Genomic DNA, 50,122 nt, shown 5'->3' with positions numbered 1-50,122 from the left:
ATCAACGCCCACTGAGCATCCGAAAGCAACTGAAACCGCGACACGACCAACAGCATCCCAACAAACAACCAGAATATTTGTCAGACACGCCCTAGCCGGGTACCGGCAGGGGATCGAAAGGGCAGATTCCGGTTTGCCGGGAGCGACCTTCGGTAGCGTGACGACGGGCGGTCTCCTACCGTCCAAACGGGACAAACCCGTTGCCGTCAACGCGAAGGTGACACCGATGCTGGACTACGGCCTCGATCTGTCCGATGTGGAGCGTGACATCGCGTTGCCCGGCTTGGTGGCCGAAGGGAACGAACTCGACGCCCTGGTGTCGGCGCAGGCGGACTGGTCGCTGCCCACGCCGGCGGCGGGCTGGACGATCGCCCATCAGATCGCTCATCTCGCCGTGACCGACGCGAACGTGCTCATCGCCATCCGGACCCCGGAGGCGTTCGGCGCCGTGCTGGCGCAGGCGGAAGCCGCGGGCAGCGGGCACGCTGACCTCGACGCCGCCGCGGGAGCGGCGAAACCGCGATCGGTACTGCTGGAGGAATGGCGCTCCGGCCGGGCCGAGGTGGCGGTGGCGCTCCGCGACATTCCGCTGGATCAGGCGTTTCCGTGGTACGGCTCGGAGTTGACGGCGGCACTGATGGTTCCGCTTCGCCTGATGGAAACGTGGGCTCACGGGCAGGACATTTTCGACACACTCGGCGTCGCGCACCCGCCGACGAGCAGGCTCCGGCACATCGCTTCCTTGGGAGTGCTGGGAAAAGAACTTTCGTTCCACACCGCCCACTTGCCCGTTCCGGCCGAGCCGTTTCGTGTCGAGCTGGCCGCTCCCGACGGTCAGACCTGGGCATGGGGCCCGGAAGAGGCAGGGCAGCGGGTCCGGGGCAGCGCCCTCGACTTCTGCCTGCGCGTCACCCAGCGCAGGACCCGAGCCGAGGCCGACCTGACGGCGGTCGGTGAGGACGCGCGGAAGTGGCTGGACATCGCGCGCATTTTCCGCTGATCCGGACCGTCCCGGCGTGACATTCTCCGCTGGGTTTGTCGCTTACGCGGGTACGAAAATCACCGACGGGCCGCCAACTGCCTCCCGTGGCCCCACCGCGTGGGTGACCGGGGCTGGCGACGCTCGCGTTGATCTGCGACGATGCTCTACCGTCACGAGCCCTACCGTCCTCAGCAAGGAGCATCCGGTGGCCTCCACATTGAACCCCTACCTCGGTTTCACCGACAACGCGCGCCAAGCGATGGAATTCTACAAGACCGTGTTCGGCGGTGACCTGACGTTGAACACTTTCGGTGACTTCGGTAATCAGGAAAACGCGGACAAGATCATGCACGCCCTGCTGAAAACGCCCAGCGGGTTCACGCTCATGGCCGCCGACACCGTGCCGGGCATGGAACGCGGCAGCGGCAGCAGCATTTCCGTGAGCGTGAGCGGGGACGACGCCGACGAACTGCGGGGGTACTGGGAAAAGCTTTCCGAGGGCGGCAATGTCGCCGTGCCGATGGAAAAACAGGCCTGGGGCGACGAATTCGGCATGTGCGTGGATCGTTTCGGCATCACCTGGATGGTCAACATCACCCAGGGCTGAAAGACAAAGGCCCGGGGTGGTGTCGCGAATGGGACATTGGCGACGTTGAACGTCCGCAATGTGCCATTCGCGACATCCAAGACCACCGCACGGGCGCTCACTCCGCACCGAGCGAGATCGCAATCTCCTCCAGGACGTTCATCTGTTCCTGCATGCCGATCTCCATCCCGGAGCCGAGGATCGTGTCACGCAGTTCCTTGCCCGACGTCTGCACCAGGATCGACAACGTCGTGCGGCCGTCCACTTCGGCGAAGGTGACCGTGGTCACCGGCGCGCCCGCGTCGTCCGAAGCGTCCACATCGGACACTTCGGTGCCCGGCTGTTCGAAGACCTCGGTCATGACGAGCCGCTCGTCCGGCACGATTTCCCGGTACTCGCCGTGGAAAGCGACCTGAAATCCGCCGTTCGCCGTAATGACGTACCGCCAGCGGCCACCGACCCGCAGATCGATCTCGACGTCGGTCATCGTGCCGCGGTGCCCACTCCACCACCGCCGCACCAGTTCCGGTGTCGTATACGCGCGATAGACCAGATGCTTCGGCGCGTCGAACTCCCGCGTGATCAGAATCTGCTCGTCCGAGGGCAGGGTGATCTTCGCCTTCTTGCTTGTCGTCTCCGGCATTTCAGCTCTCCTCGTCCTTGAGTTCCTCCAGTACGGCGTCCAGTCGATCGAACCGCTCCGACCAGGACCGTTCGTACTTCTTCACCCAGTCGTGGATGGGTTTGAGGGCACGCCCGTTCAGCCGGTACAACCGCTGTCGTCCTTCGTCGCGTACGTCGACCGCTCCCACCTCGCGCAGCACCCGCAGATGCTTCGACACCTGCGGCTGGGTGAGCCCGAGCAGGCGCACCAGGTCGTTCACCGGGAGTTCGCCAGTCGCGAGAACGTCCAGGATTTCCCGCCGCCGGGGTTCGGCCACCGCGTTGAACGCGTCCGCCGTCGTCGCTGCTCGTGCCACGAGAGCAATCATATGCCGATATGGGAATGCGTCAAGCCCGATCGGCCGTGAGGTCCAGCCGGAACGTCAGGTACCGTCCGGTCATGCCCTTCATCTTGGTGACACCGAACGCATAGCGGTCGACACGGCTGGTGGCCCGGAGGGTCAGCCGGGAGTCCGCTGTCCGTGCGGATTCGACGCGCAGTTCGAGCCCGCTCGACTTCCCGCGCACCGTGAGCGAGCCGTGCAGGACCCAGCCCTCCTCGGTCCGCGCGAGCCGGGTGGAGGCGAACGTGATGTCGGGATACTTCCCGGCGTCGAGGTACTGTCCTGATCGGACAGTGCGGTCCCGTGCGGGGTTGCCGGTGTCGAAGCTCATCGCCGGGATCTTCGCCCACGCCGAGGATTCCGTGACGGGATCGGCCACCCGGATGAAGCCCTCGTGCAGCGAGAACATGCCGTGTGCGGCGAAGAGGCCGAAGATGTGCCGGGTGCCGAACGAGATCGCCGAGCGCTCCGGGTCGATGCGATAGGTGCCCTCGGCCGGGATTTCGACACTGTCCTTTGTGGATAGCGAATGCCTCATGGGTTTCTCTCCTTGTCGTGGCTCAGGAACGGACAGCGGTGCCCGCGATGTGCGGAACGGGAACGCCCAACGGGCCGGGAAGGGTGTAGTGGCGCGACTCGACGACGTCGAAGCCCGCGCGTGCGATGGCGGCTTCGCTGTCCCGGTTCGGACGGCACGAGCTGAAGCGTCTCGTGAACAGCGCCCAGACGTCCTGGCCGCGACGGACCCAGGAGCCCGGCGACGCGGCGACGTGTTCGCCGAAGACGTACTTCCCGCCGGGCCGCAGGACCCGGTGCAGCTGCGCGAGCACGGCGTCGGGATCGTCGACCGAGCAGAGCACGAACGTCGCGACGGTGGCGTCGGCGAACCCGTCGGGCAGTTCGATCCGTTCGCCGCGCCCCGGCAGCACGAGGGCGCGGCGGCCGAGCCGTTCGGCCGCACGCCGCGTCCGCTCGCGGTTGCCCGCGTCCGGCTCGATCCCGATCCAGCGCACCTGCGGCGCGTAGAACGGCAGGTTGACGCCCCTGCCCGGGCCGAGTTCGAGGACGGTGCCCCGTAACGGGCCGAGCAGCGTGGACCGCATCGCGTCGGGACCAGCCCCCAGGTTCGTGGTCATGGCGGAAGCCTCGCCGCCCGGACGTCCCGGCGCATCGGCCGCGTGGTCGCGGCGGGGCCTCCTCCGGTCGGGGCCGATGTCGACTTTGGTCGCTGTCACCGCTCCCGGGCCGGTCGTACGCTCGGGCGGTGCACGAGGGACTGACCTGCGAGCGGCGGATGACCCTGCCCGCCCTGGTGATGGGCGGCTGCGTCATGGCGACGGCGTGGGGTGAATACACGTCGGGCACCGACCCGCGGTGGCTCGTGCTCGACCTCGTGCTCGGGCTGGGCGGCTGTGCCCTGCTGCCGCTGCTGAACCGCAGGCCCACCGCCGTCACGCTGGTGCTCGTCGTGCTGTCCGCGGTGTCGCCGACCGCGACACCGCCATACAGCGTCGGCCTGCTGCACACCGCCCGGTGCCGCCGGACCACACTCGCCGTCGGCGTGGCACTGGCCGGGATCGCGGGGCACGCGCTACGCGGTGTGTGGCGGCCGATGCCAGGGCTGGCCTACGTGTGGTGGCTGGTGCTGGTCGTGGTCGGGCACGCCGCGCTCGTCGGCTGGGGCGCGTTGGCGGCGGCGCGGCACGCGCTGATCGCGTCACTGGAGGAACGTGCTCGCCGCGCCGAAGCCGAGCAGGGGCGCCGCGTCGCCGAGGCGCGGGCAGCGGAACGCACCCGGATCGCCAGGGAAATGCACGACGTGCTTGCGCACCGGTTGTCGCTGCTGGCGACGTACGCGGGCGCGATGGAGTTCCGGCCGGACATCCCGCCCGAACGGCTCTCCGACGCGGCCGGGGTCGTCCGGGCCACCGCGCACCAGGCGCTGAACGAACTGCGGGACGTCATCGTCCTGCTGCGGGACGACGACACCGCGGCGGACGGCGCCGAGCGGCCAGTGCCGGTGCTGGCCGATCTGCCCGAGCTGGTCGAGGAATCCCGGTCCGTCGGGACGCCGGTCGAGGTGCGGGACGCGGTGGCCGACCCGGCCGCCCTGCCCGGGACGACCGGGCGGACGGCTTATCGCGTCGTTCAGGAAGCGCTGACCAACGCCCGCAAACACGCGCCCGGCCAGCCGGTGCGGATCGCACTCGACGGCTCGCCGGGCGCCCGGCTCGTCATCACCGTGTCCAACCCGATGCCCGGCGCCCCGGCCGATCCCGCGATTCCCGGGGCGGGCACCGGCCTGGTCGGCCTGACCGAGCGGGTGCGGCTGGCCGGGGGAGAACTCGACCACCAGGCCACTCCGGAGGAGTTCCGGCTTTCGGCCTGGCTACCGTGGCCCGCATGATCCGGGTTCTCGTCGTGGATGACGACGCACTGGTGCGGGCAGGGCTGACGATGATGCTCGACGGCGCCGACGGGATCACCGTGGTCGGCGAGGCGGGCGACGGCGACGAACTCCCCGCTGTTCTCGACGCGCATCCCGCCGACGTCGTGCTGATGGACATCCGCATGGCGCGGGTCAACGGGATCGCGGCCACGCTGCGCACGCGGGCTCGCGCCGAACCACCCGAGGTCGTCGTGCTCACCACGTTCGACACCGACGAGAACGTGCTGCGGGCACTGCGCGCGGGGGCGAGCGGATTCCTGCTCAAGGATTCCCCGCCCGCCGACATCGCCGACGCCGTCCGCAAGGTCGCCGCCGGCGATCCGATCCTCTCGCCGCGCGTCACCCGGCGCCTGATGGACCGCGCGGCCACCGAAGCGGGCGCGTACGACCGCGCCCGCGCCGCGCTGGCCGCACTGTCCACAAGGGAGCACGAGGTCGCCGTCGCGGTCGGGCGGGGGCGGACCAACGCCGAGATCGCCGCCGAGCTGTTCGTCGGCGTGGCCACGGTCAAGGCGCACATCACCCGGATCCTGACCAAGCTCGACCTGGGCAACCGCACCCAGATCGCCCTGCTGGTGCACGACGCCGACCTCTGCTGAACCGTCCACTGTGGATATCAGCGGCGGGCGGGAGGACTCCCGAGGCCGGCGTCCCGCGCCCGGACGATGGCCTCCGCGCGATCGGCGACGTGGAGCTTGCTGAACACGTTCGAGATGTGGTTGCGCACGGTCTTCGGGCTCAGGCACAGGGTGCTGGCGATGAAGGCGTTGCTGTGCCCGCTCGCGATGAGTTCGAGGACCTCGCGTTCGCGGCCGGTCAGCTCCGGGAACACCGGGTTCGTACTGGGCAGCGGCTGGTTGAAGAAGCCGAGGACGCGATTGGCGATGTCCGGGCCGAAAATGGCTTCGCGCCGGGCGACCGCCTGCACCGCGCGGATGATCTCGTCGGGCTCGGCGTCCTTGAGCAGATAGCCGCGCGCGCCCGCGCGCATCGCGGCGAACACCGATTCGCTCTCGTCGGCCATCGTCAGCATGAGCACGCCGACCTCCGGGCATTCGGCCACGATGTGCCGGGTCGCCTGGATGCCGGACAGGTCGGGCAGGTGCAGGTCCATCACCATGACATCGGGATGCAGCGCGGCTGCGGCGCTGACCGCCTGCGCGCCGCTCGACGCCTCACCGACGACCTCGATCCCCGGCTCGGCGGCGAGCAGCGTGCACACCCCGAAACGGAAGAGCGGATGGTCGTCCACGACGATCACGCGAAGCCGGTCGGTCATGGGGTCTCCTTCGGCGTCGAAGATCAACCTCGAAAGGCCGGCGCCGGGAAGGCTGTCTCTTCGCCGTCCACGCCGCACACCGTCCGGCCCGAATTAAACACATGGTGAGTATCTCGCGGCGACAGCGGATGGCCCAAGTGCTTTGTGCCACCGGCGTAGCGGGGAGCACCCGTTCGGCCCAGTGGGAGGGGGAGCAAGGGACCTTTACTGCCGCTAAGCGATAGTAAAGGTCCCTTGCTCCGCGTGTACAGAGAGTTGTCAGGCGCCGAGGAACGTTGCGACGTTCTCGTGAGCCCAGTCGGCGAAGGTGAGCGGGGCGCGGCCGAGCAGGCGCTCGACGGTGTCGAAGACGACGTGCTCGTGGGCGCTCGACTCGCGTTTGAGCTCGAAGAACCCGTCGATCGTCGCGGCGGGCCAGCCGTAGGAGAGCATCCGCGCGTGGGTCTCTTCGACGGTCTCGAGCACGATCTTCAGCGGGCGGCCCAGTGCTGTGGAGAGCGTCTCGACCTGCTGTTCCGCGCTGAGCGAAACGCCGCCACTGAGCGGATGGACCCGGCCTTCGTGGCCCGATCCGGTCAAGGCCAGTGTCGCCACCGCGGCGATGTCGCGGACGTGGATCAGCGCCGAGTCCGGGTCACCCTCGGTGACGAAAACGGTGTCGTGCTCACGGACCGACGACAGCCAGCCGAAGCGGTTGTCCATGAACGCGCCGGGACGCAGGATCGTCCACGCCGGTCCGGCCTCGCGGACGGCCTGCTCCGCTTCCGCGTGACCTCGGGTGATGGCGTCCTGCTGTCCGAAGTGGACACAGCTGGTCGAAAGCTTGACCAGGTGGGTCACCCCGGCGGTGGCCGCGGCCTTGGCGACGGCGATCTCCCGGCCGGGGCCGTGGCCCGGAGTCAGCAGGAAGACCCGCTCGACGCCGTCGAGCAGGCGCGGCAACTCCGCCGGACGGTCGAGGTCGCCCTCGACGACCTCGGCGCGCGGGTCGATCCGTGCGCGCGCCGGGTCGCGGGTCAGTGCCCGGACGGTGGCGCCGGTGTCGAGGAGAGCGGGAACGAGTTCGCGGCCGACCTTTCCGGTGGCACCGAGAACCAGAATCATGAGATTTCTCCTTACTGGATAACGAAAATTCAGTGCTTCGAGCGAAGCTGCACGCGCGGCAGGGCGAGGGCGGCGACGAGGCCGGCGGCGAGCGCGGGGAGCATCGCGAGGAACACGCCGTGGGTCGCGGCGGCGTAGTGCCCGGTGCCCAGCGCGGCGCTGAACACCGCGCCGAGCGCGACCGGGCCGAGTGCGGAGCCGAGCGAACGGAACAACGCGACGGTCGCCGAGACCGCGCCGAGGTCCTCCCGCGCGGCCGTGTTCTGCGCGGCGAGCGAGAGCACCTGGATGTTCAGCCCGGCGGCGAGCCCGAACACCGTGAGGCAGCCGATGACGACCGGCATCGTGCTGTGCTCGTCGAGCGTGGTCATCGCGAGGACCGCGAGCAGGCCGAGCGCCATGCTCGTGATCGGCGCCCAGCGATAGCGGCCGGTGCGGCTGATGAGCCGTCCGGAGACGACGGACGAGACCGCGACCGCGAGCGTCATCGGGACCAGCAGCAATCCGGCCGTCGCCGGATCGGCCCCGGCCACCTTCTGGAGGAACACCGCGAGGTAGTTGACCGAGCCGAGGAAGGCGAACCCGGCCAGCAGGCTCAGCGCGGTGGACAGCGTGAAGGTGCGGTCGGCGAACAGGCGGAGCGGCAGTACCGGCGCGGTCGCGCGGCGCTCGGCCAGGACGAAGGCGATCGCCAGCACCACGCCGAGCGGGACCGACCACGGCGTCAGCAGGGTGAGGCCGGTGATGGCGCCGCCCAGCAGGAGCACGCCCGCGATGTCGAACGGCGAGTCGCGACGTCGCTTCGGCAGCTGGAGGAACGTCGCCACGGCCAGCAGGGCGAACCCGCCGATCGGCAGGTTGATCAGGAAGATCCACCGCCAGCCGACGAGTTCGGTGAGCAGGCCGCCGGCGACCGGACCGGCCAGCGACGCGACCGCGAAGCACACCGAGAACCACCCGAAGTACTTCGCGCCTTCGCGCGGTGGGAAGAGTTCGCCGATGGTGGCGCCCACCGAGACGAAGAGGCCGCCGGAGCCGGCGCCCTGGAGTACCCGGGCGGCGATGAGCGTGGTCGCGCTGCCGGCGAGCCCGCAAGCGAGCGACCCGGCGAGGAAGAGGACGAGTGCGACGAGCAGAACGCGTTTGCGGCCGAAGAGGTCACCGAGCTTGCCGTACACCGGCGCGGTGACACTGCCCGCGAGCAGATAGGCCGTGGTGACCCAGGCGAACGAGCCGGTGCCGCCGAATTCGGCGGCGATCCCCGGCAGAGCGGTCGAAACCGCCTGCGCGTCCAGCATGCCGAGGAAGACGGCGAGGAAAAGGCCTGTGAGGGCAAGGGGAATGCGGGCGCGCGGAGGCGCCACGGAAAGCGTGGTCAAGGGAGGTCCAATGCGTAGGGAAGGGACGTGCGGTCCGGGCGCAGCTCGGTGCGCCCCGTCGAGACGGGAAAAGGTTCCAACCGTCACCCGCGCTGGGGTGCGGTCCTCTTCGCGCTCGGAAACCACCTCGGATTCGTCCCGCTCGGCCGGTCGACCCCGGCCGGCGTCCTTACGTGCCGGACAACTGACAGTTCATGACTCTAGACAACTACATGTCCGTAGACAAGTTCTTTTCGCTGGAGGGCGGGGTGCTCGTGTCGCGAACGCGTCGTTGGGGACGCTCATCGTCGCCAACGCGCCGTTCGGGACACCGGCGCGGGCCGGGGCGATGCCGGGAATGGGACATTCGCGGCGTTGAACGTCGGCAATGCGCCATTCGCGACGTGCCCTGAAGGCCCCCTTACCGGCGCTCAGCGCTGTGAAGGAGGCCTTCACGGCATTCGGTGGGGCTGGGGTGCGTGGTCGGTGGGGTGAGTGGTGTTCGCGGGGTTGTCGTTGCGATGGGGGGCGTGCGGTGGTCTTGCTTGTCGCGAACGCTCCGTTCGGGACGTTCATCGTCCCGAACGGAGCTTTCGGGACACTGGCGCCACCGCACTTTCACCCCGCCAGGCCCGCCCGCACCGAGAAACCGCATTGGGGCGCAGGAGCCCGGGCGGAGCGAGGGACCTTTGCTATCGCGAGCCGGGCGGAGCGGTCAGCGGGGGAGGCGGGTGACCTGGTCGCCGTCGCGGCGCCGCTGGCCCAGCTCGTCCGGGAACACCCACTTCTTGAAGCCCCAGAACCGGAACACCATCGCGAGCAGCATGCCGATGATCGACCCGCTCGCGAAGTCCGCGATCTCCTGGACCAGCCTCGACACGTGCGGTGTCTCCAGGTGGAACACGTACCGCGACGCGTAGAGCGGGATCAGGTTCACCACCACGGCGACGCCGCTGATCACGAAGAACAGCGCGGCCTCGTGGGTGCGTTCCCGGCCGCCGCGGGTCCGGAAGGACCACTCGCGGTTGAGGATGTACGACACGATCGTCGCCACGATGATCGCGATCGCCTTCGCCGTCGTCGGCTTCGATTCCAGCACGCTCAGTTTCAGCAGGTACCAGACGCCGTTGTCGACCAGAAAGGTCGTGCCGCCCACGATCGCGAACTTGAGCAGTTCCCGGTGCTTGATCAGCACCGAGCGCAGGGGTTCGGGCGTGCGGCTGAGCACGGTTTCGACGACGGTCACCTCCGCAGTTTAGGAGAGGCTGACCAGGGCCGATGGCTCAGGCGGCCATCCTGTCGCGAATGTCCGGATCCTCGGGGTCGTTCCCGGACCTCCGCTGTGGCCGGACATCCTCGGCGGGGAACACCCATTTCTTGAAGGCCCACCAGCGGAAGACCGTGCCCAGCAGCGTCCCTAGCACGATCCCGCTGACGAAGTCGGCGATTTCCTGCGCGGCGAACGTCACGTGCGGCACCTGCAGCTGGAGCACGTAGCGGGACACGGCAAGCGGAACCGAGTTCAGGCCCAGCGCGATGCCGCTGTACAGGAAGAACAGGGCCGCCTCGTGCGTCCGTTCGTGGCCGCCGCGGGTGCGGAAGGACCATTCGCGGTTGGCGACGTAGGAGAAGATCGTCGCCACCAGCGTCGCGAGGATCAGCGCCGTCAGCGGATTCGCCCGCAGCACGGTGAACTTCAGGCCGTAGTTCACCGCCAGCGTGATCACGAAACTCATCCCGCCGACCACCGCGAACCGGATCAGCTCGCGGTGCCTGCCCAGCAATTCCCGCACCGCGCGGACGCTACCCCGTCGGCAGGCCGAAATGCTTCCCAGGGTGGCTCGGGCCGATCGGCGTGGTGGAAGTGCCCGGCTGGGGCGGCGCGCTCGTGGTCGCCGGTGCCGAAGACTGCTTCGGCTGCGGCGTTTCGGACGTCGTCACCGGCGGGACGCCGGTGTGGCCCGGCGACTTCTTCGGCGTGCTCTTGCCGGGGCTCGTCGTGGCGCTTGTCCCGGTGGACGATGTCGGCGGCGTCGGCGCGAGCTGCCCCGGCGGGCACCAGTCGAAGTACACCGGGACCGGTTTCGCCGAGGCCGTCCCCAGTGTGGCGCCGACGGTCACCGGGTGCCCCGCGGGCGGGCGCCCGCGCAGCTGGACCCACAGGTTGACGTGCTGGCCAGGGGCGAGCGCGCCGGTGGTCGTGCAGGTCGCGCCACCGGCGGTCGGCCGGCATGGGAAACCGCGCAGGCTCCACCAGCTCGACAGCGGATGGTCGAAGGTCACGGTGACCGGTTTGGTCGTCTGCCCGGTGTTGTGCACCCGGACGTAGATGCGCGGCTTCTGCCACCACGGGAGTTCCGACAGCCAGTCGCTCTCGGCCTCCAGCGTCACCGCGTCCGGCGGCGGCTTGACCGCGACGTTCACGCGCAGGTCGACATGGACCTGAGCGCCCGCGGTGACCGAACCCTCGACCGTGCTGCCGGGTTTGGCGGTGTCGTCGGCCTTCAGCAGGAACATCAGGACCGCGGACTGGCCCGGCTGCAGGCCGGTCCCGGTCCGGCAGGTGACAGTGCCGTCCCCGCCGGGACAGTTGACGTTGATCGTTTCGGGCGCGGCCATGGCGAAGCCGCTCGCGCCGGGGGCGCCGCCGCCCCCCGCGGGCACCGCGTGCACCCCCGGCGGCAGCCTCAGCGTGGCGACCACTGGGTCGGACGGGCCGGCGCCGTCGTTGCGCACCGTGATGGGCAGGTTGGCGGGCTTGCCGCCCGGCTGCAGCACGACGCCCTCGGGCGGCGTCGTCGCGGACACGTTCGGTTTCGGGAGCGAGGGCGGTGTGGTCGGCGGCGGCTGCGACCCCGGCGGCGCGGCCGGGTTCGGCGGCTGGACCGCGGGCGGGGCGGGCGCCGCGGGCGGCGGTGCCGGGGGCGCGGGCGGTGGCTGCTGCTGAGCGGGCGGCTGGGCCGGTGGCTGCTGCGGCGGTGGCTGCTGCGGCGCGGGTTGCGCCGCGGGCGGCGGGACCTGGGCGGCCGCCGGGATGTCCTGGGTACCGCCACCGGCGACGAGCGCGACGACGACGGCCGCCGCGATGGCCGTCCCGGACGCGGCGACACCGGCGAACTGCCGTGGCCCGCCCGCCGCGGCGCCCGCCGCCGCACCGGCCTTGGCTCCGCCCGCGGTCGCTCCCGCGGCGGCCGCTCCGGTGACCGCCGCGGTGGTGGCGCTCGCCTTGGCCGCGCCGATCGTGGCGAGGTAGCCGAGCGCGGCGCCACCGAGGACGATCGGGGCGATGATCGCGCGCAGACCGCCGTTGATGTCGGCGAGCTCGGCGGCGAGCGCGCGGCATTTCTCGCATTCGTCCAGGTGATTCTCGACCTGGCTGCGTTCGCGTTTGGACAGTCCGTCGCGGGTCCACGCACCGAGCCGGTCGGCGGTGGCGCGGCAGCGTTCCGCGCCGTTCTCCTGCAGGTGGACCTGCAGATAGGCCTGGCGGAGACCCTCGCGGGCGCGGTAGGCGAGCGCCGAGACGCCGTTCGCGGTCAGGCCCAGCAGCGGGGCGACCTCGGCGGGGCTCTGCTGCTCGATCTCGGTGTGCCAGAGCACGGCCTGCCAGCGTTCGGGCAGCCGCGCGAAGGCCTTGGCGGCCATGGTGCGCTCGAGCCCCGCGACGGCGGTGTCGGAGAACGGGACGGTCAGCGCCTCGCCGACCGCGCCGCCGACGTCGGTCATGTCCTCGTTGAGGTCGACGCGCTTGTCCTTGCGGGTCTTGTCGTAGGCGGTGTGGCGCAGCGCGGTCAGCAGATACGCGCGGAACGCGGTCTCGGGTCCCTTGCCGGCGCGCAGCGTGTCCAGCACCTTCGCGAACGCCTCGGAGACGAGGTCGTCGGCCTCGGAGCTGGAGCGCGCGAGCTGACGGGCGAGGTTGTGCGCGGCGGCCGTGTGCCGCTCGTACAGCGGCCCGTAGGAGGCGATCTGCCCGGCACGGACCTCGGCGATCAGCTCGGCGTCGCTCTTACCGCTGAGATCGGCGGGAACGGTGGACACGGGACTCCTCTGCGGGTGGTGGTGGCCGCCTGACGGGCCGCCAATACCTACCTTGACTCTTGCGCGGCACAAGTGTGACGGAAGCTGCGACACGCGTCACCTCGCGGTCGGCGTGTTGACCCGGAGAGCGCAATATGTTCACCCGGGCTCGCCGCGCCCTTGGTCAACAAAACCCGCCGGAACGCCGTCACGGACCCGGGCCTGGCGCGTCCCCTGTTCGGAGCGCGACAAGATCGCTCCGAACCGGACGAGAGGAGCGGTGGCCAGTGGACCTGCCGGCGACCGGGGCGCTGTCCGGGGTGACGGACTCGCAGGAGGCGCGGAACCGGTTCGACCGGGACCGGACCCTGCGCGCGCTGCGAGCACGGTGGCGAACCGCGAGCCTGGCTTCGGGCTGGCGGTTCCCCAGCGACTGGGGACTGCCCGAGGTCGACGCGGTGTGTGCCGCGGTGGTGAGACAGGGGAAGCCCGCAGTGGGCAGCGAGGCGGCGGAACGCGCGCTGGCCGGGCTCGGCCGCGCCCGTGCGGCCGCCGGTGCCGGGCTTGCGGAGACGCTGACCGACCTCGCGGCGCTGCACGCCGTGCTCGCCGGCTCCGCCGATCCCGCGGTCGTGGACGGATTCGTCGCTCCGGATGTGGACGCCACCCCTGCGCGGTTGCTCCGCCTGACGGCCTTGGCCTGGGCGGACGTCGCGACGGACCAGCTCGTGCACACCGAGGTCACCGACCCGCTGACCGGTCTGCCAACCGCCGCGTACCTGCGCACCCGGCTCGCCGAGGTGTACCGCAGAGCGGAGCGCGAGGAACGCGCGGTGGCCGAGGACTTCGTGCTGCTCGTGGTCGAACTGGACTTCAGCACGGTCGACGGCTGGCCACGGCTGACCGGGATGATCCTCGCCGCCGACGCGCTGCGGACCGTGTTCGACGGCGGAGAAAGCGTTGCCTCGCTGGGACCGTCGGTCGTGGCGGCACTGGTGCCGCGCGACGACCGCCTCGCTTCGCGCGGGGTCGCGCTGCGGCGGGCGGTGCACGAACGGCTCTCGGTGGACGCGCAGCTCGCCGAGGTCGGCAGCCCGCGGATCAGCGCCGTCCGGCTGCCCGCGACCCACGAGCTCGCCTGTGACGTACTGGCCGGTCTGTCCCGGGCCTGAACTCGGCCCGGCCCGGGATGGGCGAACGGACCCGTGGGGGCCGCCCCGAGGGAAGCAGAGGGTTCCTCGGTGCGGCCCCCGCGGCCCGCTCTCTTCTCACGGCTCTTCGCGTCGCCAATTCGGGACAGTCAACCTGGCTTCACCGGCGGCTGGCGGCCTTGGTCGTCGCGAACGCTCCGTTCGCGACAAAGCGTGGCGCCAGCCCCGCCGGTGGATCCAGGCTCGACGTCGTGAATGCGCCATTCAGGACGTCGAGCGTCGTGAACGGCGCATCCGGGACATGCCGGCCCTCGGCCAGCCGCACATCTCCCCAGCTCACAGCCCATTTTCGGACGGAAGAGGAGCAAGGGACCTTTGCTATTGTTGTTGAGCGGAACTAACGAGCGGTAGCAAAGGTCCCCCGCTCCCGCCAGTACCCTTCTCGACCCGGGGAATCGCACTCATGATTTCCTGATGAGGTGACCAGGACCGTATCCTCCGCCACAGACGGCGAAGTTCCGGCGAAGGCTTCCCAGCCTCGTCTGGCCCTGCGAATCTCGCTCGCGCGCCTGTCCGTCCGTCCGCGGTCGATCCTGATCCTGGCGGTGGTGCCGCTGGCGGCCATGGCGTACGCCATCTGGGGGGCCACGCACGACTGGCACCTCGGCGTCGACAGCGCCGTCTACCGTGCCGGTGCGCTCACCCTGCTGCACGGGGATTCGCTCTACGACGCCAACACGCTCCTCCCGGAGCCGTCGTGGGCGCTGCTGCCGTTCACCTATCCACCGGCGGCGGCGGCGCTGTTCGTCCCGCTCGCGTGGTTCCCGGTGCAGCTCTCCTGGGGCCTGCTCACCGTCGTCACGCTGCTGTGTCTCGCGCTGTGCGTGCGGATCGCGATCGGCGCCCTGCCGCGCCCCGCCGAAGACGGCCCGCGCTGGTGGGCCTCGCCCGCCCGCTCGACGATCGTGTTCTCCCTGGTCTTCCTCGGCCTCGAGCCGGTGTGGCGGACGATCTTCCTCGGCCAGATCAACATCGTCCTGATGGCGCTGGTCATGCTGGACGTGCTGGTCATCGGCGCGCGCGGCAGCCGGTGGGGTGGCGTGCTGGTCGGCGTCGCGGCCGCGATCAAGCTGACGCCGATCGTGTTCCTCGGTCACCTGTTCATCACCGGCCGCCGCAAGGACGCCATCCGGGGATTCGTGACCTTCGTGCTCCTGCAGGGCGCGATGTTCCTGATCAACCCGCACGACGCGGCCAAGTACTGGACGCAGACGCTGCCCGACACCGGTCGCATCGGCCCGGTGCACTGGGCGGGCAACCAGTCCCTGAACGCGTTGATGAACCGCGCCACCGACCTCGCGCCATGGGCGTCGAACGTCGCGCTGGCCATCGGGTTCCTGCTCCTGATCCCGGCGCTGTGGCTGGTCATGCGTTTCCACCGCAGGGGCCAGACGCTCGCCTCCCTGTTGGTCACCGCGTTCTGGATCCTGCTGATCTCGCCGATCTCGTGGACCCACCACTGGGTCTGGGTGGCGCCGCTGATCGTGCTGCTGGTCTCCCGCCTGCCGAAGACCACCCCGGCGACAGCGTGGAAACGCTGGCTCGGCACGTTCCTGGCGATCTTCGTGTTCGTCAGCTGCGTGCTGCTGATCCTGCCGAACGGCCGGAACGTCGAGCTGCACTGGACGGTGTGGCAGAACATCCTCGGCAGCGCGTACATCCTGATGCCGGTGGTGCTGGCCGCCGCGCTCGCGTTGCGCTGGGGCCTGCAGCGACGGGCCCGCCGCAAAGCCGAAGACGTCCATGCCGAAGCCACCCGGGGCTGACGCACGCACCGGCTGGATTCTCGCCGGGGTACTCGCGGTCGCCGTCCTCGCTCTCGGCGTCGTCGCGTGGCTGGCGCACTGGCGGCTGGGCGCGGACAGCGCCGTCTACCGGGCGGGCGCGATGGCCCTGCTCAAGGGCGAACCGATCTACACGCGCGACGTCCTGACCACGCTGCCGGACTGGGTGCGGCTGCCGTTCACCTACACGCCGGCGGCGGCGCTGCTGTTCCTGCCGTTCGCGCTCGTGCCGACCGGGCTGCTGTGGGGCGTGGTCGGGTGTTTGTCGGTGGTCGGTCTTATCGTCGTCATCGCGGTGGTTCTGTCGCCATCGGGGTGGACACGCGTGGCGTGGGCGCTGCCGGTGGGAACGGCCTCCGTTCTGGTACTGGAACCGGTGTGGAAGACGCTGTTCCTCGGCCAGATCAACTTGATACTGATGGCGCTCGTGGTGCTCGACGTGCTGGTCCTCTCGGCACGAGGCTGTGCTGATGCGCCCTCGGCGGGAAAACGTACCTCGGGCTGGCGCTGGGCGGGCGTGCTGATCGGTGTGGCGGCGGCGGTCAAGCTGACCCCGCTGGTCTTCGTCCCGCACCTGTTCTTCACCGGCCGGTGGAAGGACGGGCTGCGCGCGGTGGGCACGTTCGTGGTGCTGGAGGCGGTGATGTTCGCCGTCATCCCGGTCGACGCCGCGCGCTTCTGGCGGGATTCGGCCACCGATCCGAGCCGGATCGGCTCGGTGCACTGGATCTTCAACCAGTCGCTCAACGGCATGGTCAGCCGGGCCGCGCAGCTGGCGCCGTGGTCGCTGGTCCTGGCCGTCGCGATCGCGGCCGTGCTCGCCGTGCCCGCGATCTGGCTCGTCGTGCGGCTCCACCGTCGTGGCGAGGAGGCGGCGGCGCTGCTGGTCACGGCGTTCTATGGGCTGCTGTTCTCGCCCGTTTCGTGGTCGCACCACTGGGTGTGGGCGGTCCCGCTGATCGTGCTGCTGCTGGTCAAGGGCCGCCGGATCGCCGCGGGCGCGGTGTTCGTCCTGTTCGCCTCCCAGATCGTGATGCTGGTGCCCAACGGCGGCGACACCGAGTTCCGCTGGGGCCTCGGCATGGCGGTGCTGGGCAACCTGTACGTGCTGGCGGCGGCCGCCGGGATCCTCGGCCTCGCCGCTCGTGAGCTGCGGCTCACGCGCCGCAGGTCGGCGCGGGTCGCGCCGGCCTAGGTGGTTAGGCTGAGCGCGCTATGGACAAACGCACCGGTCTTCCCGTCGTCGGCATGGTGGGTGGCGGGCAGCTCGCCCGGATGACCCACCAGGCGGCGATCTCCCTCGGCCAGTCCCTGCGTGTGCTCGCCGCGGGCGAGAACGAGTCCGCCGGTCTCGTCGCGGGCGAGGTTGTGCAGGGCCACCACACCGACCTCGACGCGTTGCGCGCGTTCGCGAAGGAAGTCGACGTCGTCACGTTCGACCACGAGCACGTGCCCGGTGAGCACCTGCTGACGCTGGCGATGGAGGGCTTCGTCCTGCGGCCGGCGCCGGACGCGCTCGGCGTCGCGCAGAACAAGCTCGTGATGCGCGAGCTGATGGCCGGTCTCGACGTCCCGGGCCCCGCCTTCGCCGAGGTGTCCACTGTGGACGACGTGGTGGCCTTCGGGAAGGCACACGCGTGGCCGGTGGTGCTCAAGGCCGCGCGCGGCGGATACGACGGCAAGGGTGTCTGGATGCTCGACACCGCGCAGCAGGCGCGCGAGGTCGTCCCGGAGCTGCTCGCGGCCGGGACACCGCTGCTGGTCGAGGAGAAGGTGACCATGCGGCGCGAGTTGTCCGCGCTGGTCGCGCGTTCGCCGTTCGGGCAGGGGGCCGCCTACCCGGTGGTGGAGACCGTGCAGTCCGCCGGGATCAACACCGAGGTGCTGGCCCCGGCGCCAGGGCTGAGCCCCGCGCGCGTCCAGGAGGCGCAGGATCTCGCGCTGCGCATCGCCGCGACGTTGAAGGTCACCGGGCTGCTCGCGGTCGAGCTGTTCGAGACCGACGGCGGGCTGCTCGTCAACGAACTCGCGATGCGCCCGCACAACTCCGGGCACTGGACGATGGACGGCGCACGGACCTCGCAGTTCGAGCAGCACCTGCGGGCCGTGCTCGACTATCCGCTCGGCCGCACCGACCTGCTCGCCCCCGCGTGCGTGATGGCCAACGTGCTCGGTGCCGAGACCGCGCCCGAGATGGGTCCGGACGAGCGGCTGCACCATCTGTTCGCGCGCTTCCCCGATGTCAAGGTGCACCTCTACGGCAAGGAGGAGCGGCCGGGGCGCAAGCTCGGGCACGTCAACATGCTGGGCGAGGACATGGAGACGCTGCGCGACCAGGCGCTGCTCGCCGCGCACTGGCTGTCCCACGCCGTCTGGCTCGACGGCCACGAGATCCACTGAGAGGTAGGGATTATGGCGCCGCAGGTGGGCGTGATCATGGGCAGCGACTCGGACTGGCCGGTGCTGGAGGCCGCCGGGACCGCGCTCGACGAGTTCGGCGTCGAGTACGAGGTCGGTGTCTACTCGGCACACCGCACGCCGCAGCGCATGCTGGACTACGCGACGTCGGCGGCGTCGCGGGGGCTGAAGGTGATCATCGCGGGCGCCGGCGGCGCGGCGCACCTGCCGGGCATGGTCGCCTCGGCCACCGTCCTGCCGGTGATCGGCGTCCCGGTGCCGCTGAAGTACCTGGACGGCATGGATTCCCTGCTCTCGATCGTGCAGATGCCCGCCGGTGTCCCGGTCGCGACGGTGTCGGTCGGCGGCGCGCGCAACGCCGGTCTGCTCGCCGTGCGCATCCTGGCCGCCACGGACGAGACACTCCAGGCGAAGATGGCGAAGTTCCAGGCCGATCTCGAAAAGCTGGTGCTGGACAAGGACGCCGCTCTGCGCGCCAAAGCCGGTCGCTGACCTGACCGCGGCGCGTTCCCTCAGACGGGGACGATCTCGAGCAGCTCGTCGAGACCGGACAAGCCCTTGGCGTTGCGCGTGTACAGCCGCGCGCCGTGGGCGTGCGCGGTCGCGGCGATGAGGAGATCCATGGTGCGGGCCCGGGGCTGGCGACCCGCCATCACGACAGCGGCCGCGATCTGGCCGTAGCTGACGGCGACCATGTCGTCGATCGGCAAGGCATGGAACTCCTGCTGCAGGACGCTCAACCGGTGAAGCCGTGCCGCCCGGCTGGCCGGATTACCGGCGACCAGGACGCCGAACTGCAACTCGGCGAACGTGGCCGCGCTGATGGCCAGCCGGCCCGGCAGCGGAGGCACGTCCGTGGCGATCACGACACTGGTGTCGAGGACGGCCTTCACGCCGTGGCCCACGGGTCACGGAGCTCCTGGTCGATCTTGTCGCGGTCGCTCTCCCAGTCCGGGTCGGCGGGACCGCGGAACAGAGCGGACACCTCGGCGTAGGTCCGCCAAGTTCGCTGCTCGACAGGCACGAGCCGCACGCTGGGGCGCCCGGAGACGGTGATCAGTACTTCTTCACCGGCCTCCGCCTGGCGCACCAGCTCGGAAGCCTGCTGCCGAAGCTCGCGTAGTCCCACAACGCTCATAGGAACCACTGTAGCACAAGTGCTACCCAGGTTGTCGCGGTACGTCAGGAGAGCTGCTCGCGGAGTTCGCGTTTGAGGACCTTGCCCGCCGCGGACACCGGGATCTCGTCCACGAAGTACAGCTCCCGCAGCCGTTTGTAGGGCAGCACCTGGGCGTTCACCGCGTCGAGCAGCGAGTCGGCGTCGAGGCCGTCGCCGGGTGCCTTCACCACGAACGCCACCGGCAGCTCGCCGACGTCGTCCCGCGGCCGTCCCACGACGGCCGCCGTGACGACACCGGGATGCGCGGCGAGCAGTTCTTCGAGTTCGCGGGGGAAGACGTTGTATCCCTTGTACAGCAGCATGTCCTTCTTGCGATCCACAATGGACAGATAGCCGTCCTCGTCGAGCACGCCGACGTCGCCCGTGTGCAGCCAGCCGTCGACGAGCGCCGCCGCCGTCTCCTCCTGGCGATGGCGGTACCCGGTCATCACCTGCGGACCGCGGACGCAGACCTCGCCCTGTTCGCCCGCCGGGAGCGGATCTTCGCCGCCTTCGGTGGAGACGATCTTGATCTCGGTGTCGGGGACGGGCAGTCCCACCGAGCCGACCTTGCGGGTGCCCGAGCGATACGCCGGGGAGGTCACCGCGGCCATCGTGACCTCGGTCAACCCGTAGCCCTCGACGATGACGGCGTCGGGGAAGCGGTCCCGCAGCGCGTTGATCATCTCGTGGCTCATCGGCGCCGCTCCGGAGCCGAGCGTGCGGATCGAGGACAGGTCCGCGGTCGCGAGCGCCGGGCAAGCCAGCAGTCCGGCGTACAACGCGGGTGCGCCGCCGATCGAGGTGACCCGCAGGCGCTCGGCGTCGGCGATGTACCGCGCCGGGTCGAAACGTTCGTGCAGGACGACGGTGGTCCCGATGAGGACGACCGCGTTGAGCGCGGCGATCGTCCCCATCGCGTGGAACCACGGTGTCACGTTCACGACGACCCCGGTGCCGTGGCGGGTCGGCCACTCGTCGGCGCTGCCCACCTGCTCGACGGTGACGTCGCCGTGCTCGTCGAGCAGCGGGCGCGCCCCGGTTTGCCCGCAGACGTACTGCAGGGTGTTCACCACGACGTTGCGGTGTGGCAGCTGGACGCCCTTCGACCGTCCGGTGGTGCCGCCGGTGTAGGCGAGGTGGGCGAGGTCGGTGTGGATGTCGATGTCCACCTCGGGCCGGGTGGCGGGGTACTCCGCGTGAAAGTCCTCGAACTCGGTTTCGCCGTCCCGGAGCGCCTCGGCGGGTGAGACGACGATGACGGAGCGGGCCGGGATGCGGTCGGCGACCGCGGCGAGCGTGCCCGAGAGCGGGCCGTAGGTGACGACCACCGCGGCCGCGCAGTCGGTCAGCTGGAAGGCCAGGTCGTCCGGCGGGAGCAGCGGGTTCGCCGGACTGAACGTGGCGCCCGACAGCAGGGTCCCGTAGTAGGCGACCGGGTAGGCCAGGCAGTTCGGCAGATGCAGCGCGACGGTGTCGCCCTTGCCGATCCCGCGTGCGATCAGCGCGTTCGCGAACCGGCAGGCCGCCTGGTAGAGGCCGGCGAAACTCAGCTCCCGCTCGCCGTGCGCGAACGCGGTGCGGGTGCCGTAGCGGCCGGCGGCCGCGGCGAGGATCGAGCCGATCGGGACGTCGGGATAGTCCAGCGAGCGGGGGAGGCCGGGCGGCGGCGCGGTGATCGGCATCACCCGACCTTAGGAAGGATGCGGCCAAGCCCACAAGGACGCATCATGTGAACGAGCGCTAACATCGGTGGATCCCAACGGTGCGGAAGAGGTGGCAGAAGTGTCTACGGTGTCCGACGGCCCCGGGCTGTACCAGCTCGCCGAGGAACACGAGGAGCTGCGGGCCGCCGTTCGCGCGCTCGCGGAGAAGGAGATCGCGCCGTACGCGGCCGAGGTCGACGAGCAGGAGCGTTATCCGATCGAGGCGTACAACGCGCTGGTGAAGTCGGGTTTCAACGCCGTGCACATCGGCGAGGCGTACGACGGCCAGGGCGCGGACGCGATCGGCGCCTGCATCGTCATCGAAGAGGTCGCGCGCGTCGACGCTTCGGCGTCGCTGATCCCGGCGGTGAACAAGCTCGGCACGCAGCCGATCATCCTGTCGGCTTCGGAGGAGCTGAAGGAGCTCGTCCTGCCGTCCATCGCTTCCGGCGAGGCGTCGGCGTCGTACGCGCTTTCGGAGCGCGAGGCCGGCTCGGACACCGCGTCGATGCGCACCCGCGCCCGGCTCGACGGCGACCACTGGGTGCTCAACGGCACGAAATGCTGGATCACCAATGCGGGTGAATCCTCCTGGTACACCGTGATGGCGGTGACCGACCCGGAGGCGGAGAAGAAGGCCAACGGCATCTCGGCTTTCGTCGTCCACAAGGACGACCCTGGCTTTTCGGTGGGCCCCAAGGAGAAGAAGCTCGGCATCAAGGGCTCGCCGACCCGCGAGATCTACTTCGAGAACTGCACGATCCCGGAGAACCGGATCATCGGCGAGCCAGGCACCGGCCTGAAGACCGCGCTGCGCACGCTCGACCACACGCGGCCCACCATCGGCGCGCAGGCGCTCGGCATCGCCCAGGGCGCGCTCGACGCCGCGGTCGCCTACGTCAAGGACCGCAAGCAGTTCGGCAAGATGATCGCGGAGTTCCAGGGCGTCCAGTTCATGCTGGCCGACATGGGCACGAAGATCGAAGCGGCCCGGAACCTCGTCTACGCCTCGGCCGCGGCGTCGGAGCGCGGCGACAAGCGCGCCGGTTTTATCGCCTCCGCGGCCAAGAAATACGCCTCGGACATCGCCATGGAGGTCACCACCGACGCCGTCCAGCTCTTCGGCGGGGCCGGCTACACGCGTGACTTCCCGGTCGAGCGCATGATGCGCGACGCGAAGATTACCCAGATCTACGAAGGCACCAACCAGATCCAGCAGCTCGTCATGGCCCGCGCCCTGCTCCGCGGCTGAGATCCCGGTCCGAAAGACCACAACCGGCTGTTTCCGTTCTGCCGAACGAAAACAGCCGGTTGGTTTTTTACGAGATGGCCACGTCTGCCGAGGACGTGGAACTAGTTGCAGTTGCCGCAGCAGCCGCAGCCCTGGCCCGTGCACTTCGAGCAGCACCCGTGCATGTTCGCTCCCTTCCCATGTGCACCCCGCGCGTTCGACGCTAAGTGACATGGTCTGGTGCGCATAACCGCTAGGTGGGTGGGTGACGGGGTGAATCACCCCACGAGTTCGCCCGCCACATAGGAACAGGAATCCGTCCCCCGCACGTACACCTGCCCCTCGGTTTCGTCGCCGATACTGCACTCGGTGACCGGATGGCCGTCGAAGCCCGAGAGCGTCACGGTGATGGTCATACCGAGCGGAATCTTGACCTTGAACGACTTCGCGCTGTGTGGGGCCAGCTCTTCGCGCCGGAGCCCGCCGGGCGCTGTCGGGTCGGTGAAAGTGATCTGCCGCGCTCCGAGCGCGCCGATGGTCACCGTGACCATCGGGATGGGTGGCGCCGGTACCCGTGCCGGGGTGGACACGACGGTCGCGGCCAGCGCGGCCAGCGGCAGGGCCATGAGTGCGGCCTGGAACAAGTTCATGTCCCAGCGGTCGAAATCGATCTCCCCGGTGTTACCGATCCGGCCAGAAGTAGGCGGACACGGGCCGCAGCTGATCTGCTCGCAGAGACCCGTTTCCGCCGTGGCTGTGGTCGGATTGGTAACGAACGGCACAGGACGGTGTCCGAATTGTCTTATGGGGCCCCGAAAGTCACGCGGTAGGCCGTTCGCTCGCGACGATGTGGTCCACGAAGCCGTATGCCAGCGCCTCTTCGGCGTCGAACCAACGGTCCCGGTCGGCGTCCGCGGTGATGCGTTCCACCGTTTGGCCGGTCTGCCGCGCGGTGATCTCCGCGATGCGCTGCTTCATCTTCCCGAAGACCTCGGCCTGGATCGCGATGTCGGTGGCCGCGCCGCCGATGCCCGCGGACGGCTGGTGCATCACGATCCTGGTGTTGGGCAACAGGAACCGCTTGCCGGGTGTGCCGGAGGACAGCAGGAACTGGCCCATGGACGCGACGAAGCCGAGACCCCAGGTCGAAACGTCCGGCTCGATCAGCCGCATCGTGTCGTAGATGGCCATGCCCGCGGACACCGAACCGCCGGGCGAGTTGATGTAGAACCTGATGTCCTTCGACGGCGCGTCGGCGGCGAGCAGCAGGAGCTGCGCGACGATCCGGTTCGCCACCTCGTCGGTGACCTCCGAGCCGAGGAAGACGACGCGGTCGCGCAGCAATTGTTCGTAAACCGAGTCGTCCAGGGAAGGGCTCGCGGTGGAGGCGCGCAGCTCGGGTGCCAAGGTGGCCGTCATCTCTTGCCTGCTCTCGATCGGTGAACGCCGGAGTGATCTTCTGCCTCCGACGATAGACAGCCGTGTCGCCGAAGACGACCTCGTTCGCTGAGAGCGTTACGTGGTAAGGATGTCGGATGGACTTCGACAGCGCGACCACCGAGATGATGGCGACGAACGAAGCGAACTGGGACGAGCGCACGCCGATCCACGTGGCGAGCCGGTTTTACGGCCTCGACGAATCCCGCGATCCCGATCAGTGGTTCCTGCCGTTCGAATGGGAGGACCTCGGGGAGCTGGCCGGCCGCGATCTCGTTCACCTGCAATGTCATCTCGGGACCGAGACGATCGCCTTCGCGCGAAAAGGAGCGCGGACGGCCGGGCTCGATTTCTCCGGCGAGGCGGTGGAAGCGGCGAAGCGTATAGCACGCGAGGCCGGGCTCGACGTCGAATACGTGCGTGCCAACGTTTATGACGCCGTCGACGCATTCGGCGGCAACCGGTTCGACATCGTCTACACCGGAAAAGGGTCGGTGTTCTACCTGCCCGATCTGACGCGCTGGGCTTCGGTGGTCGCCGGGCTGCTGCGGCCGGGCGGCCTGCTCTACGTCGTCGACTTCCATCCAGTGCTGAACGCGCTCGGCCCCGAGCCCGGGCCCGGCGAAGGGCCGGAACTGTTGCTGCGTCACGATTATCTGGAGGGGAGGGGCGCCCTCGAGCGCGACGCGACACGTACCTACACCGACGGTCCCGCGCTTCAGGACGCGACCACGATCTACGAGTGGCGGCACGGGTTCGGCGAGCTGATCACGGCGCTCGTCGGCGCCGGGTTCGCGATCACCGGCCTGCGGGAGAGCGAACTGCTGCCGTGGCCGCGCTGGGAGAACATGGTGCCCGCCGACGGCGGCTGGTGGCGGTTGCCGGATTCCGCGCCGCGCATCCCGCTGCTCTACGCCTTGAAAGCGGTCAAGGCTTAGGCGGGAAGTCCGAGTGGAAGGTACTTTCGGGCCAGGATGAGCGGACTTTCTTCCTCTGGAGGCATGTCTGTCTGTCACGGCGTGGGACAAACGTCCTTGTCGTCCAGCACGTCATGGAGGAGAAATGAAGAAGACCCGAGTGGTCCAGTCGTTCGCGGTGGCGGGCCTGGCAGCCCTTGGCCTCGTCGCCGCTTCCTCGGTCGCTTCGGCCGCGTCGGCGCACCAGGTGAGCAGCCCGGCCGGAGTGGTGCACGTCAACGGCAACGGCGACCCCGGCATGGGGGAGGGCGGTCCTGGCGGTCCGGGCTCGAACCCGGGTGACCCCGGAGCGCGGCCCTAGTCCTGGGCGGAGCCGAGCTGGTCACCACCGAGTGGTGACCAGCTCGGCCATGTCAGAGGTGACGTAGTGTCCGGAGTAGATATTCCTTGCGGTCCAAGGGATTCGCACCGGTCCGGGGCCGGGACGGCGGCGGGCCGGGGTAGGGGCGGTACTCCTCGAACTCGCTGAGGAACACGCCTTCGCCCTGGGTGAGCCCGGGAAGCGCCTGTTCGAATTCGGCCACGCGGCTCGCCGGGATGCTGCCCCGGACGGTGCACGACGACGGTCCGACGTCCGGCTCACCGGGTACGGCACGCAGTTCGGTCAGCTTCAGCAGCGCGGCGCTGAGACAGTGCGCCGGGACCTCCAGTTCGAACCGGTTGACCGGCTCGTACACCCGGGTTCCGGCTTGTTTCACCGCTTCCATCAACACCAGCGGCGTCATCTTGCGGAAGTCTCCCGCGGCGCTGACCGGGCTGAAGTACGCCGTGCGGGTCAGCGTGACCGCGCAGTCGATCACCTCCCAGCCGTACAGGCCCTGCTGGAGCGTCTGTGCGACCGTTTCCTCGATCGCCTTGTGGAACGCCAGCGGCAGCGAGCCGAGTTCGACCGAAAGCCCGAACGTGCCGCCGGAGCCGGGTGGGCCGGGTTCGACGTGGATCCCGACTGTGGCCCAGAAGTACAACCGTTCGTCGGGGTCCATTTCCTGCACGGCGTCGCCGTGGCCGATGAGCCGTTCGACGAACAGCGTGCGGGTTTCGGCGAAGGAAACCGCGATGCCGAACTCCTCGGCCAGTGTCGACTTGACGATTTCCTTCTGCACTTCACCGTAGAGCCGCACCGAGATTTCGCCGGTGTCCGGATGACGCCGGGTGCCGATGAACGGGTCTGCCTCGGCAAGCCGTTCCAGCGCCGTGTAGAGCGCCGACGCCTGATCGGGACGCTCCGGGAGCACTACTGTTTCCAAGCTCGGCGGAGCGAAGAAGCCCCGTTCCGGCAATGCTTCGGCGGTACCGAGCTGATCGCCGATGCGGACGTCGCGGAGGCCTCGGATCCGTGCGATGTCACCGGAAACCGCCGCCGCGGCGTCCTCGCCGATCACTCGCACCGCGGACACCCGGCCGCTCAGCTCGACGAGGTTCCCGCCGCTTTCCCTGCGGTAGAAGGAAATATTCTGTCGTGCGGTGAGTGAACCGGAGCGCAGCCTGGCGTAGGCGTTTTTCTCGCCGGCGCGTCCGCGTTCGATTTTGAACACCGTCGCGCGCAGTGTTCCCTCGCCGGTACCTTCGGTGGCGGGGAAAAGCTCGCGGACGGCGGTGACCAGGTCGGCGACGCCGGAGCCCGTGATCGCCGATCCGAAGAGGACGGGATACACGTCGCCGCGGCTCGTCTGACGAGCCAGCTCGGTGTGAAAATCCGCTTCACTGAGCCGAACGTCGTCATCCACAAAGGACTCAAGAAAGGCGTCGTCGCCCTCGGCGAGCAGTTCGCCGAGTTCTTCGGCGAACGCCGGGTCATCGAGCGTACGGGGCGTGCTGACGGCGTCGGGCGTGCCGATTCCGGTGACCGTGCTCAACGTGATGACGCGCGGCGAGAGCTTTTCCCGGATGGCGCGCAGCAGATCGACGTCGTCCGCGCCCATCCGGTCGATCTTGTTGACGAAGATCAGCACGGGGATGCCGAGCCGGACGAGGGTACGCATCAGCACCCGGGTCTGCGCCTGGACGCCTTCGACGGCCGAGACGACCAGAATGGCGCCGTCGAGCACGCGAAGGGCGCGTTCGACCTCGGCGATGAAGTCCGCGTGGCCGGGCGTGTCGACGATCGTGATGCGCCGGTCGCCTGCGGTGAACGCGACCACCGCGGATTTGATGGTGATCCCGCGACGGCGTTCGAGAGCGAGCGAGTCGGTCTGGGTGTCGCCGCCGTCGACGCTGCCGAGGTGGCTGATCACGCCCGCCTCGAAGAGCAGGCGCTCGGTCAGGCTGGTCTTACCGGCGTCGACATGCGCGAGAATTCCGATGTTCAGGGTTTTCATGACGGTGCGAGGTCCTCGAAGATGCGGTGAACAGGCCGGGTCCGGGGTGAACGACGGTCTGTCGGCGCATCGGGGTTTCTCCTCGCATCGGGAACGGGTTTCCGGATACCACGGTAGCGGCAAGCGCTTGCGGGGGACAGCGAGTTACGGGGCGGTTCCTGTCGGTTTCCTGTCGATGACTCGCTGAAGTCCCGTCCCCGGCGCGCGCTGCCCTACCGTGGGCCGGGTCAGTTGAACTTTCACCGAATCGTGGAGCTGGAGTACCGCATGTTCGCACGCGTCAAGGACGTCACCCTGCTGCTGGGCAGGATCGGGATCGCGGTGGTCTTCCTCGCCCATGGCCTGCAGAAGTGGGACAACGGAATCACCGGGACGGCGAGCTTCATGGAGAAGGTCGGCATGCCGCTGCCGACCGTCGCGGCCGTTTTCGCGATCGCGGTCGAGATCCTCGGATCGATCGCGTTCATCGTCGGATTCCTGACGCCGCTCGTCGGACTCGGCTACGTCGTCGTGTCGATCGGCGCACTGCTTTCGGTGCACATCGACAACGGCCTCACCGGCCAGGGCGGCTACGAACTCGTGCTGGTCCTCGCGGTCGCCGGGCTCGCGCTCGGCTTCAACCCCGGCCGCATCTCGCTGGACCACGCGCTCTTCTGGCGTAAGCGGGAGCAGCGCCTGTCCTCCTCGAACGACGCGCTCCTGACCGCCTGACCGCAACGCCGTTAAGGCCACCTTACGGGCGTCAGACGCCCGTAAGGTGGCCTTAACGGCATTTCAGCCCAGGTCGACGGTGGTGCGCTCGGCGGCGCGGCGGTCGGCGAGCTTGGCCGGGTCGGCGTTGCTCACCTGGACGAGGTGGACGCCCGCGGCGAGCGGGACCAGCAGGCCGTCGAGAATGCCTTCCGTCCCATCCCAATCCACAGTGGACAGGGCACGATCGCTCGCGGACAGACCGATCTTCGCGGCCCGGGAACGGGACTCCGTCAGCACCTCGTCCACTGTGGACTCGCCGAGTGCGGGAGTGTCGCCGGGTACCGGGAACAGCGGGCTGAACTGGTCGCCGGCGAGCCGTGCCTCGCCGAGGTAGTCGAGCGCGCCGTCGGCGGGCGGTTCGGCCAGTCCGCGCCCCATCGGGTCCAGCGACACCACGGCCGTGGCCTCTGCCTCGGAAACGCCGTCGGGTGTCACGAACGCCACGCGTGCCCCGCCGGTCTCGGTGACCACGCGTGCCCCGCACCACCAGGCCCCGAGCAGCACGCCCACGGTCTGCCAGTGCGACGGCAGCCGCACCGCGACGGCGTCGCCCGGCTCGACGTCGAACTCCTCGACCAGCCAGTTCGCCGTTTTGGCCGCCCAGTTCGCGGTCGTCGCGACGGACAGTTCCACCCGGCTGCCCAGCGCGTCGTCGTAGTGCGTGATCAGCGGTTTCGCCTGGGACGCCAGCAGCGGGCGCAGCAGCTGTTCGGTGAGGCTCATGGGTACAGGCTATGACCACTGACCCCGTTGACACCGAGGGCTGCCGTAAGTAGTTTTGCTTACAAAACAAAACTACGGGGGTTGGAATGACCATCCTTGTCACCGGTGCACGCGGCCACGTCGGCGGGCAGGTGCTGGCTCAGCTGCTCGACGCGGGCGAAAAGGTACGCGCGGCGAGCCGCGACGCGAGCACGCTCGACGTGCCCGAGGGCGTCGAGACCGTGAGCCTCGACCTCGAGGAGTCAGACGACAGTGCGCTCGACGGCGTCCGCGCCGTGTTCCTCTACACCCGGCCGCAGGGCATCGAGAAGTTCGTCGCCGCGGCCCAGCGGGCGGGAGTGGACCACGTCGTCCAGCTGTCCTCGTCCGCGACGCTGGAACCGTTCTCGGAGAACCGGATCGCGGTCCTGCATCGCGCGGTGGAGGAAGCGCTTGCCGGGTCCGGTCTCGGGCACACCGTGCTGCATCCCGGGCATTTCGCGAGCAACACGCTCGCCTGGGCGGCCGAGCTCGCCGAGGGCGTGGTGCGCACTCCGTATCCGGACGCGCGAGTCGGTGCCATCCACGAGGCCGACATCGCCGCCGTCGCCGTGCGCGCGCTGACCACCGGCGAACACCGCGGCGCCTCGCTCGCGCTCACCGGGCCGGAAGCGCTCAGTTTCCGTGAGCAGGCAACGATTCTCGGCGACGTCCTCGATCGGCCGGTCAAGGTCGTGGAACTGTCCACGGACGAGGCGCGGGAGCGGATGCTCGGCCACGGCCTGCCCGACGGGGCCGTCGACGCGATTCTTCGTTCGTGGGCGAGCGCGCTCGACGAGCCCTCACCGGTCACGAAGACGGTCGAAGAGGTCACCGGCACCGCGCCCCGCACCTTCGCCACCTGGGTGTGGGACCACCGGGCCGAGTTCTAGGCCACGCGGTCAGTCGACGCAGCGCACGTCGTCGGCGGCGGCCACCCGCGGTGCCGCTCCCGTCGCTCCACCACCGCCGGACGGCGGGGCGGCACCACGGCCCGCCAGCTCGGCGACGAACTTCCGCACGGCCGCCGGATCGATCGCGACGATGCTCTGGCCGTCCTCGCTCGTCCCGTTCGACGTGATCACCGGGATCGTGGTGAAGGCGAGGTCGCCGGAGGCGATTCCCTTGACCTGCTGGACGAACTGCAGCAGATCGAGGCCGTCGTCGAGCACGATCGCCCGGTGCGCCGCGTCGATCAGCCCGCTCATGGTCGACGGGTTGGCCAGCGTGCCCGCGGACAGCACCTGGTGCAGCGCCGAGGTCAGGAACGCCTGCTGCCGCACGATCCGGTCGAGGTCGCCCCGAGGCAGGTTCTTCCGCTGGCGCACGAAAGAAAGCGCCTCCCCGCCGGACACCGTCTGGACGCCACGACGGAAGCTCGCGCCGGAATCCTTGTCCTCGGTCGCGTGGTTGAGGCACACCTTGACCCCGCCGAGCGCCTCGGTCAGCAGGTAGAAGCCGAGGAGGTTGACCTCGGCGTAGTGGTCGATGCGCAGCTGGGTCAGATCCTGCACGGTCTGGACCAGTACGCGGCGGCCCTCGGTGTCGGAGTCGCGCTCGATCTTCGCCTGGTCCCGCTCGCCCCGTGCTCGCTGCTCCGCCGCGAAGCGTGCCTTGGCGACGCCGTACGCGGAGTTGATTTTTCCCTTGCCCCGCCCCGGAATGTCGACCCAGGTGTCGCGCGGGATGGAGATCCCGGACGCCTTCCCGCCGTTCTTCGGGATGCGCACGACCATGATCGTGTCGGTGTTGACGCTGCCCGCCGTCGCTTCGGTGCGCAGTTCCTTCAGCACGCGCAGCGGCAGCTGGTTGCCCTGCGCGTCGGTCCGCGCGTCGCTGCCGACGAGCAGGATGTCCGTCGCGCCGTCGTCCGCGGGCGGGGCCGCGGGGTCTTCCGGCCTGCTCAGCGCGTCCGTCGTGGGGACGTTCCGCTGCAGGCGTCCCATCGTGACGTAGCCGTAGGCCGTGGCGCCGAGCGCGAGCAGCGACACCAGGCCGAGCGCGATCCGCCGGGTCAGCTTGGCCGCGCGCGGGCCACGGCGGGCCGGGACCACCGGCTCGGGCTCGGGCTCGGTCCGGGGGCGCGGAAAGGGCGACGGCTTCCAGTCACCGTCCGTGGCCGATGAGGTGTCCTCGGCGGCCACCGCGTCCTGCTCCGCATCGAGACGTGGTTCGCCATCCGGCTTGCGCTCGTCGTTGTCCACCGTGGTCACCTCCCCGTATCGTCACTGCGTCGTCCAGCCTAAGGTGCCGACGCTGTCGCCACGCTGAGTGTCGGGGATTAGGGCGTGTTTCACCACGCCCTAGTTGATGCAGGCCACTCCGCCCGCGGTGATCGGCGGCTGGGAGCTCGACGGCGGTGGGGCGGACGACGCGCTGGAGGCCGGTGTCGGCTTGCTGCTCGGGGACGGGGTGGAGCTCGCCCCGCCCGGTGCGGCGGCGCCGTGGAAGTCGCGGCCGAGCAGGACCCGGACGTGCCCGGTGGCGACGTCGGCGTCCGGCTCGGCCTGAACGCTCGAGCCCAGCGCCTGGCGGACCAGGGAGAGCCCGGTGTCGTCGGCGGGGTTGTAGCGGATCACCGTGCTGTTGCGGGCACTCAGTTTGGTGTCGTCGGAGAGCCGGAAACCCTTGTTCTGCAACAAGGTGTGCGTCTGCGGGCCGACCGCGGAAGAGCCGGAGCCGTCGAACAGTTCGACGGTCACCGCGTTCGCGCCGGGCACCGTCGCGCTCGTTGACTGGGCAGGCTTCGCGTCGGGAACGCCGTCGGAGGTCAGCCGCGCCACCTCGGCCTGCACCTGGTCCTCGTCGACGCGCAGCACGTCGGCGCCGCCGACCACCGCGTTGCCCTGGGTCGGGAGGGTGTGGAACTCGATCCGGCCGCCGGTGAGCCCGCGCATCTGCTCGGCGAACTCCATCAGGTTCCACCCGGACGAGAGCACGACCGACTTCTTGATCGCCTCGACGAGGTCGCCGAGCTTCGCCGGGTTCATCAGTGTCTTGCCCGACAACACCTTGTTCGCCAGCCCGGACAGGAACGCCTGCTGCCGCGCGATGCGGTCGAGGTCGTAGTTCGGCAGGTCGTAACGCTGCCGGACGAAGGCGAGCGCCTGCACGCCCTCGATCGTCTGGTGCCCGGCGGGCAGATCGATGCCGGACTTGGCTTCCTTGACCGCGTTGTTGAGGCAGACGTCGACGCCGCCGATGGCCTTGGTGACCTCGTAGAAGCTCGCCAGGTTGACCTCGGCGTAGCGGTCGATCATGCCCGGTTTGCCGATGAGCTTCTCGATCGTGGCGATGAGGTTCTTGCGACCGGCCACCTTGGACTTCGCGTCGATGTCCTTGAGGTCGGTGTTTCCCTGCCGCTGCAGCGTCTGGGAGGTGTCGTTGTAGGCGTACACGTACGCGCTGTTGAGCTTGTGCTTGCCGTAGCCGCCGGTGATCTCCACGAGTGAGTCGCGCGGGAAGGAGATCGCGACCGCGCGGCGCCCGTCCTGCGGGATGTGCACGAGGATCATCGTGTCGGTCTGGCGCTCGCCGTCCGAGACCCCGGCGTGCAGCATGTCGAGCACCTCGCGGGGCAGCGGGTCACCGTGATTGTCGGTGCGGCTGTCCATGCCGACCAGGAGGATGTCGACGGCGCCGTCCAGCGGCTTCGCGTGTGCCGACTGGTCGTCGAACACCGCGCTGGTGGAAAGTCCCTCGTTCGGGTCACCGATGTACTGCCAGCCGTACCAGGTCAGCCCCAGGACCACCACGGAGAGCAGGCTGAGGAAGATCTTGCCGCCACGGCGGAAGAACACCAGAACACCACGTCCGTGGTGCACCGGCACGGGTGGCGCAGGCCACTCGGTCACGCGCTTCCTCCCCGATTCGTTCCCCCAGGGCACACCCGGTGCCACCAGCACGACTCTACTGATCCTCGTGTTAGACGTCCGTAGGCTGGGTGAAGGTTGCCCCAGTCGTGACACACTGATTCCCGATCACGCGGTCGGCGCGGGTGAAAGGCGGAGTAAATGCGGGTTCTCGTGACCGGTGGCGCGGGTTTCATCGGTTCGAACTACGTGCGCCGGGTGCTCGGCGGTGCCTATCCCACGCTGGCCGACGCCGAGGTCGTCGTGCTGGACAAACTCACCTACGCGGGGAACAAGGCGAACCTGGCGCCGGTCTCCGGCGATCCCCGGCTGCGGTTCGTGACCGGCGACATCTGCGATGCGGTGCTGGTGCGCGAGCTGATGCTCGGGGTGGACCTGGTGGTGCACTTCGCCGCCGAGTCCCATGTGGACCGTTCGATTCTCGGTGCCGCGGATTTCGTGCTGGCCAACGTGCTCGGCACGCAGACGTTGCTGCAGGCGGCTTCCGAGGCCGGCGTCGGGAAGTTCGTGCACATCTCGACCGACGAGGTGTACGGCTCGATCGACGAAGGATCGTGGTCGGAGGATCACGCGCTGGAGCCGAACTCGCCGTACTCGGCGTCCAAGGCGTCGTCGGACCTCATGGCGCGCGCGTTCTCCCGCACGCACGGGTTGCCGGTGTGCATCACCCGGTGCTCCAACAACTACGGTCCGTACCAATTCCCGGAGAAGGTCATCCCGTTGTTCGTCACCAATCTGCTCGACGGGCTGAAGGTGCCGCTCTACGGTGACGGGCTGAACGTGCGTGACTGGCTGCATGTGGACGATCACTGCCAGGGCATCCAGCTGGTCGCCGATCGCGGGCGCGCGGGGGAGATCTACAACATCGGCGGCGGCACGGAACTGACCAACCGCGAGCTGACCGGACGGCTGCTGGACGCGCTGGGCGCCGGCTGGGACAGCGTCGAGCCGGTCGAGGACCGCAAGGGCCACGACCGCCGGTACTCGGTGGACATCACCAAGATCAGGACCGAGCTGGGCTACGCGCCGCGAATGTCCTTCGAGGACGGTCTCGCTGATACGGTGCGCTGGTACGCGGACAACAGGGCGTGGTGGGAACCGTTGAAGGGCCGCGCCGCGCTGGCGAAATAAGGGGACGGTGTGTGACTGGAGGGCTGCTCCTGCTGGTGCCCGGGGGATCCGGGCAGCTCGGACGTGACCTGGCGGCGCTCGCCTCGTCCCGGCCCGATGTCGAGGCGATCACGCCCTCGTCGGCCGAGCTGGACATGACCCGGGCCGGAGACGTCGTCTCGGCCGTCGGAGCACTGGCGGAACGTGCCTCGGCTTCCGGCGCGTCACCGGTGGTGGTCAACGCCGCGGCGTACACCGCGGTCGACGCCGCGGAAACCGACGAGGCCCGCGCGTTCGCGGTCAATGTGGACGGTCCGCGGGTGCTCGCCGCGGCGTGCACGTCCCGCCGGGTACCGCTTGTCCACGTCTCGACCGACTACGTGTTCCCAGGGGATGCCTCTTCACCGTACGAAGTGGACGATCCGCTCGGCCCGCACAGCGCCTACGGCCGCACGAAGGCCGCCGGAGAGGACGCGGTGCTCGGCTCGGGTGCGTCGGCGTGGATCGTGCGGACGTCGTGGGTGTACGGGAAGTCCGGCAACAACTTCGTGAAAACGATGGCGCGCTTGGAAAAAGAGCGGGACACGGTGTCCGTTGTGGACGATCAGACCGGATCGCCGACGTGGTCGGCAGATCTCGCTTCCGGCTTGGTGGAGCTGGCCGGGTGCATCGCTGCGGACGCCGGTCCTCCGGGACGCGTGCTGCACTGCACCGGTGGTGGCTCGACGACCTGGTACGGCTTCGCGCAGGCCGTTTTCGCCGGGCTGGGCGCGGATCCCGCACGGGTGCTGCCCTGCACGACGGCCGACTTCCCGCGCCCCGCGCCGCGGCCGGCGTATTCGGTGCTGTCCAACGCCTCCTGGCGGGATGCCGGGCTGACGCCGCTGCGGTCGTGGCAGGACGCCTTGACGGCTTACTTCGCCGCTGCCTGATTCCTGGGTTGCACCCGTGCCCCCGGTTTCTCCGGTGGCTGCTGGGGTTCAGGTGTCCCCGAACGGCGCGTAGGGGACGCTGAAGGACGCCTTCGGTGCGCTCGTTGCACTGAAGGCGTCCTTCAGCACGGCCAACGCACTGAAAGCGTCCTTCAGCACCCGGCTCGCCCCGAACCCGACGGCGCCGTTCAGCGTTCCCGCGGAGCTGGGCACTACCGGCATCGTAGAAGCACCGTCTGCGAGGCTCCACCCTTCCGTGAATGCCACATTGAGGGATTCAGAGTCTCTCGATGTGGCATTCACGGACTCGTGCGCCCTTCGGGACCTCGGCTTTCGTGGTTGTCCCCAGCCAAGCGCGATTGTGGACAACTTCCCGTCCCGCACCGCCGGCGGCCCGTTTTCGTCGTACCTCCGCGATAGACTGGCCCAGGGCCGTCCCCCGGAGAGGGTGGGGGATACCCCTGGTAATACGTGACCTCAGGGGGAATCGGGTCACTGGGAGCGGTCGGGTCGAGCGGCGGAAACCGCGGGGATCAGCCGGAGACGGCGCGGCGGTAGGCCTCGACGGTGCGTTCGGCGCAGGTGCGCCAGGTGAAGCCCGCGGCGTGGGTGCGGCGGGCGGCGGAGGTGGCGACGGCGTGCGGGTCGATGACCGCGGTGCGCAGGGCGGCGGCCAGGCCCTCGACGTCGTCGTAGGGGACGAGGCTGGCGCAGTCGCCCGCGACTTCGCGCAGGGCGGGGATGTCGGTGCAGACGACGGGGACGTCCGACGCCATGGCTTCGAGGACGGGCAGGCCGAAGCCCTCGTCACGCGAGGGCAGCACGAGTGCCGAGGCGCCTGCCACGACCCGCCGGAGGTCCACATCGGACAGATAGCCGAGGTGCTGCGACCGCTCCGCGTGCGGGAACGGGCCGGGGCCGGCGAACACCAGCGGTGGCAGGTCAGGCGTCGTGGCGTGGGCGCGCACGAGCCAGTCGAGACCCTTGCGCGGCCCCGCGGCACCGGCGAACAGCAGGTACTGCTCCGGCAGGCCCAGCTCCGCGCGCTGCTCGTCCGTCGGTGGCCGGGCGGTGAACCAGGCCGGGTTCACGCCCAGCGGGGTCACCACGATCTTGTCCCGGTCGACGTCCAGCCGTTCGGCCACCGCGTCGGCGACGGCGGCTGTCGGGGTGCAGATGACGTCGGCTCGCCTGGCGCCGCGTCGCACCAGCCGGGGCAGGTCCTGGTCGCTGGGCCTCAGCTCCGCTGGATTGCCCAAAAAGGCCAGATCGTGGATGGTCAGCACGCCCGCGGCCCGCACTCGGCCCGGTAGCACGAAATTCGTCCCGTGCACGACGTCAGCCAGTCCCGCGAACAGTTCCACCGGCGGGAATTCTCCGTGCAGCCAGGCCTTGCGCAGCAGCCGCGCGGCCACCGGCATGCCCCGCGCCCGCGCGCCGTGCGGCAGGACGTGCCGCAGCCGCCGCCAGCCGCGTAACGTGAAGGCCACCGCGCGTGTGTCCACTTCGGACATCGAGGCCAGCTCCTCGCTCAGCGCCGCGGTGTACCGGCCGATGCCGGTCCTGGTGCCGAGCAGGGGAGTGCCGTCCAGCAGCACACGCAACGGTCGATCAGCCACGGCGCAACCGCTGCCTGGCGATCTTGAGGACCCGGCCGCCCGCCCGTCGCGCGAGCTCGCCCATGCCGCCGTCGTTGAGGTACTCCCGGACGAGCGCGACGTCGCGGCGCACCATTTCCTTGCCCCGCACGGGTTTCGTGGTCACGAGATCCGCCGATCCCGCCAGCCGGTCGGCGGCGGGGCGCGGATCCCGGCAGAACTCGACGAGCGGTTTCAACGCCTCGGGCCAGGCGAACCGCTGGGCGACCCCGGCGATCCGCTCGACGCATCCGGCGGCGAACTCCTCGTCGTACAACGCCTTTTCCAGTGCGTCGGCCAGCGCGTCGGCGTCCTCGGCGGGGACCACGACACCGAGGCGTTCGGCGCGGACGAGATCGGCGAAGGAGTCACCGTCGGTCGTGACGATCGGCAGCCCGGCCCACAGGTAGTCCAGCACGCGGGTGCGGAAGGCGAAGGTCGTCTCGACGTGCTCGAAGTGCGTGGTGACCCCGCAGTTCGCGTCGAGCAGCCAGTTCTGCCGCTCGCCGTAGGGCACCCACTGCTCGTTGAAGTAGACGTGTTTCCCGGTCAGCCCCAGCGAATCCGCCAGCCGGACGGTCCGCGCGCCGATGTCCATCTCGGCGACTTCGGGGTTCGGATGCTTCATCCCGAGGAACACGAGCCGGACGTCGGCGCGGCGCCGCCGCAGCTTCTCGACCGCGCGGACCAGGGTCAGCGGGTCGAACCAGCTGTACACACCACCGGCCCAGAGCACCACGTGGTCGGTCGCCCCGATGCCGAGCGCGGAACGCAGTCCCGGTCCGGTACGGGCCGGTGCCTCCGGCGACAGTCCAAAAGGGACGACCGCGAGCAATGACTGCGTCGTCGGATCGGCGTCGTAGAGCCGGGGCGAGAGCCTGCCGAGCGCGGCGAGGTGACCCAGCCAGAAATGACGCTGACGTTCCGACGCGCACAGGAAGAAATCGCCGCGTTCGAGCTGCGCGTCGAGCACCTTCGTGACTCCGGCGAGGTCCGCCGCGCGCTTGTCGTCGGCTATTCCCTTGCCCTGTTCCAGCAACTCCAGGTGCATCGGGTCGTACAGGTCGGCGACGACGATCTTGCTCGCGTACTGCTTTTTCAGCGACGGCGCGAGTTCGAGCACGTGCCCCTGCAGGATCACGATGTCGGCCTCGGCGATCGGCGCGTCCAGATCGTGCCGCTTGCCCGCGCTGACGCGGAACGGCGCGGGCGGCGGCGACACGTGCGGGTTCGTCGTGACGAGGTGGACGTCGTGCTCGCTCGCCAGGGTCGCGGCGATGTTCCAGGCCCGGATCGCCGGGCCCGCCATCCGCTCGGTGAGCGCGTCGCCGGTGATCACCAGGATCTTCCGGCGCTGCCCGAACGCGGCCTCGATGCCGAAGGCCTCGACGAGGATGTCATGCGCGGCGAGGTAACGCGGCAGCGGATACGCGGGCTCCAAAGCCTTGCGCAGCAAGGGAAGCAGATCGGCGTCGGTGCGCACGCGCGCGGCCTGCTCGACCGCGCGTGACTCTGCCAGCGACGGCAGCAGTTCGACGAACTGGTCGATCGCCAGCATTCCGGCGAGCGTCGTGCGCGGGATCGCTACGTCGCCGGTTTCGGCGGGCCCGACTCCGCGTTCGAGGTCGAGCTGGGTCGCGTCGAGATCGCCACGTGCCGTCGCCCGGCGGACCGCCAGCGCGAGCGCCGCGGGCAGCGCCTTCGCCAGCGACTCGTCGGAAAGGTTCTTGTACAGCGCGGCGAGTGCGTTGCGCTCCAACAGGAACGTCTCGCGGCCGGAGTCCGGGGCGTCCACCGCCGCCATCGTCGCGTGGTGCCGGTGGTAGGTCAGCGATTCCGGGACGTACCGGACGCGCCAGCCACGCAGGTTCAGCCGCCAGCCGAGGTCGACGTCCTCGTAGAACATGAAGAACCGCTCGTCGAACCCGCCGAGTTCGGCGAACACCGAAGTGCGGACGAACATCGCGGAGCCGGTGCCGAACAGCACGTCCTTCGCGACGTCGTGTTCGGCCGACGGGACGGCCGACAGCGGGCTGCCCGCGTGGCGCTTGTAGCCCATGCCGAACCAGGTGAGCCCGGCGTCGACGAAGTCGGTGCCGGTGCCGTCCCAGTCCAGGACCTTGCTGGCCACCGCGGCGACCCTCGGCTGGGCCCGGAGTTCGGCGACCGCGGCCGAGACCCAGCCGGGTGCGGGCCGGGCGTCGTTGTTGAGGAAGCCGAGGATCGTGCCGTTCGCGTGCCGCGCGCCGAGATTGCAGCCGCCCGCGAAGCCGCTGTTGACCGGCGATTCCACCAGCGTCACGCCGGGGACAGCCGCTTTGATGCGCGCGAGGTCGTCTCCGCCGGACGCGTTGTCGACGCAGATCAGCTCGGTTTCGGGTCCGTCCGAGGTACGTTTTCCCGCCGAGGACGCATCAGCGCAGTCGAGGTCCGAGGCGAGCGAGCGCAGGCACGTGATGGTGTCGTCCGCGCCGCGGTAGTTCACCACGATCACCGAGACGAGCGGTTGCGGGTCCCCCTGCGCCAAAGCCTGCTCCTGTCCTCGGGATTACGCAGATATTAGTGGCCCGCCCACGCCTCCCAGACCGCCCCTCGGCCGAGAGCGCTACGTCGCGTGATCATTCGGCGTGCGAACAATGCCGCCGGTAGCCGGAGGGCGACCTCTGCGAGTATCCGGCAGCGCAGGCCGAACCGGAAGTTCGGCGCGTCCGGTTTGCCCGATCGCAGTGGCAGCACGGCGGTGAGCAGCGCGAACCGGACGAGCTGCCGCAGCGCGACGCCGCCGGGGGCGCAGCGCAGCAGGGTGAGCAGGCGGTTACGTTCGTTCCACCGGTGGAATTGCGGGCTACCCGGACGGGTGCTCGCCCCGTGCCGATGGCGCACGGCGGCCTCCGGCGCTCCGACGACGTCCCAGCCCGCCAGGCGCAGCCGCCACGCGGTGTCGGTGTCCTCGTAGTAGCAGAAGAACGACGCCGGTATACCGCCGACCGTACGCAGTGGACCGGTCCGGATCAGGGCCGCGCCGCCACAGAAGCCGAACACCTCGTCGGCGGGTTCGGGCAGGTCGGCGCCGTGGCCGTCGGCGGTGAGCCGGACGCCCGCCGACTGCGTCGAACCGTCCTCGAGGTCGAGCCGGGACGCGGCCGCGGCGGCGAGCGGCGCCGCGTCAAGGGTGTCCTCCAAAGTGGCCAGCCAGCCGGGCGCGGGTTCGGCGTCGTCGTTCAGCCAGGCCATGAGCGGGGTGTCGACCCGGCGCAGCGCCGTGGCCATCGCGCCGGCGTACCCGGTGTTGCGCGGCAGCCGCAGCACCTGGGGGGTGGACGGATGCGCCGCGAGCAGGGCGGCGGTGCCGTCGTCGGAGGCGTTGTCCACCACCAGCGTCCGATGTGGACGGGTCTGGGCGGCGAGCGCGTCGAGGCACGCGGTGACGTGCCCGGCACCCCGCCAGGTCACAACCACCACGGTGGTGGCGGGCTCGGGGGTCACCCGGGAGAGAATAGGCCCCGTGCCCCGACTGGTCGTCCTCGCCGAGCAACTGCTCGCCCCGGTGCCGGGTGGTACCGGCCGGTACACCGCGGAGCTGATGCTCGCGCTGGCCCGCACGGCGCCGCCTGGCTGGACGGTGTCCAGTGTGGTGGCGCGTCACCACGACGTCGAGGCCGCCGTTGTCGAGGGTGTCGAAGGTCCCCGGGTGCTGCGGATTCCGCCGCGCGCCCTGGTCGCGGCGTGGCAGCTGGGCCTGCCGTGGTGGCCGGGCGGCGACGCCGTGCACGCGCCGACGCCGCTCGCGCCGCCGCGCGTGCCCGCGGGCAAGACGCTGACGGTGACCGTGCACGACACCGTCCCGTGGACGCATCCGGAGACGCTCACCAGCCGGGGTGTCAGCTGGCACCGGTCGATGATCTCCCGCGCGGCACGGCGCGCGTCCGGTCTGGTGGTGCCGACCAGGGCGGTCGCGGACGAGCTCGCCGTGCTGATCGACGTCGACGTGCCGGTGAAGGTCATCCCGCACGGCGTGCGGATCCCGGCAGGGGACGCCGACGTCGAAGTGCCGGAGCGGTACGTGCTCGCGGTCGGGACCATCGAGCCGCGCAAGGGCATCGACGTGCTGATCGAGGCCGTCGCCGACCTCGAGGGCGTCTCGCTCGTGGTGGCCGGGCAGCAGGGCTGGGGCGGGGTCGACCCGGTGCGGCTGGCGAAGGACCACGGGCTGCCCGAGGAGCGGTTCCGGCTGCTCGGCCGGGTGAGCGACGCCGAGCTGGCGACTGTGCTGCGCGGGGCGGAGGCGCTGGCTGTGCCGAGTCTCACGGAGGGGTTCGGACTGCCGCTGCTGGAGGCGATGGCGGCCGGGGTGCCGGTGGTGCACACCGACGTCCCGGCGCTGGCCGAGGTGGCGGGCGGTGCCGGGCTGATGGTGCCGCGCGGCGACGTCGGGGCGCTCACGCTGGGGTTGCGCGAGGTGCTGGGGTCGGCGCAGCGTGCGGCCGAGCTGAGCACGCGGGGCAAGGAACGGGCGCGGGCGTTCACCTGGCGGGCCGCCGCCGAGGCCGTGTGGGCGATGCATCGCCGCAACCGGGATTGACACATCGGGGTGCCGGTGTCCCGCATTTCCCGGTTCTTGTCCGGGCGGGTGGGCTGCGGCTTTACTCTGCTCTGGTGACCGGTGATCCCCGTGTGCTGATCGACGCGACCGCGGTCCCTGCGGACCGGGGCGGTGTCGGACGTTACGTGGACTCCCTGGTGCAGGCGCTGGACCAGGACGGGGCGCGGCTCACCGTGGTGTGCCAGCCCCGGGATCTCGCGCTCTACGGCCGTCTCGCGCCGGGCGCCCGCATCGTTCCCGCGTCGCCTTCGACGTCGACGCGGACAGCGCGGCTCACCTGGGAGCAGGCGACATTGCCGCGCCTGACCCGCCGCCTCGCCGTCGACGTCGTGCACTCGCCGCACTACACGATGCCGCTGGCGGGCACGGCCGCGTCCGTGGTGACCCTGCACGACGCGACGTTCTTCACCGACGCGGTGCTGCACTCCTCGGTGAAGGCGCGGTTCTTCCGCGCGTGGACGTCGACCGCGTTGCGACGGGCGACGGTGTGCGTGGTGCCGAGCGTGGCCACCGCGACCGAACTGGCGCGGGTGAGCCCGGTACGGCGGGCGGAGCTGGAGATCATCCACCACGGCGTCGACACCGACCGGTTCCATCCGCCCTCGCCCGAGGAGGTCGAGGCGGCCCGCGCGGCCGTCGGGATCGGGCGGACGCCGTACGTGGCGTTCCTGGGCGCGCTCGAGCCGCGGAAGAACGTGCCCGCGCTGATCCGCGGCTTCGCCCGCGCGGTCGCGGGCCGCCCGGACGCGCCCGCCCTGGTGCTGGCGGGTCAGCCGGGCTGGGACACGCAGGTGGAGCGCGCGCTCGACGCCGTCCCGCACCGGCTGCGGGTCATCCGCGCCGGTTACCTGCCGTTCGGCACGCTGGCCGGGTTCCTCGGCGGTGCCGAGCTGGTGGCGTATCCGAGCCTGGGGGAGGGATTCGGGCTGCCGGTGCTGGAGGCGATGGCGTGCGGCGCGTGTGTCCTGACGACCCGGCGGCTGTCACTGCCCGAGGTCGGGGGCGACGCGGTGGCGTACTGCGGTGTCGGCGCCGGGGATGTCGCCGCGGCGATCACGGACCTCCTGGCGGATTCGTCGCGGCGGTCGGAGCTGGCGGACGCGGCGCAGAAGCGGGCGAAGGAGTTCTCCTGGGCGACGACCGCGGAGCGGCATCGGGAGGCCTATGCCAAGGCCTGGTCCCGCCACCACCGCATGTCTTGAATGTGGAACTCGGCATCGTGAACGTGGCACTCGCCGCAATCACGCTCGGTAGGGCAGCGATATCGCGTTCGGTGACGCGTGGACAATGGCCGGGTGACTGAGCACCCCAGCTACGGCGACGGGCTCGCCGTCGTGACCGTGACGTACTTTCCCGGTGAGACGCTCGAGCGGTTCCTCGACACGCTCGAGAAGGCCACCGATCGCGATGTCCAGGTGGTCGTGGCCGACAACGCCTCCACGGACGGTGCCCCGGAACGGGCGGCCGAGCGGGAGAACGTGCATCTGCTCAGCATCGGCGAGAACGTCGGGTACGGCACCGCCGCCAACCGCGGGGTCGCCGAGCTGGACGACAGCTACGGCTGGGTCGTCGTGGTGAATCCCGATCTCGAATGGGAGCCGGGTTCGCTCGACACGCTGCTGGAGGTCGCGAAGCGCTGGCCGCGGGGCGGTTCGTTCGGGCCGCTCATCCATGATCAGGACGGCACCGTCTATCCCTCGGCGCGGCTGCTGCCGTCGTTCGGGCGCGGCATCGGGCACGCGGTGTTCGGCAAGGTGTGGCCGGGCAATCCGTGGACGCGCGCGTACCGCCAGGAGCGGGCACCGGTCGAGCGGGTCGCGGGCTGGCTTTCCGGTTCGTGCCAGCTTTTCCGCCGGGAGGCGTTCGACTCGGTCGGCGGTTTCGACACGCGTTACTTCATGTACTTCGAGGACGTCGATCTCGGCGACCGGCTCGCCAAGGCTGGCTGGCTCAACGTGTACGCGCCGTCGGCGGGTGTCATGCACATCGGCGGGCACGCGACGTCACAGGCGTCGGCGAAAATGCTGCGTGCGCATCACGAAAGCGCGTATCGCTATCTCGCCGACCGCCACCGCGGGCTGCGCTGGAAGCCGGTGCTGGCCGCGATCAAGCTCGGCCTGACGCTGCGGTTGAAGCTGGAGACCCGGAAGGGCTAGATGCCGTCGAGGCGGCGCGAAAGGTTGGAACGGCCGCTGGTCTGCTTGATCGTGGGGATCAGCCCGCCGACCTCTTCGCCGCTCGACGGCTGCTGCTCGGGGACCGGCTGGTCCTTGAGCGGGCTCGCGATCGGCTTCGCCTGGGGGCGCGGCGTCAACGGTGTGGTCGCCTGGTGGTGATTCCCGGGGACGTCCAGCCGCGTCGTCGGCGCGGACGTCGCCAGCGGGTGGTCATTCTCCTCGATCAGCGACGCGGGCAGCTGGGTCGTGGTGTCCGGATCCTGGCCACGATCGATTTCGGTCACCAGCGAACGCGGAATCTGCTGGGTGTTGGCCGAGTCCATGGGCGAGGTCGCCTTGTCCGGCGTCACGACGAAGGCTCCACGCGCGCGTGCTCGTGCGAGCAAGGCGTCCGCCCGTTCCCGGGGGTCCATCCCCTCGGCCTCCCGACTGACCCGGGGCCCTCTGGGGAAAGGCCCACCTGTTTCCTGTCTAGGGTAGGCCCTCGGGGCGTCCGCCGTCAGGGTTTCCCGCGGCTTGTCGCCAGGCGGCGCGTGATACAAGAGGGAGTGGTGAGGTGACGACCGAGGTCGAAGCCACGTCGGGGGCCGGCACGGGCATCGACGCTGTCGTGCTGGTCGGGGGAAAGGGCACCCGGCTGCGCCCGCTCACCCTGTCGGCGCCGAAACCGATGCTGCCGACCGCGGGGACGCCGTACCTGAATCACCTGTTTTCCCGGATCCGCGAGGCCGGGATCAGGCATGTCGTGCTCGGGACTTCGTATCGGGCCGAAGTGTTCGAGGAGTACTTCGGCGACGGTTCCGCGCACGGCCTGGAGCTCGAGTACGTCGTCGAAGACGAGCCGCTGGACACCGCGGGCGCGATCCGCAACGTCTACGACCGGTTGCGCGCCGAGCACGTGATCGTCTTCAACGGGGACATCCTGTCCGGCGCCGATCTGCGCGCGCAGCTGCGCACGCACCGGGAATCCGGCGCCGACGTGACACTGCACCTGCAACGTGTCCCGGATCCGAGCCGCTTCGGCTCGGTGCCCACCGACGAGCATGGCCGCGTCCGGGCTTTTCTGGAGAAGACGCCGAATCCGCCGACCGACCAGATCAACGCCGGGTGCTACGTCTTCCGGCGTTCGGTGATCGAGTCGATCCCGGCCGGGCGGCGGGTGTCGGTCGAACGGGAGACGTTCCCCGGGCTGCTGGCCGACGGCGCGCATCTGCACGGTTTCGTCGACGCCTCCTACTGGCTGGACGTCGGCACGCCGGAGGCTTTCGTCCGCGGTTCCTCGGACCTGGTGCGCGGGGTGGCGCCGACGTCCGCACTGCCCGGCTCGGTCGGGGAGTCGTTGGTGCTCGACGGCGCTTCGGTGGCCGGGGGCGCGACGGTGTCCGGTGGTTCCACGATCGGCGCGAAGGCCGTGGTGGCCGAGGGCGCGACGGTGTCCGGTTCGGTCCTGTTCGACGGCGCGATCGTCGGTGAGGGCGCGGTGGTCGAGGATTCGGTGCTCGGCCGCGGGGCGAGGGTCGGCGCGGGAGCCGTACTGCGCGGTGTGGTGCTGGGTGACGGCGCCGTCGTCGGTGCGCGGTGCGAGCTGTTGCACGGCGCGCGGGTCTGGCCGGACGTCACGCTGCCGGACGGCGGCGTGCGGTTCTCGAGCGACGCGTAGGCCTTCGTGTTCTGGCGTCCGACGTTCGACGTGGAGCTGGGCCGGGTCCTGGCTCCGCTGCGGCGTGGGCGCGGTTCGTTGAACATCCTGACCGACGAACGGGGTGTCGTCTGGTACGCCGCGAACACCGCGGACGGGCCCGGCACGCTGGCGCTGCGCCGACGTGCCGACGGGATCGAGGCCGAGGCGTGGGGACCGGGAGCGGATCGGCTGCTCGACGGCGTCCCGGCGCTATTGGGCGCGAACGACGACGACACCGGGTTCGTCGCGCACCACGAAGTCGTCGCGCGGGCACGGCTGCGCTCGCCGGGGCTGCGGCTCGGCGCGACGGGGCAGGTGTGGGACTGGCTCGTGCTCGCGGTGCTGGAGCAGAAGGTCGCGGGCAAGGAGGCGATCCGGTCGTGGGCCGAGCTGTGCCGGTGGTTCGGGGAGCGGGCGCCGGGGCCGGGCCCGGACCGGCTGCGGGTGCCGCCGACGCCGGCCGCGCTCCGGTCCCTGGTGGACTGGAAGTGGCATCGCGCCGGGGTGGACCTGAAACGGCGGACCACGCTGCTGAACGCCGCCCGCGTCGCGCACCGGCTGGAGCGGGCGGTGGAACTGGGCGGGGCCGAGGGCAGGGCACTGCTGCGGCTCGTGCCGGGGATCGGGGTGTGGACGGCGGCCGAGATCGCGCAGCGTGCCTGGGGTGACCCGGACGCGGTGAGTTTCGGCGACTACAACATCCCGTCGATGGTCGGCCATGCCCTGCTCGGCAGGAAACTCGACGATGCCGGGCTGGCGGAGGTCCTCGCCCCCTATGCGCCGCAACGGCAGCGCGCGATCCGCTACCTCGAGGCCGCCGGGATCTCACGACCACGCTTCGGCCCACGTCTTGCCCTACGCGACTACCGCGCCATGTAACTACCAGGCCCCCTTTCGCCCGGGGACGCGCCGTTAAGGCCACCTTACGGGCGTCAGACGCCCATAAGGTGGCCTTAACGGCATGGGAAGCCGCGGGTGGGCGAGGGACGCTTTCAGTGCGGTGGGCTCGCGCGTGGAGTGTGCTCGGGGCCGATTTCGTCGGACCCCGCTCGTAGGCTGTTTGGTAGGGGCGCTCAGGGTGTCCTGAATCTTCCGTTCATTCCTTCAGCGGACGGTCGGTGCTCAGGACGGCGCCTGCGGTGGCTGGCCTGGCGCGGGCGGCCGGCCCGGCTGCTGTGGCGGCTCGCCGGGATCTTGCGCCGCCGGTTCGGACGGCGTCGCTGATTCGGATGGCGGCGCCGGTTCGGATGGCGGCGTTGGATCGGACGGCGGGGCGTCAGGAGGCGGATAGCCGGGAGACGGGTATCCGGGCGCCTGGCCGGGCTGGGGCGGGTATCCCGGTGGGTAAGGCGGATAGCCCTGCGGCTGTCCCGGTGGGTAACCCTGTGGTTGCCCCGGTGGCGCGTAGCCGGACGGTGAATATCCGGACGGCGGGTAGCCCGGCTGCTGTGGCGGATAGCCGGGCGGCGGGCCGGGGTGGGACTTCCGCGTCGCGAGGACTATCGCCACCACGACGACGGCGACCACCAGCAGGATTCCCAAGACGATCAGCAACAGAAGCAACGGCGTGAGCGTCGACTCGGCCTCGGCGGCCAGCGTTGAGGTCACTGGGCGAATCCGTCCGGGATGCCGCGCGGCACGACGACGCTGACGGAGCTTTCGGCCAGCGCCGCGGACACGATGGCGATCGCTTCTTCCTTGCCCAGCCCCAGTTTGTGCACGGCCGCGGCATAGCGTGCGGCGGCCTGCTGGGCACGGTGCCGGTTCTGGTCGCCGGAGGCGCCGACGAAGCTTCCCGCCCGTCCGCGCGTTTCGATCAGCCCGGCCTCCTCCAGTTCCCGATAGGCCCGGGCGATGGTGTTGGGGGCGATCCCGAGGTCGGCGGCGAGCCGCCGCACCGTGGGGAGCTTGGTACCGACGGGCAGCGTCCGGTCGTTGATCTGGGTCGCCAGAGCCGAGCGGACCTGCTCGTACGGCGGCACCGGCGACGTGCTGTCCACACTGAGGAGCATTCAGACCGCCTCGAAGATGTCGATGGGTGTGGAGATCATGACGGTTGGGGCAGCCCGTAGTTGCCCGGGGGCAGCGAACGATGGCGACGGCGCTGCCTCAGCAACATCGTGACGAACATGGCGCCGACGCTGAGCACCATGTAGGCCAGTACGTACGGCGCGAACGGCGGTGGCAGGGGACTGTGGCTGGTGAGGTCGTTCAGCGGCGGGATGGCGAACACCGGGATCACGTAGTTGTCGGCGTCCCGGATCCGCAGCTGGTCGTCGACGGCGAGTGAGGCGTCGTTCTCCGCCACCGCCGGAGCGCGCAGGACGCTGGTGAGCGCGATGCCCGAACTGACCGCCGCGACGCCCAGCAGCGCGAGCCAGGCCCAGCCGTAGGCGGGTGACCCCGACGTCAGCGCCACCGCCAGCGCGAGCCCCGCACCGCCACCGAAGGTGAGCACCACCGAGGCGGCGAACCAGCCACCGAGCAGCCTCAGGCGGGACGCGGATTCGACTCTGGTGACCCGGCACGCCAATCGGGCGGCGATCTGCCGGTCCCGGTGCCGCTGCTCGTACCAGACCGTGAGCTGGATCGTGGCCACCACGACGAAGATGTACGAGCCCCCGGGGAGCTGCTTCCCCACGCCGGGCAGGTACCGCAGGCCGAAGAGCACGGCGGAACCGAGAATCGCGACGCCGAGCGCAACGAGACAGGTCCGGGTCCGGAGACGCGGCGCGAACCGCATGCCGAGCCGGACGCACAGCAACCGGGTCGGCACGACGAGCCGGACGCCGCGCTGCGCCAGCCAGGTCAGCGCGGCCTGGATCTCCTTGGGTGTGGGCTCCAGCGGCTCGGCGGCCGCCGGAGGACTCCCCGACGCCGCGGCCGTCACGCCGCCTCCCCCTGTGTATGACATCCCGACCCCCTCGTTTGTAGCAAGCCTTGCGCCACCAGGTTGACACAATGCTCAATACAAAGTCAAGCAGGCTGGTCACCATCCCTGCGGTGGCTGCTGACCCTGCTGCGGATACCCGGGTGGCAGCGGCTGACCGCCGGTCGCGGGGTAGGGCCCGGGAGCGCCGTAGGGAGCACCCTGCGGCTGCATACCCGGCTGGGGCGCACCCGGCTGAGGCGCGCCGGGCTGCGGCGGCACCGGCTGGCCGAACCCGCCCTGCGGCGAAGGTGGCCCGGCCTGGCCGAAGCCCGGCTGCGGCTGCCCGAAGCCGCCGGGAGGCTGCTGCCCGAACCCGGCCTGCGGCGGCTGCTGGCCGAAGCCCTGCTGCGGGCCCATCGGTGGAGGCGGCGGGAAATTGCCCTGCTGGCCCTGGTTCATGTTCTGCTCGCGCCGCATCTTGCTGACCCGCACCGCGACCACGATGACGAAGATGATGATCGCGAGGACTAACAGTCCCAGCACGATCCAGCCGACGACGCCGTCACCGCCGCCGCTGTGGTGAATGTGGACCCGGTCCTGGAACTGCGTAGGCATGGTGGCGCCCCCTTTCCGCACCGGTGAGCCTAGTGCCCCGCGCCGTCCGGGATGGCCGCTTTCACCAGGTCGGCGAGATCTTCCGAACCCGGGGGCAGCGCGTCGGCCGGCCACCAGCGCAGGTCGTCCGATTCGGCGCTGCGCACCGGCTCGGCCCCGCGCGGTGCCCGCACCGTGAACCGGACGTCGAAGTGCCGCGTCGGCACGCCGAGCGAGCAGGTGATGGGGTGGACGTCGAGGTGCACCGGCTTCGGGACGAGTTCGAGGTCCCCGATCCCGGACTCCTCCCGCGCCTCGCGCAGCGCGGCTCCGGCGAGGGTGGCGTCCTCGGGCTCGCAGTGCCCGCCCAGCTGCAACCACCGGCCGACACGCGGATGCAGCGTCAGCAGCACCCGCGAGCCCGTGTCGTCCAGCACGACGGCCGACGCCGTGACGTGCCCGGCGGCGCACTGGCGGAGGCAGGTGTCCTCACCCGTGGCGAGAAACCCGAGGAACGCGTGCCGGAGGGATTCCTGGCCGGGATCGGCGGGTTTCCACGACTCCAGCGTCGCGACGGCGTTCGCGTGGAGAGTCACAGCTCGACCAGCCCCTCACCCGGATCCAGCGGGCCACGCGGGCCTGGCGCGCTGCCGGGATGCCCGATCGCGACCGCACCCAGCGGCTCCCACCGCTTGTCGAGGCCGAGCGTGTCGCGGACGATGTCGGCGGCGAAGATCGTCGAGCCGATCCAGCACGAGCCGAGGTCTTCCGCGGCGAGCGCGACCAGCAGTCCCTGCACCGCCGCGCCGGCGGCGACGGTGAACATCGTGTGCTCGCACGCGTTGCGCCGCGCGTCCCGGTAGGCGTGCGCGCCGTCGGGGACCAGGAACGGGATGACGACCTCGGGGGCCCGGTACAGGATGTCCCCCCGGCTGAGCCGTTTCGCGATCTGCTCGGCCGTGAACTCGTCGCCTTCGAGGTCCGCGCGCCACGATTCCCGCATCGTGTCGAGGAGTTTCTTGCGGAGACCGGCGTCGCGCAGCCACACGAACCGCACCGGATGGGTGTGGTGCGGCGCGGGCGCGGTCAGTCCGGCGGCGACGGCCCGGCGCATCGCGTCCGGGTCCACCGGCTCGTCCGAAAACGTCCTGATCGAGCGCCGCGCGGGCACCGCCTCGCGACGTCCCTGCGCGATGGCCTCGTTGGTGCCCAGCCGGAACAGGTCGATGTCGACCGGCCGGATCAGATCCCGCGCCGTGGAGCCGTTGTCGGTGAGGGTGAGGCCGCGGACGACCGCGACCGGCGTCCCGCCGAGCTTGCCCTTGACCAGGTCGGCGGCCGCGGCCAGCTCGTCGGCGACGGCGACCTCGGTGACCGCGAGTTCGTTGCCCTGCGCGTCGATCTGCCCGGCGTAGGCGTGCAGCACCCGCAGGCCGGACGCGCCGATCGCGGCGTCGGTCTGGCCGACGCGCCATGCCCGGCCCATGGTGTCGGTGATCAGCACCGCGACCTCGACGCCGAGCCGTTCCCGCAGGCCGTTGCGCAGCGCGAGCGCGGACGCGTCGGGGTCGGCGGGCAGCAGCGCGATCTCGTCGCCCGCCACGTTCGAGGCGTCGATTCCGGACGCGGCCTGCACGATGCCCAGCCGGTTCTCGGTGATCATCGTCCGCGCGATCCGCGCGACGACCCGCACGGCTTCCTGTTCGACCCACTCGCGCCGCGCGGCGTCCCGTTCCTCGGGATCGCTGGGCACCCGCACCAGCCGTCCCTCGATCTTCGAGACGACCTTGCTGGTCACCACCACGACGTCGCCGGACCGCAGCCAGCGTGCCGCGCCGGCGATGGCGCCGGTCAGGTCGTCGCCCGGCCGGAACTCCGGCAGCCCGGTGACCGGCAGGATCTCCAGCTTGGCCGAGGCGTGGTCGGCCTGGTTCCCCGTCACAGCGACACTCCGGCGAGATCGAGCGCCGCGCGCACCATCGCCGCGGTCGCGTCCACATCGGACATCAGCAACGGGACGTCCCGCACCGCGACCCCTGGCACGTCCACCTGCTCGCCTTCGGCCACCAGCCAGCCGTCGAGCACCCCGTCCCCTTCCTTGCGGGAGCCGTAGTGCCGCCCGAC

At 70.1% G+C, this 50,122-nt stretch carries 53 protein-coding genes (1 of these 53 only partly in view); 21 read left to right on the top strand and 32 right to left on the bottom strand.

Going from position 1 to position 50,122, the window contains the following annotated elements:
* The first annotated feature begins 226 nt into the window (after nt 1–226).
* Nucleotides 227–1,000: a TIGR03084 family metal-binding protein gene (locus ACFW0G_RS26115; RefSeq protein WP_378328019.1), complete on the top strand. Its 774-nt coding sequence runs from the start codon at nt 227–229 to the stop codon at nt 998–1,000.
* A gap of 187 nt (nt 1,001–1,187) precedes the next feature.
* Nucleotides 1,188–1,589, top strand: coding sequence for a VOC family protein (locus tag ACFW0G_RS26110; RefSeq protein WP_378328018.1), 402 nt, complete (start codon nt 1,188–1,190; stop codon nt 1,587–1,589).
* Nucleotides 1,590–1,686: 97 nt separating this feature from the next.
* Here the strand turns inward: ACFW0G_RS26110 and ACFW0G_RS26105 are convergent, their stop codons facing one another.
* From ACFW0G_RS26105 to ACFW0G_RS26090, 4 genes are read right to left on the bottom strand one after another with little or no spacing between them, the layout of a single operon-like run.
* Complete coding sequence (locus tag ACFW0G_RS26105; RefSeq protein ID WP_378328017.1) at nt 1,687–2,211, bottom strand: SRPBCC family protein; 525 nt, start codon at nt 2,209–2,211, stop codon at nt 1,687–1,689.
* Between the two features lies 1 nt (nt 2,212).
* Nucleotides 2,213–2,548, bottom strand: a complete 336-nt coding sequence (locus tag ACFW0G_RS26100) for an ArsR/SmtB family transcription factor (protein WP_378328016.1) — start codon at nt 2,546–2,548, stop codon at nt 2,213–2,215.
* Between the two features lie 31 nt (nt 2,549–2,579).
* Nucleotides 2,580–3,113, bottom strand: coding sequence for a YceI family protein (locus ACFW0G_RS26095; protein ID WP_378328015.1), 534 nt, complete (start codon nt 3,111–3,113; stop codon nt 2,580–2,582).
* A gap of 22 nt (nt 3,114–3,135) precedes the next feature.
* Nucleotides 3,136–3,711, bottom strand: coding sequence for a class I SAM-dependent methyltransferase (locus ACFW0G_RS26090; protein ID WP_378328014.1), 576 nt, complete (start codon nt 3,709–3,711; stop codon nt 3,136–3,138).
* 128 nt (nt 3,712–3,839) lie between these two features.
* Here ACFW0G_RS26090 and ACFW0G_RS26085 point away from each other — a divergent pair, with 128 nt between their 5' ends.
* Nucleotides 3,840–4,982, top strand: coding sequence for a sensor histidine kinase (locus ACFW0G_RS26085; RefSeq protein ID WP_378328013.1), 1,143 nt, complete (start codon nt 3,840–3,842; stop codon nt 4,980–4,982).
* Nucleotides 4,979–5,623, top strand: coding sequence for a response regulator (locus ACFW0G_RS26080; RefSeq protein ID WP_378328012.1), 645 nt, complete (start codon nt 4,979–4,981; stop codon nt 5,621–5,623). Before ACFW0G_RS26085 ends, ACFW0G_RS26080 begins: the two co-directional genes overlap by 4 nt.
* 17 nt (nt 5,624–5,640) lie before the next feature.
* Here ACFW0G_RS26080 and ACFW0G_RS26075 read toward each other — a convergent pair whose 3' ends face one another.
* The 6 genes from ACFW0G_RS26075 to ACFW0G_RS26050 all read right to left on the bottom strand — a co-directional run bounded on the left by ACFW0G_RS26075 (nt 5,641) and on the right by ACFW0G_RS26050 (nt 12,806).
* Complete coding sequence (locus tag ACFW0G_RS26075; protein WP_378328011.1) at nt 5,641–6,303, bottom strand: response regulator; 663 nt, start codon at nt 6,301–6,303, stop codon at nt 5,641–5,643.
* Between the two features lie 258 nt (nt 6,304–6,561).
* The gene (locus ACFW0G_RS26070; RefSeq protein WP_378328010.1) at nt 6,562–7,407 is read right to left on the bottom strand and encodes an NAD(P)H-binding protein; all 846 of its coding nucleotides are present in this window, start codon (nt 7,405–7,407) and stop codon (nt 6,562–6,564) included.
* A 29-nt stretch (nt 7,408–7,436) separates the two neighbouring features.
* Entirely contained in the window at nt 7,437–8,786 is a 1,350-nt protein-coding gene (locus ACFW0G_RS26065; protein WP_378328009.1) for an MDR family MFS transporter, read from the bottom strand.
* Nucleotides 8,787–9,480: 694 nt separating this feature from the next.
* Nucleotides 9,481–10,011: a GtrA family protein gene (locus tag ACFW0G_RS26060; RefSeq protein WP_378328008.1), complete on the bottom strand. Its 531-nt coding sequence runs from the start codon at nt 10,009–10,011 to the stop codon at nt 9,481–9,483.
* A 37-nt stretch (nt 10,012–10,048) separates the two neighbouring features.
* Nucleotides 10,049–10,558, bottom strand: coding sequence for a GtrA family protein (locus ACFW0G_RS26055; RefSeq protein WP_378328007.1), 510 nt, complete (start codon nt 10,556–10,558; stop codon nt 10,049–10,051).
* A 10-nt stretch (nt 10,559–10,568) separates the two neighbouring features.
* Entirely contained in the window at nt 10,569–12,806 is a 2,238-nt protein-coding gene (locus ACFW0G_RS26050; protein WP_378328006.1) for a sigma-70 family RNA polymerase sigma factor, read from the bottom strand.
* 266 nt (nt 12,807–13,072) lie between these two features.
* Here ACFW0G_RS26050 and ACFW0G_RS26045 point away from each other — a divergent pair, with 266 nt between their 5' ends.
* Entirely contained in the window at nt 13,073–13,957 is an 885-nt protein-coding gene (locus tag ACFW0G_RS26045) for a GGDEF domain-containing protein (RefSeq protein WP_378328005.1), read from the top strand.
* A gap of 139 nt (nt 13,958–14,096) precedes the next feature.
* Here the strand turns inward: ACFW0G_RS26045 and ACFW0G_RS26040 are convergent, their stop codons facing one another.
* Entirely contained in the window at nt 14,097–14,261 is a 165-nt protein-coding gene (locus tag ACFW0G_RS26040; RefSeq protein ID WP_378328004.1) for a hypothetical protein, read from the bottom strand.
* Between the two features lie 154 nt (nt 14,262–14,415).
* On the opposite strand from ACFW0G_RS26040, the gene ACFW0G_RS26035 reads away from it, so the two are divergent.
* From ACFW0G_RS26035 to purE, 4 genes are read left to right on the top strand one after another with little or no spacing between them, the layout of a single operon-like run.
* Nucleotides 14,416–15,762, top strand: coding sequence for a glycosyltransferase 87 family protein (locus ACFW0G_RS26035; protein ID WP_378328003.1), 1,347 nt, complete (start codon nt 14,416–14,418; stop codon nt 15,760–15,762).
* Nucleotides 15,740–16,975 carry a glycosyltransferase 87 family protein gene (locus ACFW0G_RS26030; protein ID WP_378328002.1) on the top strand — a complete coding sequence of 412 codons (1,236 nt, stop codon included), beginning with the start codon at nt 15,740–15,742 and terminating at the stop codon, nt 16,973–16,975. The genes ACFW0G_RS26035 and ACFW0G_RS26030 overlap by 23 nt, the downstream gene beginning before the upstream one ends.
* A 20-nt stretch (nt 16,976–16,995) precedes the next feature.
* Nucleotides 16,996–18,180 carry a 5-(carboxyamino)imidazole ribonucleotide synthase gene (locus ACFW0G_RS26025; protein ID WP_378328001.1) on the top strand — a complete coding sequence of 395 codons (1,185 nt, stop codon included), beginning with the start codon at nt 16,996–16,998 and terminating at the stop codon, nt 18,178–18,180.
* A 12-nt stretch (nt 18,181–18,192) separates the two neighbouring features.
* Nucleotides 18,193–18,690, top strand: coding sequence for a 5-(carboxyamino)imidazole ribonucleotide mutase (gene purE / locus ACFW0G_RS26020; RefSeq protein WP_378328000.1), 498 nt, complete (start codon nt 18,193–18,195; stop codon nt 18,688–18,690).
* A 20-nt stretch (nt 18,691–18,710) separates the two neighbouring features.
* Here purE and ACFW0G_RS26015 read toward each other — a convergent pair whose 3' ends face one another.
* The 3 genes from ACFW0G_RS26015 to ACFW0G_RS26005 are packed head-to-tail and all read right to left on the bottom strand — an operon-like array spanning nt 18,711 to nt 21,042.
* Entirely contained in the window at nt 18,711–19,103 is a 393-nt protein-coding gene (locus tag ACFW0G_RS26015; protein WP_378327999.1) for a type II toxin-antitoxin system VapC family toxin, read from the bottom strand.
* Entirely contained in the window at nt 19,088–19,336 is a 249-nt protein-coding gene (locus tag ACFW0G_RS26010) for a type II toxin-antitoxin system Phd/YefM family antitoxin (RefSeq protein ID WP_378327998.1), read from the bottom strand. Before ACFW0G_RS26010 ends, ACFW0G_RS26015 begins: the two co-directional genes overlap by 16 nt.
* 44 nt (nt 19,337–19,380) lie before the next feature.
* Nucleotides 19,381–21,042, bottom strand: coding sequence for a class I adenylate-forming enzyme family protein (locus ACFW0G_RS26005; RefSeq protein WP_378327997.1), 1,662 nt, complete (start codon nt 21,040–21,042; stop codon nt 19,381–19,383).
* Between the two features lie 100 nt (nt 21,043–21,142).
* Here ACFW0G_RS26005 and ACFW0G_RS26000 point away from each other — a divergent pair, with 100 nt between their 5' ends.
* Complete coding sequence (locus tag ACFW0G_RS26000; RefSeq protein WP_378327996.1) at nt 21,143–22,315, top strand: acyl-CoA dehydrogenase family protein; 1,173 nt, start codon at nt 21,143–21,145, stop codon at nt 22,313–22,315.
* A gap of 257 nt (nt 22,316–22,572) precedes the next feature.
* Here the strand turns inward: ACFW0G_RS26000 and ACFW0G_RS25995 are convergent, their stop codons facing one another.
* Both ACFW0G_RS25995 and ACFW0G_RS25990 read right to left on the bottom strand, forming a co-directional pair.
* Complete coding sequence (locus tag ACFW0G_RS25995; protein WP_378327995.1) at nt 22,573–22,944, bottom strand: hypothetical protein; 372 nt, start codon at nt 22,942–22,944, stop codon at nt 22,573–22,575.
* 169 nt (nt 22,945–23,113) lie between these two features.
* Complete coding sequence (locus ACFW0G_RS25990) at nt 23,114–23,713, bottom strand: ClpP family protease (protein ID WP_378327994.1); 600 nt, start codon at nt 23,711–23,713, stop codon at nt 23,114–23,116.
* Between the two features lie 116 nt (nt 23,714–23,829).
* Here ACFW0G_RS25990 and ACFW0G_RS25985 point away from each other — a divergent pair, with 116 nt between their 5' ends.
* Both ACFW0G_RS25985 and ACFW0G_RS25980 read left to right on the top strand, forming a co-directional pair.
* The gene (locus ACFW0G_RS25985) at nt 23,830–24,669 is read left to right on the top strand and encodes a class I SAM-dependent methyltransferase (protein WP_378327993.1); all 840 of its coding nucleotides are present in this window, start codon (nt 23,830–23,832) and stop codon (nt 24,667–24,669) included.
* A 124-nt stretch (nt 24,670–24,793) separates the two neighbouring features.
* Nucleotides 24,794–25,009, top strand: coding sequence for a hypothetical protein (locus ACFW0G_RS25980; RefSeq protein ID WP_378327992.1), 216 nt, complete (start codon nt 24,794–24,796; stop codon nt 25,007–25,009).
* Nucleotides 25,010–25,061: 52 nt separating this feature from the next.
* On the opposite strand, the gene ACFW0G_RS25975 is transcribed toward ACFW0G_RS25980, so the two are convergent.
* On the bottom strand, nt 25,062–27,026 hold the full coding sequence (locus ACFW0G_RS25975; RefSeq protein WP_378327991.1) for a GTP-binding protein: 1,965 nt from the start codon (nt 27,024–27,026) through the stop codon (nt 25,062–25,064).
* A gap of 267 nt (nt 27,027–27,293) precedes the next feature.
* Here ACFW0G_RS25975 and ACFW0G_RS25970 point away from each other — a divergent pair, with 267 nt between their 5' ends.
* Nucleotides 27,294–27,737 (top strand): DoxX family protein, encoded by a 444-nt coding sequence (locus ACFW0G_RS25970; RefSeq protein WP_378327990.1) that lies wholly within the window; start codon nt 27,294–27,296, stop codon nt 27,735–27,737.
* Between the two features lie 63 nt (nt 27,738–27,800).
* Here the strand turns inward: ACFW0G_RS25970 and ACFW0G_RS25965 are convergent, their stop codons facing one another.
* Nucleotides 27,801–28,502 (bottom strand): TIGR03089 family protein, encoded by a 702-nt coding sequence (locus ACFW0G_RS25965; protein WP_378327989.1) that lies wholly within the window; start codon nt 28,500–28,502, stop codon nt 27,801–27,803.
* An 86-nt stretch (nt 28,503–28,588) separates the two neighbouring features.
* On the opposite strand from ACFW0G_RS25965, the gene ACFW0G_RS25960 reads away from it, so the two are divergent.
* Nucleotides 28,589–29,413 (top strand): NAD(P)H-binding protein, encoded by an 825-nt coding sequence (locus tag ACFW0G_RS25960; RefSeq protein WP_378327988.1) that lies wholly within the window; start codon nt 28,589–28,591, stop codon nt 29,411–29,413.
* Between the two features lie 9 nt (nt 29,414–29,422).
* Here the strand turns inward: ACFW0G_RS25960 and ACFW0G_RS25955 are convergent, their stop codons facing one another.
* Together ACFW0G_RS25955 and ACFW0G_RS25950 are read right to left on the bottom strand one after the other, a co-directional pair.
* Nucleotides 29,423–30,724, bottom strand: a complete 1,302-nt coding sequence (locus ACFW0G_RS25955) for an LCP family protein (RefSeq protein WP_378328022.1) — start codon at nt 30,722–30,724, stop codon at nt 29,423–29,425.
* Nucleotides 30,725–30,823: 99 nt separating this feature from the next.
* A complete protein-coding gene (locus ACFW0G_RS25950) occupies nt 30,824–32,374 on the bottom strand; it encodes an LCP family protein (RefSeq protein ID WP_378327987.1) in 1,551 nt (516 codons plus the stop codon).
* Between the two features lie 159 nt (nt 32,375–32,533).
* Here ACFW0G_RS25950 and rfbB point away from each other — a divergent pair, with 159 nt between their 5' ends.
* Nucleotides 32,534–33,523, top strand: a complete 990-nt coding sequence (gene rfbB, locus ACFW0G_RS25945; RefSeq protein ID WP_378327986.1) for a dTDP-glucose 4,6-dehydratase — start codon at nt 32,534–32,536, stop codon at nt 33,521–33,523.
* An 11-nt stretch (nt 33,524–33,534) separates the two neighbouring features.
* Nucleotides 33,535–34,434: a dTDP-4-dehydrorhamnose reductase gene (rfbD, locus tag ACFW0G_RS25940; RefSeq protein WP_378327985.1), complete on the top strand. Its 900-nt coding sequence runs from the start codon at nt 33,535–33,537 to the stop codon at nt 34,432–34,434.
* 48 nt (nt 34,435–34,482) lie between these two features.
* On the opposite strand, the gene ACFW0G_RS25935 is transcribed toward rfbD, so the two are convergent.
* The 4 genes from ACFW0G_RS25935 to ACFW0G_RS25920 form a co-directional block, all read right to left on the bottom strand.
* Nucleotides 34,483–34,647: a hypothetical protein gene (locus ACFW0G_RS25935; RefSeq protein WP_378327984.1), complete on the bottom strand. Its 165-nt coding sequence runs from the start codon at nt 34,645–34,647 to the stop codon at nt 34,483–34,485.
* 320 nt (nt 34,648–34,967) lie between these two features.
* Complete coding sequence (locus ACFW0G_RS25930; protein WP_378327983.1) at nt 34,968–36,053, bottom strand: glycosyltransferase family 4 protein; 1,086 nt, start codon at nt 36,051–36,053, stop codon at nt 34,968–34,970.
* Entirely contained in the window at nt 36,046–38,598 is a 2,553-nt protein-coding gene (locus ACFW0G_RS25925) for a glycosyltransferase (protein ID WP_378327982.1), read from the bottom strand. Before ACFW0G_RS25925 ends, ACFW0G_RS25930 begins: the two co-directional genes overlap by 8 nt.
* A 32-nt stretch (nt 38,599–38,630) precedes the next feature.
* Nucleotides 38,631–39,557 (bottom strand): glycosyltransferase family 2 protein, encoded by a 927-nt coding sequence (locus tag ACFW0G_RS25920; protein WP_378327981.1) that lies wholly within the window; start codon nt 39,555–39,557, stop codon nt 38,631–38,633.
* Nucleotides 39,558–39,576: 19 nt separating this feature from the next.
* Here ACFW0G_RS25920 and ACFW0G_RS25915 point away from each other — a divergent pair, with 19 nt between their 5' ends.
* The 3 genes from ACFW0G_RS25915 to ACFW0G_RS25905 all read left to right on the top strand — a co-directional run bounded on the left by ACFW0G_RS25915 (nt 39,577) and on the right by ACFW0G_RS25905 (nt 42,830).
* Nucleotides 39,577–40,653, top strand: a complete 1,077-nt coding sequence (locus tag ACFW0G_RS25915; protein WP_378327980.1) for a glycosyltransferase family 4 protein — start codon at nt 39,577–39,579, stop codon at nt 40,651–40,653.
* A 92-nt stretch (nt 40,654–40,745) separates the two neighbouring features.
* A complete protein-coding gene (locus tag ACFW0G_RS25910; protein ID WP_378328021.1) occupies nt 40,746–41,876 on the top strand; it encodes a glycosyltransferase family 4 protein in 1,131 nt (376 codons plus the stop codon).
* A 93-nt stretch (nt 41,877–41,969) separates the two neighbouring features.
* Nucleotides 41,970–42,830 carry a glycosyltransferase gene (locus ACFW0G_RS25905; RefSeq protein ID WP_378327979.1) on the top strand — a complete coding sequence of 287 codons (861 nt, stop codon included), beginning with the start codon at nt 41,970–41,972 and terminating at the stop codon, nt 42,828–42,830.
* Here ACFW0G_RS25905 and ACFW0G_RS25900 read toward each other — a convergent pair.
* On the bottom strand, nt 42,827–43,264 hold the full coding sequence (locus tag ACFW0G_RS25900; protein ID WP_378327978.1) for a hypothetical protein: 438 nt from the start codon (nt 43,262–43,264) through the stop codon (nt 42,827–42,829). The two genes, ACFW0G_RS25905 and ACFW0G_RS25900, sit on opposite strands and share 4 nt — an antisense overlap.
* A 143-nt stretch (nt 43,265–43,407) precedes the next feature.
* On the opposite strand from ACFW0G_RS25900, the gene ACFW0G_RS25895 reads away from it, so the two are divergent.
* Together ACFW0G_RS25895 and ACFW0G_RS25890 are read left to right on the top strand one after the other, a co-directional pair.
* The gene (locus ACFW0G_RS25895) at nt 43,408–44,511 is read left to right on the top strand and encodes a sugar phosphate nucleotidyltransferase (RefSeq protein WP_378327977.1); all 1,104 of its coding nucleotides are present in this window, start codon (nt 43,408–43,410) and stop codon (nt 44,509–44,511) included.
* A gap of 6 nt (nt 44,512–44,517) precedes the next feature.
* A complete protein-coding gene (locus ACFW0G_RS25890) occupies nt 44,518–45,411 on the top strand; it encodes a DNA-3-methyladenine glycosylase family protein (protein WP_378327976.1) in 894 nt (297 codons plus the stop codon).
* A 243-nt stretch (nt 45,412–45,654) separates the two neighbouring features.
* Here ACFW0G_RS25890 and ACFW0G_RS25885 read toward each other — a convergent pair whose 3' ends face one another.
* From ACFW0G_RS25885 to cofD, 7 genes are all read right to left on the bottom strand, one after another.
* Nucleotides 45,655–46,140, bottom strand: a complete 486-nt coding sequence (locus ACFW0G_RS25885) for a hypothetical protein (RefSeq protein ID WP_378327975.1) — start codon at nt 46,138–46,140, stop codon at nt 45,655–45,657.
* The gene (locus tag ACFW0G_RS25880; protein WP_378327974.1) at nt 46,137–46,544 is read right to left on the bottom strand and encodes a GntR family transcriptional regulator; all 408 of its coding nucleotides are present in this window, start codon (nt 46,542–46,544) and stop codon (nt 46,137–46,139) included. Before ACFW0G_RS25880 ends, ACFW0G_RS25885 begins: the two co-directional genes overlap by 4 nt.
* 35 nt (nt 46,545–46,579) lie before the next feature.
* Nucleotides 46,580–47,422, bottom strand: coding sequence for a hypothetical protein (locus ACFW0G_RS25875; protein WP_378327973.1), 843 nt, complete (start codon nt 47,420–47,422; stop codon nt 46,580–46,582).
* 99 nt (nt 47,423–47,521) lie between these two features.
* Nucleotides 47,522–48,019 (bottom strand): hypothetical protein, encoded by a 498-nt coding sequence (locus tag ACFW0G_RS25870; protein WP_378327972.1) that lies wholly within the window; start codon nt 48,017–48,019, stop codon nt 47,522–47,524.
* A gap of 29 nt (nt 48,020–48,048) precedes the next feature.
* Entirely contained in the window at nt 48,049–48,594 is a 546-nt protein-coding gene (locus tag ACFW0G_RS25865; RefSeq protein WP_378327971.1) for an NUDIX hydrolase, read from the bottom strand.
* The gene (locus ACFW0G_RS25860) at nt 48,591–49,940 is read right to left on the bottom strand and encodes a coenzyme F420-0:L-glutamate ligase (protein WP_378327970.1); all 1,350 of its coding nucleotides are present in this window, start codon (nt 49,938–49,940) and stop codon (nt 48,591–48,593) included. Before ACFW0G_RS25860 ends, ACFW0G_RS25865 begins: the two co-directional genes overlap by 4 nt.
* Nucleotides 49,937–50,122, bottom strand: partial view of a 2-phospho-L-lactate transferase gene (gene cofD, locus ACFW0G_RS25855; protein WP_378327969.1) — the 3' portion only. It continues 810 nt past the right edge of the window; the window shows 186 of its 996 coding nt (coding positions 811–996); its start codon lies beyond the right edge, outside the window; it ends in the stop codon at nt 49,937–49,939. Before cofD ends, ACFW0G_RS25860 begins: the two co-directional genes overlap by 4 nt.

The organism is Amycolatopsis sp. NPDC058986 (genome assembly GCF_042741125.1).
In the GTDB taxonomy this organism is placed as follows: domain Bacteria; phylum Actinomycetota; class Actinomycetes; order Mycobacteriales; family Pseudonocardiaceae; genus Amycolatopsis.
This window is presented reverse-complemented; position numbering and strand designations above follow the sequence as displayed.

What these genes read in the sequence shown, in the direction of transcription:
- ACFW0G_RS25975 (WP_378327991.1), bottom strand. Translation starts at nt 27,026, where the DNA reads ATGAAAACCCTGAACATCGGAATTCTCGCGCATGTCGACGCCGGTAAG.
- ACFW0G_RS25900 (WP_378327978.1), bottom strand. Translation starts at nt 43,264, where the DNA reads ATGGACCCCCGGGAACGGGCGGACGCCTTGCTCGCACGAGCACGCGCG.
- ACFW0G_RS26095 (WP_378328015.1), bottom strand. Translation starts at nt 3,113, where the DNA reads ATGAGGCATTCGCTATCCACAAAGGACAGTGTCGAAATCCCGGCCGAG.
- ACFW0G_RS26115 (WP_378328019.1), top strand. Translation starts at nt 227, where the DNA reads ATGCTGGACTACGGCCTCGATCTGTCCGATGTGGAGCGTGACATCGCG.
- ACFW0G_RS25965 (WP_378327989.1), bottom strand. Translation starts at nt 28,502, where the DNA reads ATGAGCCTCACCGAACAGCTGCTGCGCCCGCTGCTGGCGTCCCAGGCG.
- ACFW0G_RS26010 (WP_378327998.1), bottom strand. Translation starts at nt 19,336, where the DNA reads ATGAGCGTTGTGGGACTACGCGAGCTTCGGCAGCAGGCTTCCGAGCTG.
- ACFW0G_RS26005 (WP_378327997.1), bottom strand. Translation starts at nt 21,042, where the DNA reads ATGCCGATCACCGCGCCGCCGCCCGGCCTCCCCCGCTCGCTGGACTAT.
- purE (WP_378328000.1), top strand. Translation starts at nt 18,193, where the DNA reads ATGGCGCCGCAGGTGGGCGTGATCATGGGCAGCGACTCGGACTGGCCG.
- ACFW0G_RS25960 (WP_378327988.1), top strand. Translation starts at nt 28,589, where the DNA reads ATGACCATCCTTGTCACCGGTGCACGCGGCCACGTCGGCGGGCAGGTG.
- ACFW0G_RS26025 (WP_378328001.1), top strand. Translation starts at nt 16,996, where the DNA reads ATGGACAAACGCACCGGTCTTCCCGTCGTCGGCATGGTGGGTGGCGGG.
- ACFW0G_RS26080 (WP_378328012.1), top strand. Translation starts at nt 4,979, where the DNA reads ATGATCCGGGTTCTCGTCGTGGATGACGACGCACTGGTGCGGGCAGGG.
- ACFW0G_RS25970 (WP_378327990.1), top strand. Translation starts at nt 27,294, where the DNA reads ATGTTCGCACGCGTCAAGGACGTCACCCTGCTGCTGGGCAGGATCGGG.
- ACFW0G_RS26070 (WP_378328010.1), bottom strand. Translation starts at nt 7,407, where the DNA reads ATGATTCTGGTTCTCGGTGCCACCGGAAAGGTCGGCCGCGAACTCGTT.
- ACFW0G_RS25995 (WP_378327995.1), bottom strand. Translation starts at nt 22,944, where the DNA reads ATGAACTTGTTCCAGGCCGCACTCATGGCCCTGCCGCTGGCCGCGCTG.
- ACFW0G_RS25990 (WP_378327994.1), bottom strand. Translation starts at nt 23,713, where the DNA reads ATGACGGCCACCTTGGCACCCGAGCTGCGCGCCTCCACCGCGAGCCCT.
- ACFW0G_RS25980 (WP_378327992.1), top strand. Translation starts at nt 24,794, where the DNA reads ATGAAGAAGACCCGAGTGGTCCAGTCGTTCGCGGTGGCGGGCCTGGCA.
- ACFW0G_RS25870 (WP_378327972.1), bottom strand. Translation starts at nt 48,019, where the DNA reads ATGCCTACGCAGTTCCAGGACCGGGTCCACATTCACCACAGCGGCGGC.
- ACFW0G_RS26090 (WP_378328014.1), bottom strand. Translation starts at nt 3,711, where the DNA reads ATGACCACGAACCTGGGGGCTGGTCCCGACGCGATGCGGTCCACGCTG.
- rfbB (WP_378327986.1), top strand. Translation starts at nt 32,534, where the DNA reads ATGCGGGTTCTCGTGACCGGTGGCGCGGGTTTCATCGGTTCGAACTAC.
- ACFW0G_RS26075 (WP_378328011.1), bottom strand. Translation starts at nt 6,303, where the DNA reads ATGACCGACCGGCTTCGCGTGATCGTCGTGGACGACCATCCGCTCTTC.
- ACFW0G_RS25880 (WP_378327974.1), bottom strand. Translation starts at nt 46,544, where the DNA reads ATGCTCCTCAGTGTGGACAGCACGTCGCCGGTGCCGCCGTACGAGCAG.
- ACFW0G_RS26030 (WP_378328002.1), top strand. Translation starts at nt 15,740, where the DNA reads ATGCCGAAGCCACCCGGGGCTGACGCACGCACCGGCTGGATTCTCGCC.
- ACFW0G_RS25985 (WP_378327993.1), top strand. Translation starts at nt 23,830, where the DNA reads ATGGACTTCGACAGCGCGACCACCGAGATGATGGCGACGAACGAAGCG.
- ACFW0G_RS26105 (WP_378328017.1), bottom strand. Translation starts at nt 2,211, where the DNA reads ATGCCGGAGACGACAAGCAAGAAGGCGAAGATCACCCTGCCCTCGGAC.